The following is a 57,671-nucleotide window of genomic DNA, read 5'->3' as shown; positions in this document are numbered from 1 at the left end:
CGACGAGGAGCGCGGCGCCGCCCGCGCCGCCCGCGAGCAGCTCCGCGATCCGCGCCAGCGCCGCGAACGCGCCCGCCGCCCCTGTGAAGCGCTGCGCCGCGGGGCCGAGCGCGCGGGCCAGCTCCGACAGCGCTCCCTCGGGCAGCCCCGGCCGTGGCGCCGGCGTCACGACGAAGCGCGGGATCCCCGCGGCGTCGCCTCCCGGCAGCGCCGCGAGCGCCTCGGCGACGGCGCCCCGCGCGAGCGCGAGGAGGCGGCCCGCGTCGGCCTGCGAGGGCCTGATCCACGGGCAGTAGCGCGCGTCGATCCGGCGCCCGTCGGGCCCGATGAACGGCGACGGCGGGGGCGGCGGCGCTCCGGCGCGCGGGAAGAAGACGTGATCGCGCGCCGAGGCGCCGGCGGGCGAGACCAGGCCGAGGCCGAGCACGGTGAGCTTCATCGGTGCGTGAGCGAGCCCGACTGCTTCGAGCTCCCGGTGATGGTGATCGAGGGGGACTTGATCGTGACGCCCGCCGGCGTCGCCGAGATCTCGGACGCCCCGCACCGGAAGGTGATCGGGCTGCCGCCGAGCTTCAGGTTCCCGCTCACCTCGAGCGTGAGCGCGCTCTTCGCGGTGAGCGTGTACGAGCCGCCCGCGCTGATCCTCAGCGCGCCCTTCACGTCCGAGGTCATGGCCCCCGCGACGCTCCGGGTGATCGCCCCCCGGCTGCCGATGTTCAGCGATCCGAGCCACTCGCCGAGCCCGCCGCCCACGGTGAGGCCGGCGCTCGCGGCGCTGCTCGTGTGGCTCCCGTTGATCACGGTCGTCGCGGGACCGGCGGTCACCCACGAGACGGGGCCCGGCGTGGTCAGCGCGTAGAGGGCGCCCACCGCCTCGGTGTACGACCCGCTCGCGACGACGCTGCGGTGGCCCGGGCCGGGGCCCGCCGGGCCGCCGCCTGCGCCGCTCGCGCCCGCGGCCCCGCCGCCCGGCGCCGCCTCGCCCTGCGCGGGCCGGCCGTGATCCCACGGCATCGGGCTCGACGACCCCTTCACCGCCGCCAGGATCGCCTCGCCCCCCGGCAGCAGCGACATCGCGCTGCCCGCCGCGCTGTCCTTGATCGCGGCGAGCGCGCCCTCCGCGCCCTTCGCCTGGTAGCCCTCGTAGGCCGCGCGCGACGCGCCCATCGCGGACGCCGCGATCTGCCCGGCAGCGCCCCGCGCGCTCACCTTCGACAGCAGCGCGGACGCGGCGAGGTTGGCCGCGCCCTTCACGGGGTTGCCGGCCTGCTCCACGAGCATCCCCCCCACCACGGCCGTCTCGGCGCCGACCTCGCTCACGAAGTTGCCCCCCGCGCTCTGGCGCTGCGCGGCGCCCACCGTCACGCTGCGGGAGCCGTAGCCGCCGATGTACCCGAGGTGCACCGAGGTCGACTCGTCGCCCCCGACCTCGGCCTGCAGGGCAGCGCCGACCTGGAGGTCTTCGTTCTTCAGCGTCTGCGCCTCGTGATCGCCCCCGACCGTCGTCTCCTTGGCGAAGGGCGCGTGCACGAGGACGTGCTCGCGGCCGGCGGCGTCGTCCATCTGGATCGCCGTCCGCGCCCCCGCGCCGGGCGAGCTGTCCGTCGCGATCGAGGTCACCGTCTTGTTCGCGGGCAGCGCGAGGGGCGGCCGCTGCTTCTCGTTGTACGAGCGCCCGAGCACCACGGGGCGATCCGGATCGCCGTCCTCGAACATCACGAAGACCTCCCAGCCCACGCGCGGCAGCAGCATCGGATCCGGCAGGTGCGGCTGCGCCACCCGCACGGGCAGGCTGCTCCGCTGGTCGCCCTCGCCGTGCAGATCCCAGTGGAAGCGGAGGTGGACGCGGCCGAGCGCGTCGGGGTGGATCTCCTGCCCGCGCTCCCCGGTGACCCAGGCCGACTGCACCCCGGCGATGCGCGGCCTCGGCGTGACCTTCGGCAGGCGGAAGGGCACGCTGGCCGGGATCGCCCCGACACTCGCGCGGAAGACCCCGTCGCCCGCGTCCCAGCGCAGCGCCACGTCGGTCACCACGAAGTCGCCCCCGGCCTGGACGAGGCCGTGGTGGTCCGGCGCCTCCACGAGGCGGCAGCGCGCGCCGGGCGAGAGCGCCAGCGCGTTGCTGTCGAACGACAGGCGCGCGGCCTCGGCCCGCAGCGACTCGAGCCGGATCCGCGCGCGCTCCGCGCCCTCCGCCGGCGAAGCGAAGCCGCCGGGCGCCTCGTAGACCTCCACGTCCCGCTCCGCCTCGACGCCCCCCGAGGCCTCGGCCTCGAGCGCGAGCCGGGGCTGATCGGGGCTGTGATCGCGGAGGACGACCTTGCCGGCCGCGCGCCGGAGCCGCCGCGCCGCGTCCACCGCGACGGGCCCCGGCTCGTCCAGCGTGCTGCGCGTGACCAGCGCGACGCCGCCCGGGTAGGCGTCCTCGGCGGAGGCGGAGTCGTCCTCGAGGACGAACACCTCGCCCTCGCCGTCGTCCTCGAACCGGAAATACAGCCCGTGCTCCTCGCAGATCCGCCGGACGAACGCCGCGTCGCTCTCCTGGTACTGCACGACGTAGCGGCGCTTCGGGTAGGGCGCCGCGAGCCGCTTGCGCACGGTCCTGTAGCCGCCCCCTCGCACCACCTGCTCGACGATCTCCGGCGCCGTCATCTCCTGGAACGTGCGCGCCCTCCGGGTGAGCCCGAGCAGGGCGAAGCGCGACGCGAGCGTGAGCCGGTAAGCCCGCAGGTGCTCGTGATCGCTCGCGATCACGGCGAACCGGGCGACGACGCCGAGGAACGTCCTGCTCCCCGCGGGGGCGTCGAGGGCGAGCCGCCCCGCCTTGCGGAGCACGCTCCCGGGGGCGACGAGCGCGTCCCTCGGGCCGTGGAGATCGATCTCGAACGCCGAGGCCTCCCCGAGCCGCTCCACGCCGCGGACGCGCGACGGCGAGAGATCCGGATCGCCCTCGATCGTCAGCGCGACGCCGCTCACGGCAGCTCCACCCGCGCCGAGAAGATCCGCACGAGCGCCGCCATGTCGATCACCAGCCGGTCGCCCTCGATCCGCACCGCGCCGCCGGGCTCGATCCGGAGGCTCGATCCCGGCACCTCGAGCTCCAGCGTCTCCCTGGCGCGGAGCCGGAGGTGGCGGGCGTCGAGCGCCAGCGTCCCGTGCGCGTCCGGCGCAGGCGCCGAGGCCGTCTGGAGCGCGCCCAGGATGGCGACGCCCCCGGGCGCGTCCGCGAGCACGACGGTGCGGCCCTCGCGCATGCACTCCTCGATGAACGCGGGCGAGACGCCGGCGGCGAGCGTCGCGAGGAGCCGGCGCCCGTCGCTCGAGCGCACCTGGAACGCGGGGCGCGCGTCGCTCTCCTCCTCGCCGCGCGCGGCGATCATCTCCACGACCCCCGGGTGGAGCCCGGGGCCGAGGGGCTTCGCCTCGCCCCGCGCGGGGCGGGCGGTCGATTGCTGGACCGTGCGCGACCTAGCCATAGTGATGAACCCCTTCCTCCACGCTCGACGTCGGACCCTCGAGCTTGCCCGAGATGGTGATGGAGCCGGGGGTCATCGTGATCGTCACCCCCTGCGCCTTGATCGTGAGCTTCGCGGCCGCCTCGACGGCGACCTCGGCGCCGGCGATGTCGGCGGCGCCCCGCGAGGTGGTCGTCACCTTGCCGAAGCTCTCCGCGACGTCGCCTCCCGCGGCGACGCTGCGCGAGCCGAAGCTCTCGGCGTAGAGCCCCCGCACGGTGAGGCCGTAGGAGCCGGCGTCGATCGTCTGCGCGCCCGAGACCTTCACGATCGCCGCGCCGGCCACGCCCACCGACTCCGACGGGCCGGCGGTGGTGCTCACCGAGCCGCCGACGAGCAGCGTCGAGGCGCCCTTGACGAACACGCTCTGGTGCTCCACGCCGACCTCCTCCTTCGCGCCGCCCACCATCCGGACGAAGCTCGGCGTCACGGTGAGGTAGTCGCCGCCGGCGCGGATCACGCGGGCGCCCCCCACGGTGATCGCCTCCGAGGCCGCCTTCAGACCGTAGTTCGAGTCGACCGCCACCTTGCGCTCGCCGCCCACCTCGAGCGACAGCGCGCCCGCCACCTTCTCGACCCGCCGCTCCTTGACCTCGACCGTCCGTGCGCCGCCGACCACGCGCTCGGATCGCCCGGCGATCTCGGTCCGCTTGTCGTTCTCGGTCCGCTCCCGGTAGTCGCCCGACGTGTCGAGCCCGAGGCGCTCGTTCCCGGCCTCGTCGCTGATCCCGACGCCGCTGCCGCCCGAGCCGCCCGGGGTCGCCCGCGTGCCGAAGCGGGTCTCGACCTTCTTCGCGGGCAGCGCGGCGGGCGGCGCCTGGACGGCGTTGTATATCCGGCCGAGGATCACGGGGATCTCCCCGCCCCGGTCGCTGAAGCCGACGAGCTCCTCCCAGCCGACCCGCGGGTTCAGCATCGCGCCCGAGAGCTGCGGCTGGGTCACGCGGGCGAAGCCGGAGCTCCGGTTGTCCGACGTGTCGCACGTGTCGCGCGTGTCGCGCGTGCCCTGGCGATCCCAGCGGAGCCGGAGGCGGCTGCGGCCGTGCTCGTCGAGGGCGATCTCCTTGCCCGGCGGCCCGGTGACCACCGCGGTCCCGGCGCCGCCGCGAGGCGCGGGGGCGCGGCGCGCCGGGCGGAAGCCGTCGCGCGCCGGGACCGCCTCGAAGCGAGCGCGGTAAGCGAGCTCCTCCGGACCCCCCTCCGCCCTCGCCTCGTGCACGACGGCGAGCACGAGCCAGCGCGCGTCGCCGAGCTCCTCGGGCGGGCCGGTCACCTCGACGATCTCGCCGGCGCGGAGCTCCGGCGCCGTGGCCTCGCCCTCGAGCGATGTCGCCCCGGCCCGGCGCTCCGCGAGGCGGATCGCCGCGAGCTCGCGGCCCGCGTCTGGATCGTCGAGGGCGCCCGGCACCTCGTACCACTCGAGCGCGCCCTCGCCCGAGGCGCCGCTCAGATCGAGCATCGGCCGCGTGAAATCGTACGCCTTGAGCGCGACCTTCTCGACCGCCACCCGCCTGCGGATCCGCGCCGCGTACAGGGCTCGCCCGGGGACGAGCCCCGCCTCGTCGCGCCACGGGATCGCCGCGCCCGAGTCGAGGAACGTCTCGGGCGCGTCGGCGACGTGGAGGAGCGCGGGATCGCCGTCGTCCGGGAACCAGCTCATGCCCTCCTCGGCGAGGAGGCGGGCGCAGAAGCCGAGGTCGCTCTCGAAGACCTGCGCGCAGTGGGGCCGCTTCGCCGCCGCGCGGCGGGCGCGGAGGTCGAGGCGGACGCCGTGATCGCCGAGGACGCGCGCCGCGATCTCGGTGGCGCTCTCGTCGACGAAGACCCGGTAGTCGCGCGTCTCGTCGAGCCGGGCGACCGGCGAGGCGAGGGTCACGCGCGCGTGGGCGTCGCGCTCCTCGACGGCCTCCACAGCGAGCGCGAAGCGCCGCTCGACGCCGTGGAAGCGCAGCGTGAGCGTCGCTGCGCGGCCGATCAGATCGAGCGCCGCGAGCTCGGCGGGCTCGCCGCCCACGAAGGCGGCGGCGCGCGCGTGGGCCACCGTCGGGGCGCAGGCGCGCTCCTCGACCTGGCACGCGTGGACGCGGAGCTCGGCGTCCACGCCGGGGATCTCGAGCAGGATGGGTCGCTCGCTCACTTGCCCGCCTTTCCGCTGGCGCGCCGGGTCGTGCCGCCGTCCACGTGGGTGACGCCGCCGGTCGTCTTCAGCTTGCCGCCGCCCAGCGTCATCGTGCCCGCCGCGATGCTGCCGCTGGCCTGGATCGTCACCACCGGCGCGCTGATCGAGACCTTCCCGCCCGCGCCGATCGAGACCTTCCCGGCCGTGATCGTGCCCATCGACGCCTTGACGCCGACGTTCCCCGCGGCCCGCTCGTGCACCGCGCCCGCCTGGCTCCGCTTGCCGCCGTTGATCGACTCGGCGTAGCTGCTGCAGCGGATCGTCCGGGACCCGCGGCAGGCGTAGGTGCGCGCCCCCGCGACGGACTCGGTGACGCCGAGGCCGCTCGCGATCGACGTCGTCCCGAGCACCACCCGGGCGCAGCCGCCGCTGACGTTGACGTTGGACTGGTTGCAGAGCAGCGCGTAGCCGCCGCCCACGACCTCGACGCACGACCCGCTGGCCAGCACGGCGCGGTTGCCAGTGACGTCGACGAGCTCCGCCCCGCCGACGAGCTCGGAGCTCGCGCCCTCGACCGAGAGGAGCAGCTCCTGCCCCACGTCGACGCGCTGGGTCGCGCCGACGCGCGCGGCGTGGCTCCCGAGCACGTTGCTGGTGAGCGACAGGCCGACGACCTGCGCGTCGTCGCCGTCGATCCGCGTCGTCTCCGGGCCGCCGACCTTGACCGAGAGATCCCGCGAGGCGTGGATCGAGAGCGCCTCCGCGCCCGCGTCGTCGACCATCGTGATCCCCTGGGTCTCGCCGCTCCTCGGCGTGGTCCAGGACTGGAGCGCGGTCGTCGCCGACGCCGCGGGGAGCGGGAACGGCGCGACCGCGGTCGCGTTGTAGGCGCGGCCGAGGACGAAGGGGCGATCCGGCGAGCCGTCGAGGTAGCCGACGTGGACCTCCCAGCCGACGCGGGGCAGGAACATCGAGGCGCCGAGCGGGTGCTGGAGGCAGCGGATCCAGTGCGAGGCGCGGTCGTCCGTGATCCCGGAGCGATCCCAGAGGAAGCGCAGCTTGATCCGGCCGAGATCGTCGACGTGGATCTCCTCGCCCGGCGGCCCCGTGATCACCGCGCCGTCGATGTGCTCCACCGCGGGCGCCGGGCGGATCGCGGGCCGGAAGGGCGGGTGAGCTCCGCCGTCCGCGGCCTTCGTCGGCCTGAGCGCGATCCGGTTTCCGTAGGGCGTGGCCGCGCCGCCGTCGCGGCTCGGCCGCGCGTAGCGGTGGGAGAGCTCGGCGACGAGCATCCGCTGCTCGAAGAGGTCCGCCCCCGCGCCCGTGATCTCCACGAGGCGCCCTGGCGCGAGGCGGATGCAGTCGCTCTCCCCCGTGACGGCGACCTTGTCGCGCTGCAGCTGCTCCAGCCGCCGCCTGGCCCGCGCCTTCGCGGCCTCGGCGCTGGGGACGCCGGCCGGGACCTCGAGCCACGCGAGCTCGCCCTCGCCGGCGTGGCCGTCGATGTAAACGTCCGGGTGCCGCACGTCGAAGTCCCGCACGGTGACCCGATCGGCCACGGCCCGCTCCTCCCACTCGAGCGACGAGAGGGCGCGCGCCCCGAGCTTCGCCCCGCGGGGCCCGGCGTAGGGGAGCGCCGCGCCGCCCTCGATCCCGTCGTGCGAGCCGTTGCCGTCGCCGAGGACGACGCGGTGCTCGCCCTCGGCCGTGGTGTCGAACCAGTACGAGATCCCCTCGTCGGCCAGCAGGCGCTCGATGAACGCCCACTCCGCCTCGGCGTACTGGACGCACTGGGGCCGCACCGGGTACGCGCCCGCGAGCCGCGGCTCGATCGCCGCCGCGGGGATGCCCGCGCCCGCCAGCACCTCGGTCACGACCTGCTCGGTGGTCTTCTCGAGGAAGACCCGGTAGCCGCCGCGCAGCGTGAGGAGCCATGGGGGATCCGAGAGGCGGAGCGCGTAGATCCGCTCCCGGCCGCGGCGGAGATCGCAGCTCGCCTCGACGACGAGGAGGCGGACGAGCCGCTCGGAGCCCTCGGCAGGGTCGACGAGCGCGAGCGTCGCCGGGGCGCGGAGGAGCGCCGCCAGATCCACCTCGTCGGGGACGGCGACGCGCACCTCCCACGACGAGAGGGCATCCATGGCCTCGCGCCCCGCGAGCTCCAGCACGACGCACTCCCCCAGCGGCTCGCAGGCGAGCCGGACGTCGACGTCGCTCATGGCTCCCAGGCCCGGGCTCCGCGGGGGAGCCCGGCGTCATTCCGCGGAGATCTGCGCATGTTCGCTGCCACCCCGAGATCGCTCCTGGCCACGCGAGGTCGCCGTGGCCGGTGTAGACAACAGCCGTAACACCCTAACAGAGCAGATCTGCGCGTCCGTTGGCCAGCCCGTCGCGCGGCGCCGGGCGGTGAGCTCCTCGGGAGACGCGCGGCTCGGGTAGATTCCTCGGGCGCGCAGGGCGAGGCGCGCCGATCCGCTACGATGCCGATCGTGCTCGCCCCCATCCCGAGCGCAAGCTCTGCCCCCATCGCCGGTCGCTACGCGATCCGCCGCCGTCTGGGGCACGGAGCCTTCGGCGAGGTCTGGGCGGCCGACGACCTCCTCACCGGCACCCTCGTCGCGGTCAAGCTCCTCGACCGCGGCGCTGGCAACGAGCCGGCCCGCGTGCGCCGCGAGGTCGCGGCGCTGCGGCTCCTGCGCTTGCCCGGCGTCGTCCGCATGCTCGACGAGGGCATCGATCAAGGCATCCCCTTCGTGGTCATGGAACATCTCGCCGGCGCCCCCTTCCCTGGCCAGGTCGAGCCCCGTCGCTGGGCGGCGATCGCCGGCGTCACCGCGCGCTTGCTCCGTACGCTGGGGCGTATCCATACGGCGGGCGTCATCCACCGCGATCTCAAGCCCGAGAACGTCCTCGTCGACGCCGAGGGCCGCCCCACGATCCTCGATTTCGGCCTCTCGTTCCGGGGCGCCGTGGCCGAAGGGCCGACCTCCGATGGAGCGCTGCTCGGCACCCCGGCGTACTTTGCGCCCGAGCAGATCCTCGGGGATCCGGTGAGCCCGGCGACCGATCTCTATGCGCTCGGCGTCATGCTCTACGAGAGCCTCTCCGGCCGCCTCCCGCACGAGGCCGGTGATCTCGCCGAGCTCCTCCGCGCCCGGCTCACCGGGCCTGTCGCGCCGCTGGAGCAGCTCGCCCCCGACGTGCCCCTCGCGGTGGCGCGACTCATCGATCGCCTCCTTTCGCGCGCGCCGGAGGATAGGCCCCGGTCCGCGGAGGAGGTGCGGGGCCAGCTCCACGGCGTGCCGGAGCTGCTCGAAGGAGCGGCGCTCCCGCAGGCGACCGTCGCCGAGGCCGAGCTGCGGTCGCTCTTCGCCGGCCCCGATCGCCTCTTCCATCTGCAGGAGGACGCGGCCCACGAGCTCTGGGTGCGGACGCAGGGCCACCCGGATCGCGTCGCCGCGGAGGTGGCCGCGTGGGTGCACGGTGGCCTGGCGCGCCGCGACGGCGAGCGCCTCGTCATCGATCGCGACGCGCTCGATGATCTGGAGGCGGAGCGCACCATGCGGCCATCCGCGCCCACGCCCGCCGCGGGACAGAGCGCCGAGCAGCACCGGGCGGCGGCGCGGGAGCTCTCGCCCGGCGCGGCGGGGCGGCTATTCCACCTCATCGCCGGCCAGGACGCGCGGCGCGGGGCCTCCGCCGCGGACGTCGCGGCGGAGGCCGTCACCACGGCGCTGCCCCTGGCCCATGCGGGGCAGCTCGGGCGCGCCATCGCGGTGCTCTCCGAGGGACTCCTGGCGGCGCGACGGGGTGCCCGGCGGCGCGGCGCGGGCGAGGGCTGGGGAGAGGCGCGGCTCCTCGGGTGCTGGGTGCGGATCGCCATCTCCGACGGCAAGCCGCGCGCGCTGGATCGGGTGCTCTACGAGATCTGCCGTGCCGGTGAGCGGACCGCCGAGCTCGCCGCCCTGGAAGGGCTGGTCCGCGCGGCGCTGGCGGTGCGCACCATGGGCAGCGATCGCGCCCTCGCCATGCTCGACGCGTCGGTGCCCCCGTTCGCCGATCTCGAGCTCGACCGCGTCCGCCAGCACCTCCGCGTGCTCGCCGCGCGCCGCGGCCCGGCCGAGCGGGAGGAGGCCGTCCTCGCCGAGGTCTCCGCGTGGGCCGCGGCGCGCGGCGACGCCGAGGCGGAGGCCAGCCTCGCCGATTGGCTGGGGCGGCTCCGCTACCGGCAAGGGCGCTTCGAGGAAGCGGCGCAGCTCCACGCCTGGGCGGCCGAGGCCGCGCGCTGGACCACGGCGCGGATCGACGCGCGGCTCAACGGCGCGTCGGCGCTGATGGAGGCCTTCGCCTTCGACGCGGCGCGCGAGGAGGCCGAGGCCGGGCGCGCGCTCGCCCGAGGCTGCCGCCACGCCTACTTCGAGGGGCGCGCCGAGTGGCTCCTGCGCACCATGGCGTACCGCAGCGGTCAGGCGGAGGCTCCCGACCACGAGCTCGTCGAGCTGGCGGCGCGGCTCGACGTGGCGTTCCTGGAAGGCGCCGTGTGCCTCACCGAAGCCACGGTGGCGTGGCGCGCCGGGCGGCTCGACGAGGCGCTGGCGCTGGCGGAGCGCGCGGCGCGGAGCCTCGTCGGCACCACGGAGGCCGGCGTGCTCCTGGCGCGGTCCCTGGCGCTCTCGTGCGGCGGGCCCGGGACCGAAGCGGACGCGCTCGCGCTGGCGGAGCGCGCGGCCCGCTGCTCGGCGCCGGGCGTCGGGATCCAGGCGCTGGCCTTGCTCTCGCGCGTCTGCCCGGCGGTGCAGCCGGCGCTGCGGGAGGCGGCGGGGCCCCTCACGGCGGCGATCCCGCGTCGGCGCTGGGGTGAGCGGATGGATATCCTCTCCGTCGCGGAGGCGCTGGATGCCGGATGCCTACTGCGATGAGCACCCGGGCGGGGGGTTCTTGTCGCACGGGCCCACCACGGTCCACTTGCTGTACGAAGGCCTGAACCACGCCGAGGTTTGTTGCTGGCACGCGTAGGTGCCGAAGGCGCTGTAGCTGCTGAAGTTGCTTGTCGTCGTCAGGGACATAGCACCGCCGTCGACGTTGAGCTCTTCGTCCATCGCCCAGTACTCGCCGGTGCCGTCGACGTGGATCCACGCGGAGGCGACCTTGCTGGGGCCCTGGATCTGGTAGTCCCCGGCCCACAGGAACGCAGCTCGCGATGTGATTGGCTCGGAGGACGTGGGGCAGACGGGCGTCTGCGGGGTGACGGTCGTCGTGTAGTACACGCCCTTCGACAGGTCGCAAACGCTGCTCCACCACGCCGCGCACGACGCCGGTTGCGGGGACGCCCCCGTGATGGTGATGGGCGGTATCTTGGGCCAGTAGGAGCGGGATCGCACCCAGAATTCCGTCATGGAGTTGCCGTTCTGCACGGCGTATGCCCCACCCACGGTCCTGCCGGCAGCGGTGATGACATAGCCACCCACGTCGATCTGATTGGTAGGCTTGCGCCCACGGGCGAGCGAGCCTTCCGCGGGAGATTGCGCGTGGCACCCGGACACGACGAGGGCGGCGGCTGCGAGAGACAGGACCGGTAACACGAGATGACGATTCATGGTTTCCTCCGAGGTGGGAACGACGTCGCTCCTTTGGCAAGATGAGCAAGAGCGGTGTTCACGCCCGAGGCGCGACGACCCGCGGGTCCTCTTCGAGCAAGGGGCGAATCGCCGGCGGCCCGCGTCCCCGGCGGACGAAGGGCGCGCTCACCCCTCGAGCAGCGCCCGGAAGGGGAATCGCCCCTCCTGCCCCAGGGCGCGGTAGAGGGCCTCGACCTTCTCCAGCTCCCGTTTCAGCGTCTTGTAATGGTTGCGGCTCTCCACCAGCGCGCCCCGCCCGAACAGCCGGAACGCGTCCTCCCGGCTTCCCAGCTCCACGATGGCGGTGCCCAGCACGAAGCCCTTGAACGCATCGCCGAGGTCGAGATCGAGCCCGCCTTCCCGCTGGGACGCCGCGAGCACGAAGCTCTGCGCCGCCTCGTGGAGCAGCTCCGTGGGCGACCGCGGCGCGCCGCTCGCCTCGTAGTCGAGGGCTCGCTCGACGTGCTCGGCGTGCAGCAGGACCTCGCGCGGGGCGGCGCCGTGGCTCAGGAGGGCCAGCGTGTAGGCCCGGCGGACGATGTTATCGAGTTGCCTCAGGTTCCCCGGCCAGCGATGCTGGACGAGGGCGCGATGCGCCTCCGGATCGAGGCGCGATGTGCCGTCCGGGCAGGTCTCGCGGTGGCGCCGCTCGAGCATGTAGGCGGCCCAGAGGGGGATCTCGTCGGCCCGCGCATCGAGCGGGGGCACCTTGATGGGGAGCACGTTGATCCGGTAATAGAGATCCTCGCGGAAGCGCCCCTCCTGCACCTTGCGGTGGAGATCGGTGTTGGTCCCGACGAGGAAGCGCACGTCGGCGCGGCGCTCGCCGGCGCCCTCGCCGAGGGGCCGATAAGAGCGCTCCTCGAGCAGGTGGAGCAGCCCCGCCTGCGCCCGCATCGAGAGCTTGTCGACCTCGTCGATGAAGAGCGTGCCCCCCTGGGCGCGCGCCACGTAGCCGCTGTTGTCCCGGAGCGCCCCGGTGAAGGCGCCCCGCTTCCACCCGAAGAGCTCGGCCATTTGCAGGTCCTCGGGCACGGTGACCAGATCGAGGCTCTCGAAGGCGCCGCCCTTGCGGCGAGACTGCTCCTTGCACCAGCGCGCCAGCCGCGACTTGCCGGCGCCGGTGGGGCCGCTGAGGAGAATGGTCTCCTCCTGCTGCGCGAAGACACGGAGCATCTCCACCGTCGAGGCCATGGTGGGGCCGATGACGGGCAAGAACTCGTCGGCCGCGCTCGCCGCCACGGGGCCGAGAGGCAGCGCCGCGAGGTAGGGCGCGGCGAGGTCGGCGAGGAGCTGGAGGCGCTCGGTGCATGCGAGCCAGATGAAGTCACTGCCCATGGCGGGGCGGCAGTTCGCCTCGAGCGAGATCATCCCGTCGATGGAGCCGCCCGGCATGCGCAGCGGCAGCGCATGGACGTGGGTGGCCTGTCGCCCGAGCAGGCGTTGCCGGCTCTCCTTGCTGTTGAAGGGCTCGCCGGCGATGCCCTTCTGGACGAGCGCGCCGACGTCCTGCGCGTGCGGCTTGACCTGCCGGAGCTGAACGTCGATGGACACCGCGCAGCGATGCTCCGCGACCCAGCGCCACGCCGTCGCGGAGGGCAGGTAGGAGGGCGCCGCCTCGGGCTCCGGAGCGCTCTCGGGCTCCTCCTCGTCGGAGGGCTCGGGGGCATGCTCGACGACCGTGAGCTGCCGGTAGCCGTCCGCGGGGCGCAGGTGCGCCATCGCGCGCAGTAGCTTGCCCCGCGCCGCGAAGGGGCTGCCGCGGAGCGCTTCGTCCGCCGTGGCGAGCATGGCCCGGAGGGTCGCGGTCGCGGCCTCGTCGAAGGTCGTCGTCCGCGCGAGGGTGGCGAGCAGCGCCGTCATCTTCTCGGTCATGGCGAGCCCAGGATACTGCACGGCAGGTCGACAGAGCGAGCAGCTCCAGGGTCCTGTCGATGCGCGGCGCCAGCACGCCAGGCGCGCGGCGCCGATCGTCTCGCGCGTACGCAACCTCGTCATATCCGTACGCGCCGCCGGCGCGCGGAGCGCGGTGCCGCGCCGTTTCAGGGAGGTCGTTCGCCCGCGGATCCTCGCTCCGGATCGCGATCGCCGGCCGGCGAGCCCTGCTCGCGGCGCGCGCGCAGGCATGGAGAGAGAGGGCTCAGGCCCTGGCACATCGGTTGCGATGGAGGTGAGCGTACCGAACGCGCAGGCGCCCGGAAGAGCGTCGCGCCGGGCGCATACCCAGTCATCGTCATCTCTCGTGGAGGATACTGCCATGCAATATCAGCTGAACATCGCCATCGACGACAACGCTCTCACGACCATCTACAGCAGCGGACTGGCCGTGACGCTGGTCAAGAGCGTCGTCGCGAACCCGCTCGCCTCGGGCAATTTGCCGATCGCCTGGGTCCAGTTCCAGCCGCTCGAGTCGAACCTCGTGACCTGGATCGAGAACTACTACGCCTACGCGAGCACCACGATAGCGAAGTCGGGCGCCACGATCGCGATGACCTCGCGGGCGCCCGCGCCGCTCCAGACCGGCTGGACATACACCTTCTCGACCGCCCAGTTCACCGGGACCCCCGGCGGCGCGAGCGGCACCTACACCGTCGATAACCAGATGCCTGGCAACTTCACCTTCGGCTTGGCCCAGCAGGCCACCGTCAACAACGTGCAGACGCTCGCCCCGCTCAACACCCAGTCGGTGCCCTACAACATGAGCGCCACCTTCACGCCGCAGGAGGAGATCTCCATCTTCCTCGCGTCCTGCGTGGACAACGGCGCCGTCATCAGCCAGGTCGCCGACAACGCCCTGACGGTCACGCTGACCAGCCAGAACCCGACCGCGAACATCGGGTTCAATGACACGGACAACTCCTTCTATCTGGTCGGCTCGCAGCTCGTCTCTCCTTACGGCTACGCGCGGAGCATCGGCGCGGGCGCGAGCCGGCTGGCGCAGCTCGGGCGACAGGGGTGACGGCGGCGGACCGCGCTTGAGCGGTCCCCGGGCGATGTCGGTGTGCCGGCCGCGCCGCGGGGAGGAGTGGCCCATGACCCAGTACCAGATCGACATCAGCATCGATTCGGCAGGGCTCCAGGCCATTTACGGCGCAGGCCAGCGCGTTGCGGTGGTGAAGGGGGTCGCGTCGCTGGTCGACGCGGCCCGGCTCGCGGCGCTCCCGCCCGTGACAGTCGGGTGGCTGGTCTTCCAGCCACTCCAGACCAACCGGATCACCTGGACCGAGAGCTACGCTGTGTACGCCTCGTCTTCGGCGCTACCTCCCGGCGCGGTCATCGACGTGGGCGCGTGGAGCCCCGCGGCAGAGCCCGGGTGGATTTACACCCTCGAGGACGGGCAGATCTCGGCGGCGGCAGGCGGCGTGGCCGACGCCTTCACCGCTGTAAACCAGATGAGGAACGGCTTCTGCTTCGGCCTCCTCCAGGAGGCGGTCGTGAACGGGGCGCCGGTCTGCACGCCGGAGAGCGCCCTGCCGGTCCTCTACAACGAATCTGCCGTCCTCGCGCCGAGCGCGTCCGCCTGGATCTTCCTGACCTCGGCCGCGTCGGGCGGGACCGTCCTGTGCAGGGTCCCGGACACGGCGCTTTCGTTGACCCTGACGAGCCAGAGCCCGACGGCCACCGTGGGTTTCAATGACAAGGACAACACTTTCTACGTGAGTGAGTAAAGCGAGGGACCAATGACCAATCTCCAGCTACAGAACCTCATCATCAACGACGCCGCGCGTATCGTGGCGGCCATCACCACAGGAGCAGGGTGGGAGGTGTGGATGCAGGTGGAGCTCACCATGCAGCTGCGGGCGAACCAGGTCCAGGCGGCGCGCGAGGTGCCTTATCCTCCCCCGAACCAGGCGCTGGTGCTCGACATCCTGGCCCAGGACGCCCTTGGCATCTACGCCATCGAGCTGAAGGTGGAGAGCGCCAACAACGCCGGCGCGGCGATCATGGGGGGTATCGATGCGGACCTCTCGAAGATCGCCAGGTACATCCCCAACCCCGGCACCCGCTGGGTGGTGGGGCTGGGCTACAGCGACGCCGCGCTGAACGCGATGCAGCTCTTCGCGGCGAACCCGCACAATAACGCGATCTTCGCCATCGGCGGCGGGATCGGCGTGCTCGTCGCCACCGTCTGACGCCGCGTACATGGACGCCACCGCCGCGGCGTGCCCACGTTGCATCGGTGGCTTGAGCAGGCCGTGACCGCGGCCGGCGCAGAGGAAGCGCTGACGTAGATCGCGACGCGTCGCGGCCGCTTCCTTTCACGTCCACAGAGATGACGCTCATGGCCTTGTCCAAGGGCAGCCTGATGGCGAGCGACAGGTCCGATCGGGTCCACGACGCCTGACACGCGCTCGATCGCCGCGGCCGCCGCGGCGGGGATGCCCCCGCCGGTCAGCACCTCGGTCACGAACGGCTCGGTGGTCGTCTCGAGGGAGACCCAGGAGCCGCCGCGCAGCGCGGCGTCGGACGGCGGACCCCACGGGGAACGCTCAGCTCGGGTATATTCCCCGCGCGCCCGGCGCGGGGCGGACCCTCGTGAAAGAGAAGATTTCTCCAACCCTCTCGCAGGCGATCCTGCGCCCCGGCGGCGTGGAGACGCAGTCGCGGGCGGGCGACGTCCTGCCGCCGTCGAGCTTCGGCCCGGAGAGCCCCGGCCCGTCGAGCTTCCACCCGCCGAGCCGGTTCGACGAGTACCGGCTCCTCCAGAAGCTCGGCAGCGGCGGCATGGGCGATGTCTACCTCGCGCACGACACGCTGCTCGACCGCATGGTCGCGGTGAAGTTCATCCGCGCAGCGACCGCGGACGCCGAGGTGCGCGCGCGGCTGCTCGCCGAGGCGCGCGCGGCCGCCCGCATCCACCACCCCAACGTCGTCGCCGTCTTCCGCGTGGGCGAGCTCCGGGGGCGGCTGTTCGTCGTCTCGGAGTTCGTCCGCGGCCAGAGCCTCGACCGCGTCGACGTGCCGATGCCCTCGCGCCGCGTGCTCGATCTCGGGGCGGGCCTTGCGCGGGGCCTCGCTGCCGCCCACCGCCGGGGCGTGCTGCACCTCGACATCAAGCCGGCCAACGCGGTGCTCACCGCGGAGGGCGAGGCGAAGCTCCTCGACTTCGGCCTCGCCAAGCTCCTCGAGCCCGCCGTGCGGCCCGACCCGCGCGGGGCGCGATCCGACATCCCTGGAGGGCGATCCGACATCCCTGGAGCGCGATTTGACGTTCCTGGAGGGCGATCCGACATCCCTGGAGGGCGATCGGACATGCCCGGGGCCCGATCCGACAGTCCCGGGGGGCGATCGGACATGCCCGGGGCCCGATCCGACAGCCCCGGAGGGCGATCCGACTCGCTCGGCGCGGATGCGCTCTCTGGCGGCGAGGCCCTGCGAGGGGCGCAGGGCGATACGGACGCGGCGATCGCACCAAGCGACGAGCCGCTCGAGGGCGAGTTCCGCGAGGCGGCCGAGATGGCGGCGCGGCTGCTCGACGCGACGACGAGCGTCGGCGGCGGCACGCCCCACTACCTGCCGCCCGAGCTGTGGCGCGACGAGCTCGCGACGCGCCGCTCCGATGTGTACTCGCTCGGCGCGCTGCTCTTCGAGCTCTGCGCCGGCGTCCCGCCGCACCACGACGTGCCGATGGGCGAGCTCCCGCTCGTCGTCCAGAGCGATGCGCCCCGGCCCCTCGCCGCCCTCGCGCCCGGCGTCGACCCGCGGCTCGCGGCCGTCATCGAGCGGTGCCTCGAGATCGACCCGGCCGACCGCTTCGCCTCGGGCGACGAGCTGCGCGACGCGCTCGAACAGCTGCTCGCCAGGAGCCGCCACGCCTCCGTCGCCCCGGAGGGCAACCCCTACCGCGGGCTCCTCGTCTTCGATCTCGAGCACCGCGCCGTGTTCTACGGGCGTAGCTCCGAGACGGGGACGATCCTCGACCGGCTCCGCTCCGAGCCGATGATCGTCGTGGCCGGCGACTCGGGCTCGGGCAAGTCCTCGCTCTGCCGGGCCGGCGTGCTCTCGCTCGTGCTCGAGGGCGCCCTCGGCGGCGGGCGCGCCTTCCAGACCGCCATGATGGTGCCGGGCCGGCACCCGCTCGCCGCGCTGGCCGCCGCGCTCGAGCCGGTCCTCGGCGCCCCCGCCGAGCGCATCGCCGAGGCCGTGCGCGCCGCGCCGGGCTCCCTCGCCCGGGACCTGCGCGCGCGGCTCGGAGAGCGCGGCGGGCTCGTGCTGTTCATCGACCAGATGGAGGAGCTCGCGACGCTGAGCAGCCCGGGCGAGGCGGCGCTCGTCGGCGAGGTGCTCAGCGCCTTCGCGGCGCGCTCGCCCTCCCTGCGCCTGCTCGCCACGGTGCGCGGCGACTTCCTCGCGCGCGTCGCCGGCATCTCCGGCCTGGGCGACGACATCGAGCGCGCGCTCTACCTGCTCCGCCCGATGTCGGCGGACAAGCTCCGCGAGGCCATCACCGGGCCGGCGCGGGCCAAGGGCGTCGCGTTCGAGTCCGACGCGGTCGTCGACGCGCTCGTCGAGTCCACCGCGCGCGCCGAGGGCGGGCTGCCGCTCCTCCAGTTCGCGCTCGCCGAGCTCTGGGACGCCCGCGCCGCGCCCGACGCGCCGCTCAGCAGCGCCGATCTCGCGCAGATCGGCGGGGTCGAGGGGGCGCTCGCCCGCCACGCCGATCGCGTGCTCGGCCGCATGCCGCCCGAGGTCCACGCGGCCGCGCGGCGGCTGCTCGGCGCGCTCATCACCCCGCAGGGCACGCGGGCGCGGCGCGCCGAGGGCGAGCTCGCGGAGAAGGGCGGCGACGGTGCGGCGCGGGCGGCGCTCGACGCGCTCGTGCAGGGCCGCCTCCTGTTCGCCCGCGAAGGCGAGCAGGGGACGGTCTACGAGATCGCCCACGAGGCCCTGATCCACGGCTGGGGGACGCTGCGCCACTGGCTCGAGGAGCAGCGCGAGCAGCGCGCGACGCGCCAGCGCCTCGAGGCCTCGGCCGCCGAGTGGGAGCGGCTCGGCCGGCGCCGCGACGCGCTCTTCAGCGCGCGCCAGCTCAAGGAGGCGAGGGGCCTCGACCCGGCCGACCTGCCGCCGCGCGAGGCGGCGTTCCTGAGGGCGTCGCGGCGCGCCGTCCTGACGCAGCGCGCGGTCCGGTGGGCCCTCGTCGTGGGCGTCCCGCTCGTCGCCGTGATGCTCTATGGCACGCTGGAGCTCAGGGCGGCGCGCCAGCTCGCCGCGCGGGCGGACAGGAAGATCCACGAGGCCGCGCTCACCTCGTCCGCCGCGGCGATCGAGCGCGCCGAGGCCGATGCGCTCCGCACGGAGGCGCTCTCCGCGTTCGATCGCCGGCTCCGTGACGAGGGAGAGGCGCTCTGGGAGCGCGCGCAGCGGCGCGCCGCCGAGGTCGAGCGGCTGCAGCTGCAGGTGAGCCAGAAGCTGGAGGCGGCGCTCACGCTCGACGGCGCCCGCAACGACGCGCGCGCGCGGCTCGGCGACGTGCTCTACGAGCGCGCGCTCGCCGCGGACGCGCGCGGCCACGCCTCGCTGCGCGACGAGCTGCTCCAGCGCATGACGACGTACGATCCCGACGGCGAGCGCCGGCAGCGGTGGAACGCGCCCGCGGAGGTCGCCATCGAGACCGATCCCCCCGGCGCGGACATCACGCTGGAGCGGTACGAGAGCGACGCGGAGGGGCGCCGGCAGCTGGTCGGACAGCGCCTCCTCGGGACGACGCCCTTCGCGAGCATCGCGCTCGCGCAGGGCTCCTACCTCCTCACCTGCGAGGCGCGGAATCGCACCATCGTGCGTTATCCGTTCCTGGTCCAACGCGGAGAGTCATTGAAGCTCTCCATCCCGCTGCCGCACGCCGGGGACGTTCCTCCCGGGTACATCTACATCCCGCCGGGTCGGTTCCTCTTCGGCGCCGCCCTCGACGACATGTACCGGTGGGCGTTCCTCTCCACCGTTCCTCTCCACGAGATCCGCACAGGCGCGTACCTCATCGCGCGGCACGAGACGACGTTCCAGGAGTGGCTCGACCACATCCAGGCGCTCCCGAAGGAGTCCCGCGGCAGCTCGTCCATCCAGGCGGGCAATGGCGCCATGACTGGCGCCCTGGGGCTGCGCCGCCTGCCAAACGGTGTGTGGCAGCTCACGATCCAGCCCACGGTGCAGGCGTATACGGCGCGGGCAGGGGAGCCGCTCGTGTATCCATCGCGGGCGGTCCGCGCGCAGCAGGACTGGCTTCGTTTCCCCGTCACGGGCATCTCCTTCGCTCAGGCCACCGAGTATGCCGCGTGGCTCCACAGGACAGGCCGCGTCCGCGGAGCCCGCCTCTGCACCGACTACGAGTGGGAGCGCGCGGCGCGGGGCGCCGACAGCCGCATCTTCCCGCACGGGGACAGGCTGTCTCCCGGCGACGCCAACTTCGATGAGACCTACGGCAAGGAGAGCTCCACGATGGGGCCGGATGAGGTGGGCTCGCACCCCGCCTCACGTAGTCCGTTCGGGGTCGATGATATGGCGGGAAACGTGCTGGAGTGGGCCATCTCTTCGATCGAGACCGACAAAGTGCTGTTGCGAGGTGGTGCTTATATCTATGATCAAACCTCGGTCCGAAGTGACAACCGGACCGTCGTTGATGGCACCTTCCTCGACCCGGTGATCGGGCTCCGCATCTGTGCCTCGTTCCCTCCACCACCGTGAAGGCGACGAGGCCCGCGGCGCTCGGACCGCCGCGGGGTTCATCGCTCGCGTGATCGGGGCTCGACCGCCGGAGGGAAGACCGTCGATGCGCAAGGCGTCACGGCTTTAGCGGCAGCGTTCGGAGGCGATCATGTTGAAGCGAGGGTTCCTGGCAGGGTCGATGGTCTTGCTCCTGTCGGTCGGCGCCGGCTGCGTCGCGGAGATCGACGGCGGCGAGGACGAGGAAGCGTTGGCGGAGAGCTCGTTCGCGATGAGCAGGCTCAACGGCATGAACCTGAACGGGGTCCGCTTCAACGGGGTTCGGTTCAACGGGGTCCGCTTCAACGGGGTTCGGTTCAACGGGGTCTCGCTGGACGCGACGACGCTGGTCGGGACGCGCGAGGGCGACGGCGCGCCGGTCGCCGGGGCCGACTTCATCGGCGCGGACATCGAGGCGGTCCTGGACGATGGGTCGTCGGTCGCCGTCCGCATCACGAACGTCGTCGAGCGCGACGGTATCCTCTACTACACGGTGAAGCACAACGCCGGCCCCGGGGTCTGGGTGAACATCTGCGGCGAGGGCCTCGACGCGATCCCGGTGAAGGGGACGTGGGACGCGGTGACGGGGGCTCACTCGGACGACGGGGGCATGTTCACGTTCGCCTGTCAGGGCGCGGCGATCGGGAAGTGCGCCGAGTGGGGCTACAGGGAATGGGAGGCCGAGGCGGAGTGCGCTGCGAGCGGCTGCGAGGACAGGGATCTCTCGTACTTCCATCAAGCGTGCATCCGCATGGTGCGCGCGGACTACTGCGGCGACGGCGTGCCGCACACGCAGACCGGGACGGCGATCGACGTCTGGGATGCGCTCGGCATCCAGACCGAGACGGTGGGCTCTGGCATGAGCCTCGAGGCCGAGTGGACGGCGGACGGCGCCGCCTGCGTCAAGCACACCCGGTGGAAGGGCCCCGGCGGCAGCAATCCGGATCGCGACTACATCCTGGCGCATTGCCCGGAGCGGTGGGCCGGGGACGATCCGAGCTGCGGCGGGATCGGCTCGACCTTCCACAAGGAAAACGGCTTCACGACGCCGCTCGGCCAGCGGCGCCTCCTGCGGAACGCGTCGTTCACGACCAACGTGAGCCCCCAGTAGGCGGCGCCGTCGCGCAGGTCCGGGCGCGGTCACGCCCGCGCCCGGGCCGGGGAGTGCCGGAGTGTGTCAGCGCTGCGGCGCGACGATCGAGGGGAGGTGTGCCGCGCTTCCCGCAGAGACCGCTGGTTCCCACGCGATCGAGCTGCGACCGGCGGTGGTACATGGCTTGCGATAGAGGCCCGCACAAGCCGCCCTGTTCCAGGCTCCTCGTAGCGCTCATGAGGCAGCAGGCATGGGCTGGAGGTGCACGCCATGCTGCTCGACAGATCCTTTCGACGAACGCTCATCGCCCGTTTCCTCCTGAGCGCCGGCCCCTCGACGGCCGCTGCCCTCTTCGTCGCAGCTGCGGGCTGCGGGGAGCCCGAAGCCGAGCCCGCCGACATCCGGTGCTTCGAGTGGCACGAGGACCTCGGAGCGTGCCTGGACCGCCGGCAGGCGTGGGAGGAGTTCGAGAGCATCTACTGGCACTGCGAAGACAGGGTCGTGTCGGTGGAGAGCGACGGAGAGCTGCGCGACGGCGCGTGCTGCTACGAGGTGAAAGCCGAGGATCTGAGCGATACCTGCCCCATGGAGGGCCGGCCGTTCACGCTCGAGGGGCACCGGGTGACCGCGGCGCCGCGGGAGGCGGAGGCCGGATGGCTCGGGCGTGCGACGGCGAGCGGCGCGGGGGGGCAGCAGCCTTCGCTGGCGGAGCTGACGGACGAGGAGCGGGAGACGCTCGCCGGCGGCTGGCTCCGGAGCGCGCTCGAGGAGCACGCGTCGGTGGCGTCGTTCGCGCGCTTCGCGCTGGATCTCATGACGCACGGAGCGCCGTCGTCGCTCGTCGAGGCCGCCCACATCGCCGCGCTCGACGAGGTCGGCCACGCCCGCCTCGGGTTCTCGCTCGCGGCCGCCTACCGGGGCGCCCCCGTCGGACCATCGGCGTTCCCCATGCCGCCGGCGGTGCCGATCGCCGCGGATCTCGTGGCGCTGGCGCGCGCCGCCGCGGAGGAGGGCTGCGTTGGCGAGACCGTGGCCGCGGTGATCGCGGCGGAGAAGCGCGCCCGCGCCGAGGATTCTGCGGTGCGGGCGGCGCTCGAGGTGATCGCGGAGGACGAGTCCCGGCACGCCGAGTTCGCCTGGCTGACGGTGGCGTGGGCGATCGGGGCCGGCGGCGAGCCGGTCCGCCGCGCCGTGGCCGAGGTGTTCGAGGCCGTCGCGGCGTCGCTGCAGCGTCCGCCCCCGCCGGGGGCCGAGCCGGGCGGCGGCCGCGCCGCGGCGCTCGCGGCGCACGGCCACCTCGGCGGGGCCGACGTGCGCGCGCTGCAGGGCGCCGCGCTCGCCCAGGTGGTGCTGCCGTGCGCGCGCGCGCTGGGGCTCTGGGAGCGCAGCGCTGCCCGGAGCACCGGGCGAGTCGAGGAGAGATACCGCCAGGACGCCTGAAGGCGCAGAGAGGTGTCTTCTCGGGAGACGCCGAGAGAGGCCTCGTGTCCTTCGTGGCGAGGCGCAGGGGGCGATTCGCTCGCTCGCGCGCCGCGCGACAAGGCCGGCACCGCCAGGCGAGCAATACCCTCACGTCCTGACCGAAAGCTAAGGTACCACCCGATGCGCAGTCCACGCTATACATGCGCTGGCCATGCGCTGGACACCTGGGAAACGCAGTGCGAACCTCCGAGACCTCCGCGGCGCATCCGGCGGAGCGAAGCTCGGTGTCGGCGGGACGGTGATCCTGCTCGTGCTCTCGCTGGTCTTCGGCAAGGATCTCCTGTCGGGGCTCGGTCAGGGGGCCGCGACCCCCGGCGCGCAGAGCGGGCGCGCGAGCTCGCCCGAGGAGGAGCGGCTCGTCGACTTCGTCTCCTTCGTCCTCGATGACACCGAGGCCGTGTGGACGCAGGTGTTCAGCAAGATGGGGCAGCGCTACCCGGCGCCCCAGCTGACGGTGTTCACCGACTCCGTGAGGTCGGGCTGCGGTATCGGCGAGGCGGCGATGGGCCCGTTCTACTGTCCGGCGGATCGGACGGCGTACATCGACCTCGGCTTCTACCGCGAGCTCAAGGCGCGGTTCGGCGCGCCAGGCGACTTCGCCCAGGCCTACGTGCTCGCCCACGAGATCGGCCACCACGTGCAGAACGTGCTCGGGACCGAGCGCCGCCTGCGCCAGCTGCAGGCCGCGCGCCCGGGCGAGAAGAACGCGCTCTCCGTGAAGATGGAGCTCCAGGCGGACTGCTTCGCCGGCGTGTGGGCCCACTCCACGGCGAAGCGCGACCTGCTCGAGGCGGGCGACGTCGAGGAGGCCCTCCGGGCCGCGTCCGCGATCGGCGACGACCGGCTGCAGAAGGCCGCGACCGGCAGGGTCAACCCGGAGACGTGGACGCACGGCTCGTCGGCGCAGCGGGTGACCTGGTTCAAGCGCGGCATGCAGGGCGGCCGCGTCGAGGACTGCGACACGTTCGCGGAGGGCACGCCCTGAACAGGCGGCGGTGTACGCTGCTCGCCCGCCGATGGTCTCGCCGCACGGTGCCCCTCGCTCCACGTCGCAAGGTCGCATTCGCCCTCGTGCGCGTCCCCTTCACCTTCGTGCGCTCCATTTCTCTCGGGGCTCTGCCCCAGCCCCGGAGGCGCCGTGAGCTCGCGCGAGGCGCCTGACTCCTGGACCTCCGCGCCGCGGTCGATCCTGGAGGTCATCGAGGACAGCCTCCCTCAGATCGAGGTGCGCCTGCGCCCGCGCGCCATCGCCACGGTCGTCGCGCGCGTCACGGCCGACCTGGGCGACGAGGAGTACCCGAGGCCCGCGCTGCTCGCAGCGCTCGCCCGGTGCGCGGACGGCGCGGCCGCCGAGGTCGATCGGCTGCGCAGCGCCGAGTCCGCGCTCGTGCTCGCCTACCAGTCGGCCGCCACCCCCGCCGAGCGGCGCGAGCTCCTCGCCCGGCAGCTCCGCGTCTGGGCGCGAGAGCGCAAGCAGAGCGAGAGGAGCGGCGCCGCCTCCCTGCTCGGCTGGGCCGTGGCGCGCGTCGAGCAGGCCGGCGATCTCTCGGCGCTCGGCCGCAACCTCGACCTCGAGGCGGCCCAGGAGCGCTTCGCCACCGCCATCGCCGACCGGCTCGACGAGATCGAGGTCGCCTACCACGCCCTCACCCACCTCGCGCAGCACCTCGACGACCCGTCCGACGCGCTGCACGTGGCCCGCGACGGCGGCGTCCTCCGGCTCGCCGTGGCGCACGCCGAGCCGAGCCGCCCCGCGCCCGTCCGCCGGGCCGCGCTGCTCGCCGCCGTCGCCCTCCTGCACCGCCTCCCGGCGCGCGAGCGGCTCGGCCACCTCGGGCTCGACGCGGCCCGCTCCGTGCTCGCGTGGTCGCGCGGGGTCAACGCGTCCCGCTGGGTGCAGATCGCCGCCCTCGAGATCGGCGTCCTCCTGTTCCCCGACGAGGCGTTCTCCCTGCTGGCCGAGCGCCTGCGCGCGCGGGACGCCGCCGACAAGGACGGCCCCATCCTCCGCCGCAACGCCCTGCGCCTGCTCGGCGCGGCGGCGCGCCCGTCCGCCCCGGTGATCCCGCTCGATCGCGCGGCGCGCCTCGCCGGCGCGGCGCTGGACCCACGCCGCTGGAGCGGCGCGCAGGCCAGCCGCGCCAGCCGCGCCAGCCGGTCGAGCATCGCGCCGGAGACCGCCGCGGCCTCCGGAGGCGCCCGCGAGGGCGCCGAGCCGCCCGACGCGCCCGCGCCCGACTCGGCGCCCCGGCTCAGCGCCGATCCCGCGGCCGGCGCGCCGCCTGCCCGCATGGCGCCCGCGAGCGTGGACCCGCTCGCCATCGCGCTGCTCGCCCGCGACGACCCGAGCGAGCACGTCCGCCAGGAGCTCGTGCGCCAGCTCGTCGAGCTCGGCGGCGCCGACGCCCTCACGGCGCTCGTCGAGCTCGCCGAGGGCGACGGGTCGCCTCGCGTCCGCGGGTACGCGCTGCGGGAGCTCTCGCGGCACGCGACCGACCACGCGGACGCCGCCCCGTTCGCCGAGCGCGCCGTCCGCTTCGCCCTCGCGAAGCCCGGCCCGCCGCTCGCGTCCCGCGCGGCCCTCGAGGCGGTGCGCACGCTCTGCGCCGGGCCCTATGCCCCGCTGCCTCCGGGGACGTTCGTCGAGCTGCTCGCCGAGTTCGCGAGCCGCCCGGCGATCTCGCCGGACCTGTCGGACGAGGCCGCCGCCGCGCTGCGGCTGCTCGAGGTCGAGAGCCGCCCGGTCGCCGAGCACATCCGCCAGACGCTCCTCGCCGCGGCGTCGGAGCTCCTGGAAGGCGAGAGCGCGCCGGTCGAGCTCCCGGCCGACGCCGAGACCAGGGACGTCGAGCGCGCGCTCGCGGTCGCGTCGCGCGGCGACATGACGTACACGCTGCGGCGCCGCGGCCGGGGACGGTACCTGCTCACGCGCGGCGAGCCGCGCGGCTTCCGCCTCTGGCGGCTCGTCCACGAGATGCGCACGCCGATGCCGGACAAGCGCAAGGGGTGGATCCACACGAGCGGCCGCCTGTTCGCGGGCGAGCTCGTCGCGCCGCCGGTCGGCATGGCGGAGGTCACGCCGACGCGCGTGCCGGGCGAGCGCCACGTCTACCCGCCCGTCGGCGGCTGGGGGCCGTTCGTCCCGCGCATCGACGACCTGCTCGCCGCCGCCAGCCTGACCCAGCGCGAGATCCGCCTCATCACGGCGCGCGGCACGGTCACGGTGCGCGGCCCGGCCAAGCTCGCGCACCGGCTGCGCGCCCGCGCCCTGCTCACGCTGCGCTACGACCGCTACGCCCAGGCCCGCATGCGCGCGCTCGTGGCGCAGGAGCCGGCCGAGCAGAAGAAGTTCACGCTGATGACGGGCGAGCTCGGCTTCACGGTCGCGCTCGGCGACACCGGGGGCGAGGTCGAGGGGCGCCCGTACGCGATCGAGCCGCACCTGCCGGTCAAGTACCTCGCGGTCGCGCTGCCGCCTGTGCTCCAGAGCGGCCGCGACTGGCTCGCCGGCCCGTCGGTGCCCGTCTGGATCGACGGCTTCTTCTCGTACCTCGTCTCTCCGGCGGGCAACGTCCCGACGCAGCTCGCGTGGATCGTGTTCCTCGTCCTCGCGTACATGGTGCTGCGGGCCGCGTGGATCGCGGCGCAGATCGAGCGCGCCCGCCGGGGCATCCCGCTCACGATCGGCGGCTGGGGGACGCGCGGCAAGAGCGGCTCGGAGCGGCTCAAGGCCGCGCTGTTCCACGCGCTCCGCTACGACGTCGTCGTGAAGACGACCGGCTGCGAGGCGATGTTCATCCACGCCATGCGCGACCTGCCGGCGCAGGAGATCTTCATCTACCGCCCGTACGACAAGGCGACGATCTGGGAGCAGCGGAACATCCTCACGGCCGGGCGGAACCTCCGCGCCCAGGTGTTCCTGTGGGAGTGCATGGCGCTCCAGCCGCTCTTCGTGGACACGCTCTGCTCCGAGTGGATGCGCGACGAGATCACGACGCTGACGAACGCCTACCCGGATCACGAGGACATCCAGGGCCCCGGGGGCGAGGACGTCGCCCGGGTGATCGCGCGCTTCATGCCCACGGACGGGCTGTCGTTCACGACGGAGGAGCAGATGCTCCCGCTGCTCAAGGACCAGGCGCAGCGGAAGGGGACGAACCTCGTCGCGATCCCGCCGATCGACGCGGACCTCCTGCCGGTCGACCTCCTGGATCGGCTCCCGTACCAGGAGCACCCGCGCAACGTGGCGCTGGTGCTGGCGCTCGCGGACCATTTCGGCGTCGATCGCGAGTTCGCGCTGGTCGAGATCGCGGATCACGTGATCCTCGATCTCGGCGTCCTGAAGACGTACCCGACGGTGCAGTACCGGGGGCGGAAGCTGACGTTCTCGAACGGGATGAGCGCGAACGAGCGCGCCGGGTTCATGTCGAACTGGACGCGGCTCGCGTTCGACAAGCACGACATGGACGCGACGCCCGGCAAGGCGACGGTGATGGTGGTGAACAACCGCGCGGACCGGGTCGCGCGGTCGCGCGTGTTCGCGCAGATCATCGTGGAGGACATCGGGGTCGATCACGTGGTGCTGATCAACTCGAACCTCGGCGGGATGATGCAGTTCATCACCGAGGGGCTCGACGCGCGGCTCCGGGACATGGTGATCACGGGCGACGGGGGCAAGGAGCGCGCGCTCGAGCGCTTCGACGAGCAGATGAAGAAGCTGGGCGTCCCGGCGCGGGCGGGCGCCTTCGAGGAGGATCTCACCCGGATGCTGCGCGCGCTGCCGGCGATCGACGAGGCGGCGGCGGCGGCGATCGTGGGCGGCCCCGCGGTGGCGGGGAAGAAGGGGGAGCCCGAGGCGATCGAGGCGGCGGTGAAGCAGGCCCTGGAGGCGCACGCGCCGCCGGCGGGGGAGGACGACATCCGCCCGGACATCATCCACCACGCGGCGCGGCTGTCGCGCCGCCTCGCCCGCCGCGACAAGGCGCGCGCGGAGGTGGAGGCGGCGCTGTCGCGGGGCGCGGACGCCGAGGCCAACCAGGCGTTCCGGGTGGCGTTCCGCGAGCTGTGCCTCGAGCGCATCGCGGTCCTGTGGAACGCCGACGCGAAGGGGGACAAGGTGATCGACTTCATCACGCGCGAGATCCCGCCGGGGTTCGACGCGCGGCTGATGGGGTCGCAGAACATCAAGGGGACCGGGCTCGACTTCGTCTACCGGTGGCTCTCGATGGATCGCGTGAGGACCGCGATCGAGCGGATGCAGAGCAACGCGTCGGCGCGGCGCGAGGTGCTGACGTTCTTCCTGTCGTACTCGGACTTCGGCCTGATCGATCTGCGCGAGGCGCTCGCCGCGACGCGCGCGGCGAAGGAGCAGGGCGGCGCCGGGTGGGCGGAGCACGCGAACCTGATCGACGGGGCGATCCGCAGGCTCGAGGCGCTCGACAAGGAGAAGACGGCGGCGCTCGTGGTGACGGGCAAGACGGGGGTCGGGACGAAGGTGCTGCTCCGGATAGAGCAGTTCGTCGATCACATGGACTCGGTGCGCCGGACGCGGTGGGCGAAGATCGTGATGGACGATCTGTTCGCGATGCGCATCGGCCACGGCCAGGCCGCGCTGCTGCTGCGGGAGATCGTGGGGCGGCAGAAGGGCGGCTGGCTGGCGAAGGATCTCGCCAAGTGGGTGGAGAAGCGCAGGGCGTGGCTGGAGAGCCGCCGGAAGAAGCAGCCGAAGAAGGCCGAGCCGGCCGCGCCGCCGGGGGCGGCGGCGGAGCCGGGGTGACGGGGTGGAAGCGGGCAGCCGGGGAGGGGAGCGCTGCTGCCGTCGGCGGGGGCAAGCGTGCTATCCTCGCAAGCCGTGATGGCTGGCGCCGCCGTTGCTCGGGACAGCTCGGACAGCCTCAGCGATGAGGCGTGGCTGGAGCTCGCCGAGGACGAGCCGGGCGAGCTCGTCGATGGCGTGCTCGTGGAGGAAGAGGTGCCGGATTGGATCCACGAGACCGCCGTCATGTGGCTCATCCGGGTGCTCGGCGCGTGGGCGGCGGCCCGCGGCGGCTTCGTGGCCGGCTCGGAGCTCAAGTACCTCCTTCGCAAGGGCAGCGGGCGCAAGCCGGACGTCTCCATGGTGCTGCCCGGGCAGAGGCCCCCGCCGCGGCGCGGGCCCATGCGGCGCCCGCCGGACGTGATGATCGAGGCGGTCTCGCCGCGGCCGCGCGATGTCCACCGCGATCGCATCGAGAAGCTGCGCGAGTATGCGGCGTTCGGCGTGCGCTGGTACTGGCTGCTCGATCCGGCGACGAGGATGCTGGAGATCTACGAGCTCGGGCCGGACGGGCGCTACGTGTGGGCGCAGGCAGCCGCGGGCGGGCGCATCGAGGCGGTGCCGGCCTGCGACGGGCTGGTGGTCGACCTGGACGAGCTCTGGGGCGAGCTCGACCGTCTGGGGGATGAGGAGCCGGCCGAGTAACCTTCTCCGGCTCAGCCACCGGCCGGGTCATTCCACGAAATAGAGCGACAAACGGGTTGAAACTGCCCGAAATGCACAGAATTTCGAACCACCAAGACGCCATAAGACGCCAAGATATTTGTTTTATTTTATGGCGTCTTGGCGTCTTATGGCGTCTTGGCGGTTCATTTCTCGCTTGAACAACGTGATGGTTGTTCAAGGGACGAGTTCAGGCGGAATACCGACTCGACGGGCAGCCAGCGCTGAACAATGCGGTCTTTGCCGTCGTCTGGTGGCAGGCCGAGCAGCTGCCACGCAGCGCGCGGAAAAGGTCAGCTGCCGGTCTCGATGCGGGAGAGGATCCCCTCCAGCGCCTCGACAGCCCGCATCGGAAGCCGCACCGAAACGGCGGCGGAGACCGCGGTGAGCGCCGGGTTGATCTCGATGGTCGGAACCCCGGAGTGCGCGGCCTCCAGGACCGGCCTCGTGATGTAGGGGAACAGGCTCGACGTCCCGATCGAGACGACCACGTCGAACCCCTGCGCGAGCTCCCGCCGGAGGATCTCGACCTTCTCCAGGGGGAGCATCTCCCCGAAGAGGACGACATCGGGCCTGAGCACGGCGGCGCACGCCGGGCAGCGCGGGCACGGGGCGAGCTCCGCGTAATCATCGACGTGCGCCTCATAAGGGCAGCGCGTGCAGAGGATGCGGTGGAGATCTCCGTGGATGTCGATGACGTTCGTGGAGCCGGCGCCACGGTGGAACCCGTCGACGTTCTGGGTGAGCACCCAGCAGCGCTCGAGGCGGCGCTCGAACCGGGCGATCGCCGCGTGCGCGGCGTTGAGCCGCGCGCCGCGGCACGCGCGCTCGATCTGGTGGACGTACTTCCACGTGACCTCCGGGCGCCGCTGGAACATCTCGCCCGAGAGCGCCTCCTCGATGGCGAGCCCCTCGTCGGTCGCCTTCTCGCTGTAGAGCCCTCCGATCCCGCGGTAGGTGGGGATGCCAGAGGCCGCGGAGACCCCCGCGCCGGTGATGAAGAGGGCTGAGCGGGCGGAAGCCAGGAGCGCGCTTGCTCGTTCGATCGACATCGAGCGCGCAGTCTACCCGCGTCGCCCGGGCTCGCGCCTGCGGATTGGCCAGGGGCGCGAGCAAGAACCAAGAACTGCGCGAGCGCGGGCGCCGGGCCGGCCACGGTCGGCCGCGGCCCCGGCCTCCGGGCCCCTGGCCCGGTGCGCTGGCCGCGCCCGCGTTCGCCGCGGCCCCGGCCAGCCCGGGCGCGCCTACAGGCTCTTCCCGTCGAATTTCATGGTCTTGAGCGCGTCGATATCGACGTCGTCCAGGCAGCGGACGTTGATGGCGCACATCTCCTGTCCGTTGGGACCGACTCCCCGCGCGAACGACTCGACGCCGCAGACCGAGCAGAACACATGGTGAATGACCTTCTTGTTGAACTGGTAGTCCGTGAGAACGTCGCCACCCTCCTTGAGCGTGAGCTGGTCCACCGGCGCGAAGGCCAGCATCGCGCCCAGCTTCGAACAGCGCGAGCAGTTGCACATGACCACGGGATTGCTCAGGTCCACCTTGACCTCATAGCGAACCTTCCCGCAGTGACAGCCACCTGTATAGGTCTTGATCTCCGTCATGCGCGCATGGTGCCACAAGGAGCTGGCTGCGTGACGCAAAAATGCGATGTGTCGTGGAGGGCTACACCTCTACACCTGGGCAAAAGACGTTCCGCGCCGAGGCATCGCAGCGGCAGGGCGCCGGCGCCGGCCTCGGCCGCGCTGCATTGCATCCTGTCGGAAACTTTTCTCGACTCAGGCGGTCTAACGACGCCGCTCCCCGGCGAGGGGCTGTGCCCCGCCTACTGCTCCTCGTAGTTCCACGTCAGCCCGCCATCGACGAAGTACGTCGAGCCGGTCACGTAATCGGCGTCCGCCGAGGCGAGGAACACGGCGAGCCCGGCCACGTCCTCTGGCTTACCCAGGCGGCCGAGCGGGATCTGGTCGAGCAGCGCGCTCAGCTTGTCGCGATCCTTGAGCAGCGCGGCGTTGATCGCCGTCTCGATCGCGCCCGGCGCGATGGCATTCACGGTGATCCCCGTGCCGCGCAGCTCCACGGCGAGCGTGCGCGTGAGCATGCGGACGCCGCCCTTGCTGGCGCAGTACGACGCGAAGTGGGGAAACGGAAGATCCTCATGAACCGAGCTGATGTTGATGATCTTGCCGGGGCGCCCCGACTCGCGCAGGTGACGGACCATCGCCTGGCTCCCGAAGAACACCGCTTTGAGGTTGGTGTTCATGACGTCATCGTAGTCCTCCTCGGTCACCTCCCAGAACGGCGCCCGCTTCTCCAGCCCGGCATTGTTGACAAGCACGTCCAGCCGGCCGAAGCGCGCGACGGCCTCCTGGATGAGCCCTTGCACGCTCTGGACGGAGGCGACGTCGACGGCGAACAGATGACCTCGCCTCCCAGCGGCCTCGACCTCGGCGAGGGCTTCCTCGGCGCCCTCCTTGCTCTTGTGGTACGTGAGCGCCACGTCGGCGCCTTCCCGGGCGAACCGGACAGCGATGCTGCGGCCGATGCCCCGGCTGCTCCCTGTGACCAGCGCGATCTTGCCTTGCAGTCTCATGGGGACCTCCTGTCTTCACGAGCATTGTGCCCGCCGCGCCCCGCGGGGATCGCCAGGAGATAGAATACCGCGCATGCGCATCGCCTCCCTGCTGCCGTCCGCGACCGAGATCGTCTGCGCGCTGGGCGCGCAGAGCGAGCTCGTCGGTGTCTCTCACGAGTGCGACTTCCCCGAGGGGCTGACCGGCCTCCCGGTGCTCACGCGCCCGCGGCTCAGGCCGGCGCGCTCTAGCCGGGAGATCGACGCCGCGGTCCGCGACGTCCTCCGGGACGCGCTCGCGGTCTATGACATCGATCTGGACGCCCTCCGCGAGGCGCGGCCGGACGTGATCGTGACGCAGGACCTCTGCGACGTCTGCGCGGTGTCGTTCGACGACGTCCGCGCGGCCGTCGCGCGCCTTGCGCGGCAGGACGTGCGCATCATCAACCTGCACCCGACGCGGCTCGACGACATCTGGGCCGACGTTCGCCGCGTCGCCGAGGGGATCGGCCGCGCGGCAGGCGGCGCGGCGCTCGTCGACCGGCTGCGCGCGCGCGTCGCCGCCACCGCCGCGCGCGCGGCCGCGGCGCCGGGCAGGCCGCGCGTGCTGGCGGTCGAGTGGATCGATCCTGTCATGATCGGCGGCACGTGGATGCCGGAGCTCATCGCCCTTGGAGGCGCGGAACCCCTCGTGACGCGACCCGGTGAGCACGCGCCAACGCTCTCGCCGGCCGCTCTCGCCGCGCTCGATCCCGACGTGGTGATGATCAAGCCGTGCGGCTTCACCCTCGAGCGCACGCTCGATGAGCTCGACCTCCTCCCCCGCATGCTGCCCTGGGCGACGTATCGGGCCGTGGCGCAAGGCCGCGTGTACGTCGCCGACGGCAACGCCTTCTTCAATCGCCCTGGTCCCCGCATCGTGGAGTCGCTCGAGATCCTCGCGGCCTGCGCTCACCCGGCCGTGTTCGCCGACGCGCGCCGCGCGCACGCCCAATCGGTGGTGCGGATCGACGCGGAGCTCCGGCGGCATGCGTTCGAAGACGACTGACCCCGGCTCCCAGCGTTTGCGGCTGTTCTATCGTGGGGCCCGGCCGGCCGCCTTGGACGCCGGCGGGCGTGCCGCCTGCCGCGCCGAGTCGAGCTCCTTGCGGAGCGCCGCGAGCTCGCGCTCGAGGGCGGCGATCTGCTTCTGCTGCATCTGGATCGCTGCCACGGCCATGCTCGTGTATCCGTACAGGTCGACGTGATCGCCGTCGCTCGCGACCGCCGGGCTCGCCGGATTGTCGTCGATGATGAACCCGAGATGCTCGCGGCCGTGCCCGCCCTCGTGGTTGTAACGCCAGGTCGCGAGCGGCGTAGCGACGAGCTCGTCGCGCACGCGCGCGAGCTCGGTCTCCGGCAGGTACCGGATATCGTGTTTGTACCGGGCGCGGGATCTGGGGCAACCTCCCGGACGCTGCGTCGGATCGTCGCTGGTGCAGAGCAGCTGCGCGTTGCAGTCGTTCGCGGGATCGCACGTCGCGTCCGGTGCGGCGCACGGGGCCCCCTCCTTCTCGTCGGTGCATGGCTTCACCCCGTCGCGCGGCCGGTGCCCGCTGCATACCGGATCGCCGCATGTGAGATACCACCTCAGCTCCTCCGCCCCGCCGCCGGTGCCAGCGCCTGCGCCGCCGGTGCCACCACCCGCGCCGCCGCTGCCGGCGTCCGCGCTGCCGCTGCCAGCACCCGCGCCGCCGGTGCCCGCGCTCGCGCCGCCGGTGCCTGCGCTCGCTCCGCCGCTTCCGCTATCCCCTCCGCCGGAATTGCAGCCTGCCCCTGCCGCGAACGCGAGCGCGCAGAGGAGCGCCATCGTCCCTGTACCGTGAATGCGCATGAGAGACCTCCTTGGAACGACTGTCCCCGACCCACCAGGGGAGGATGTCGAACAAGGGCAGGACGCGGCAAGAACCGTGCGCTGTCGGCCGTTCCCGCTTTTGCAACGCGGGGGCTCGCCTCCGTGGCCGACGGAGGCGCGCGCCCGGCTCACCCGCCGCGGAGCCGCTCGCCGCGCTCGCGCGAAGCTCAGACTCAGTGTTTGCCGAGGCGCCTCACCTCTTGCCCTGCGAGCAGCGCGTGCGCCTCCGCCAGCACCTCGGGGATGCGGTGCCGCTGCGGCGCGCCCGCGAGGGCCTGCGCGAGATCGAGCTCCCGCACGCGATCGGCGCGGTTCCCCGGGAACCAGTGGCCGCCGCCGCCGAGGAGGTTGTACCGCATCTTGCCGTAGGCCGTCATGTCGAGCGCGCGGGCGAAGTTGTACAGCCGCAGGATCTCGCGGATGTTGACGTGCCCGGGGACGGCTTCCCAGTCGGGGAGGCCGACGTGCCATGTCTCGAGCCACGCCCGGCCGAGCACCCGCTCCAGCTCTTCGTCGATCCGGCGCAGGATCGGCGCCAGCGCGGCCTGCGCGGCGCCCTCGCCGTCGAGCAGCGGCAAGGCCTTCATGTGCTCGTCGAAGTCGGCCGGGCGCGCCGCCCCGACGCTGATCGTGTGGACCTCGGGACGAGCGAGGCAGAAGAGGTCATTGAACACGATCGGCGAGAGCGGGTCGCAGAGCCGCACGAGCTTGTCGCTCGGCTCGTACAGCCTGCCTCCCTTGTCGGTGGGGCTGATGATGAAGACCCCCATGTCCTGCTCGGCCGCAGCCTGGATGGCCGGCCAGGCGAGCTGATTCACGTAGTACCAGTGCAGGTTGACGTAATCGCATCGGCCGTCCTGCACCATCGCGGTGATCACGCGCGGCGCCGCGTGCGTCGAGAACCCCACCGCGCGCACGCGGCCTTGCCGCTTCAGCTCGAGCGCAGCGTCCAGGCAGCCACCTTTGCGCAGCGACCACGAGAGGCGCGTCTCGTCGTTCACGCCGTGGAGCGCGAACAGGTCGACGTGATCGAGCCGGAGGAGCTTCATCGACCGCTCGAACGTCGCAAGGAACTCCGCTGGATCCGCCTCGGGGCTGACCTTCGTCTGGACGATGATCCGCTCGCGCGGCAGCGTCGGCAGGATCTTCCCGAGCTGCTCCTCGCTCGTGCCGTACCCTCGCGCGGTCTCGATATGATTGATTCCAAGCTCGATCGCCCGCTCGATGCACGCCTCGATGTTGCGCTGGCTCGCGGGCGAGATGGGGTCCTTGTCGTTCCAGGATTGCTGGTACCGCATCCCTCCGCACGAGAGGACAGGCATCTTGATCTCGGTGCGACCGAAGCGGCGGTAGAGCATGCGTGTCGACCTCAGGCTCGGAAGGAAGGCTTACCCTAGGGTGCCACCCTTCCGCAGGCGCCGCAACGCGAGGAGGGCGAACGGCGAGACGAGCGTGAGCAGGCGCCACGGAGACCCGCCGCCGGGGGCGCCGGCGTCGACGGCGCAACCGCCGCTGTCCGCTCCACCCTCGTCCGGCGCGCCGCCGCCCGCGGAGCCCGCGGAGGCAACGGCGCTTCCGGCGCTGCCGGTGCTCCCGGCCGTGCCGCCGCCGGTCCCGCTGCTGCTGCTGCTGCTGCTGCACGTGCCGCTCGGGCAGCCCTCGCCGGGCGCGCAGAGGCCTGGGTCCTCGTCGACCTCGCCGTCGCAGTCGTCGTCGAGCGCGTTGCACACCTCGGCGGTCGGTTCGCCGGGCGTGCACGACCCGGGGGTGCACGCGCTCGCTTCCCGCGCGCACATCCCGACGCCGCACACCTCGCGCACGCCCTCGTCGATCCGACCATCGCAGTCGTCGTCGGCGAGATTGCATATCTCGGGCGCGTCCGGGTGGACGTCGGGGGATCTGTCGTTGCAGTCGTTGGAGCTCGGCGCGTACCCCTCGGGGGGGCACTTCGCCGTGACGGTCGCGCCGAAGAACGAGCCGTAGCCGTCGCCGTCGGCGTCTTCATACTGCGTCGTGACCGCGAGCTCCTCGTCGATCTCTCCGTCGCAGTCGTCGTCGATCTCGTTGCACGCCTCTTCCTGACCGGGATGGATGTTGACGCTGTAGTCGTCGCAATCGCCGCCGCGGTCGGCGTGATCGGCCGGCCGGGTGCAATCGACCCTGGGTGCGCTGGAGTCGCCGTATCCGTCGGCGTCGCGATCGAGGTAATACGTCGTCCCGGTGCATCCGTAGGCAAACGCTGTGTCGGCGGACGAAGCGCCGTCTCCGCGCGGGCTGTTGTCGCCGTTGGCAGCGAGGGCCCACACCTTGACGACGACCCCGCCCGGCGCGCCCGGCGCGATCCACTGCGCGTCGAAGCGGACGACCCCGCCGCTCGCTCGCTTCGGCGCGTCGTGGACGAGCTGGTGCTCGTCGATGAGCTTGGTGCCTTGACCGTTGATGGGGGAGAACCGGCCTGTTTCGGTGAGGAGATAGACGCCCCCGGCGTTGATGTTGGCAGACCGGATCTGCACCTGCAGAGTCACCGCCTCGCCGGCCCCCGGGTTCTTGGGGCTATAGTCGATGGTGATATCCGGCACCGCGCCGCCGGTGTGGCAGCCGTTGCACCCCTCCACCGCCATCCCGGAGCGGCGGGCGTGGGCCTGCGACGCAGCCAGCGTGGTCAAGAGGGCCAAGCTCACCGAGAGGACCGGTGAAATAAGCGATGTACTTCGCATGCGCCTCGCCGCGCAGCTCAGGCCCGCGAGCTCCGCGCGCTCCGCTGCGACGCTCAGGGATAGCTGCCCTCGCCGGGTGCGACAAGTGCATATGCACGGAGTGTAAACTTGCGCCGTGAGCATCCAGAGACGCTGTTTTCGACGTTTCTTGCACGGCGTGTGTCGCGAAGTGGATTGCCGCTCGCTGCAGCGCGTTATCCGAATCCGAACCGAACGTGCTGCGGCCTTGTCACATCGCAGACGACACCGTGGTACTTGAGGAGCCCTTCGTCGAGCGTCACCACGGTCGCATCCGCGCGGCGGGCGGCCCACAGATACACGAGGTCGGTCGCGTTGGCGAAGGGCCTGCGGCCGCGCATGCGCCTCGTCAGCTGGGCGAGGAACTCCGTGATGGCGCCCGCGTCCTCGGGCGTGACAAGCTCGATCGCGAGGCCTCCCAGCGGGCTCGTGGCCGCGGGCGCGGCCCGCCGCGACACCGCGAGCCGTTGCTCGGCGACGTACACCTCGAGCCATAGCTCGGGCGGCGCGAGCACGCGCGCCGCGCCCGCGGCCACGGCGGCGCGGGCGCGCTCGAGAAAGGCGAGCGCGTCCGCGTGCCCGGGCTCTGCGGGCTTCATCGAGGCGATGGCGACGGAGCTATCGAGAACGATCCGCATGACGCCTCATCGGTATGGACGCACCCCCGCACCGCTCCAGATCTGCCCGGCAGGCCGGTGGTTTGGTGACATCGAGACCCGGTATCCAGGACCGCGGCCAGATGGAAAGTCGACCGGCGGCGAGGGCCGAGGCCGCATGCCTGACGGCAGGACGATGGCACACGCTGGCACGGCGGGCTCGCTCGGCGGCCGAAACGACGTGTGTTCGCCCGGTACATGCCTTGCTTGTCGCCGTCCATGCGAAACTTCCTGCTTCGAATCCTGGTCGCGTCCCAGTGGGGCGCGAGCCTCGCGCTGGTGTCGGGCTGCGGCACGCATGTCGAGTCCGGCCCTAGCTCCAGCGCGCCTGAAGGCGCGGCGTCGGGGGTGAGCTCCAGCTCGAGCTCGACGGGAGGCGCGGCATCGGGGGTGAGCTCCAGCTCGAGCTCGACGGGAGGCGTGACATCGGGGGCCGGCGGAGGTGGCGAAGTCGATCCTCCCGACGCCTCGGCGCCGCTCGATCCCTATCCGGATCCGACCTGCGTTGGACCGTTCCACGATGGTGGCTATTACGGCCAGTGCTGTTACGAGGTGCACTGCACGGCGCCGGTCGGCGGCGCCTGCCCTGCGGCCACCGAGGCTGCGCCGCACCTCGACGACCTGCCGCCCGGCTCGGGGACATGCACGTGCAGCGCCGAGGGAGAGGGCGCGGCCGGGTGGATCCAGGGCCCCTACGCGAACCGAACCGCGTCGGATCCGGCGAGCTGCTGCTACCTCGTCGGTTCCATCTCCTGTGAAGGGCGCCCTCTCCTCGTCCGCGGCGAGCCCCGCGTCGCGCCGCTCGCGCACGCCCCGAGCGCGTGGTCGCAGACCGACGTGCGGCGCTTCGAGCGCGCGCTCGCCGACACCGACCTGAGCGAGCTCGCGCCCGCGGAGCGCCGCGAGCTCGCCCGGCGCTGGGCCGAGCGCGGTCAGAACGAGCACGCCTCGGTCGCCTCCTTCGGCCGCTTCGCGCTCGCGCTGATGGCGCAGGGCGCCCCGCCCCAGCTGCTCGAAGCGGCGCACCGCGCGGCGCTCGACGAGGTGCGGCACGCGCGCCTCGCGCTCGCGATCGCGTCGGCGTACGCGGGGGAGCCGGTGGGCGTCGGCCCGCTGCCCCTGCACGGCGCGCTCGACGACCTCGGCTCGCTCGAGGCCCTCACCCTGGCGACCGTCGTGGAGGGCTGCGTCGGAGAGACCCTCTCGGCCATCGAGGCGGAGATCGCGGCGCAGGCGGCGCGGCCGCCGGCGGTGCGCATGGCGCTCCAGGCGATCGCGCGCGACGAGGCGCGCCACGCAGAGCTCGCCTGGGCGTTCGTCCGCTGGGCCGTCACGACGGGCGGCGCGCGCCTTCGAGAGCGCGTCGCCGGGGCCTTCTCGCGCGCGCTCGACCAGGTGGGCGCCGGAGCGCCGGGCATCGCAGACAGCGATCTCCCGCCCGCCCACGGGTTCCTCGCCGAAGGCGAGCTCCACCGGCTGCGGCAGCAGGCCGTGGCCGACGTGCTCCGCCCCGCCGCCGCCGCGCTCGTCGACGAGCGTGGTTCATCCGCCGGACGAGAGTTCAGCGGCGCTCGCGGGAACGCCGTGCTGCGCGGCGGCGCGACGTACCTGTCGACCTGAGCTCTCGCCGGGTAAACGCCGTTCTCGTGGGGGCCGCGCCGGGCCCGACCTCGCGGCCGCCGGCGCGCCGCCGAGACGGCGCGCCTGCGACGACCTGGATCATGGAGCGCAGTCAAGCCCTGGGCACGATCTTGCTTGGCGCGTCGCGACGAGGTGGAACGACATGGCTACTCTCTCGACGTCTGCATGGGTGCTGCATGAGCTCGGTCTGGCCGCGGGGTTCGGCGGCCCCCTCTTCGGTCGGCTGGCGTTGCGCCAGGCGGTCAAGGATATCCATTCCGAGGCCGAGCGGGGCAAGGTGCTCGCTGACGCCTGGCAGCGGTACAACCTCGTCAATGCGATCTCGCTCGGCACCGCCGCGGCCACCTGGTTCATCGGGCGGACGGTGATCTCGGGGCGATCGATCGACCGTGAGACCCGCGATCTCGTGCGCTTGAAGGACATTCTCCTGGGCGCGACGCTCGCCACGAGCGTCGCCAGCATGATGGGCGGACAGCAGATGCGCGAGGAGGCGCCCGACGGCGGGGCGCCCCTCCTCAAGGAAGACGAAGCGCCGGGGCCGCGCTGGCCCGCGAGGGCCACGGCGCGGCAGCGGCTCCTCGGCGTCATGGGGCCGCTCAACATCGCCCTCACGGCGGGCGTGATCGGCGTGACCACGGTCCTCGCCATGAAGTCCGGTCGTTCGGCGAAGTGGAGCCTCCTCTCCCGCCTTCTGCCTTGATCTGTGCTCTCCCGGGAGCGGTCGCCGGAGCGAGCCGGCGCGCCGCCCAGGCGGCCGCCTACTGGCGCCCACCTGGGCCGCGCCGGCGCGCAGCGTCGCTCTCGTGATACGGTGGGCCGATGAAGGTAATGACAATGATGGTGCTCGCCCTCGTCGCCCTGGGCTGCAGCGACGAGCACGGCGAGGAGGAGGGTTGCCCTGAGCTCTGCGAGCAAGCCGTGGAGTGCCCGGGGGACGCCACGACGGAGCAGAGCTGCCTCGCGATGTGCAGCGCCGATACGGAGGCCGCCGAGGAGGCTGGTTGTCACGACGCCTGGGATTCGTACCTGGAGTGTCGCAACCACGCCGAGGACAACTGCGATCCAGCGAAGTACGACGAGGAGTGCAGCATCCAGAAGGAGTCGCTGAACAGCTGCCTCGACCGCAGCTGATCCGAGGTGCCGGCGGGCGCTCGACCGGGGGAGCGCCGCCTGCCCGGCTCGCGGCTACTCGAAGCGGTGGACCTCGCGCCCGCTCGGGAGCTCCTCCGGGATGAGCGCCGCGAGCCGCTTCGGCGTGGCGCGCGGGTCGAGCAGCGCTTCTCCCACGAAGGCGCAGAGCCAGCTGATCTCCTCCTCCGTGAGGTCGATCGGCTGCTCCAGCAGCGGGTCGACGGCGGCGAGGACCGGGGCGAGCGGGCCCATCTGGCCCCGCAGATCGCGGTCGAGGCGCTTGTTCGTGTACTCCGTGGCCGACGTGTAGACGTCGAGGTGGTGGCGGATGGCGCCTTCCAGCGACGTGAACGCGCCGTTGTGGAAGAACGTGGGCTGGAGGGCGACGTTGCGCAGCGGCGACGTCCTGAACTTGTACCGATCGGCCGGATCGCCCGTGACCTGCTCCAGGCCGAAGTCCTCATCGGCGTTCGGGCCGTCGAAGACCACGTTCGAGTGCGCCGGATCGTCGGTCGGCGCGATCTGCGGCACGCCGATCGCGTGCTGCTGGAAGTCGCTGAACATCTCGTTCGACTCCCCCGACACCGCGTGGCACCTGACGCACCCCGCCTCGCCGAAGAAAAGCAGCGCGCCGCGCTTCTGCTCCAGCGTCATCGCGTTCCGGCGGCCGCGGGCGAACCTGTCGATGGGCGCGTCGGCGAACGTGAGCGACATCTCGAACTCGGCGATGGCGGCCGCGATCATCTCGTAGGTGATGTCGTCCCCTCGCTTCACCGCCCGGAAGCTCTTGGCGAACCGCTTGCGGTACGCCTTCACGTCGTTCACGCGCTCCGTGACCTCCTCGCGCACGACGTCGTGCGACTGCGGCGCCTCGTACCCGGTCATCTCGGTGACCTCGGTCGGCGGGATGAACGCCTGGGCGTTGAGCAGGTGCGGCAGGGAAGAGAGCGACGTCCCCTCCGGCGCGGTGAACGAGAACCCCTGGCTGTTGTCGAAGGGGTCGCCGGACACGGCGAAGAACCGAGAGTTCCACATCAGCGTGGGATAGAAGGCCGTGTTGATGATGGTGGGGGCACGGCGCTGGTTGCGCGGCCCTGTGCGGTGCGGCCCGACGACGCCGTTGTTGTCGATGCCGATGGCGATCGACTGCGTGTCGGCGAAGCCCGCAGCCGGCGCGTGGCACCCTGAGCACGAGTTGTCGTCGTTCAGGCCGAGGAGGCTGTCGAAGAACAGGTCACGCCCGAGCTTCGCGAGCTTCTTGTCGAGCTTCCGCCCGAGCCGCGACTCCAGCGTCGACTCGATCTCTCCGGTGAAGCCGTGCCGGGCGAGGACCTTGGCGAGCCGCTCATCGACGGAAGGGCCCTTGGCGCGCGCAGGTCGCGCCAGGACGAGCGTGAGGACGAGAAAGGCCGTCAGGGCGGCGAGCGCGCGCCCGAGGGATCGCAGGGTCATGGTGCCTCCGGCTCCCCCGGCGGGGGAGGCGCACATCGGGGTGCGCGCTTGAGATCAACCAGTCCTGCTCAGATCCTGATCGAGCGGCTGTGAATCGGATGATGGGAATCTAAACTCGCGAGCTTCCGGCCGGCAAGACAAATTAGATAAATATTCCATGATTCAAAGGGCTTACTGCGTGTCCTTGCGTGTCCCGCCGTGTTCTTGCGTATCCCCCGGTATTCTTGCGTGTCCCGCCGTGTTCTTGCGTATCCCCGCGTATCCCCCCGTGTTCTTGCGTGTCCTCGCGTGTTCTTGCGTATACGGCGGTCCGTTCATCGCATTATCTGCGGTTGTCGCGCCTACATTCGGCGGTCGCGCCGCGCCGCGCCGCGCGTGGCGTCGTTGTAGGTGCGTGGCCGGCGCTCCGCGGCGGTGCGGCGCCCGCGCCCAGCGCGCCTCCGAGGTCGCGTGGCACGCATGCTTTGTGGGGCGCGATGGGCCGTCGTATGCTTGAGGACATGGGCCGGACAGCACCTCTGGCGGATCCGACGGCGCTCGTGGGGGGCGCGCTTACCGGCGGATATCGGATCGTCCGCGTCCTCTCCGCGCAGGGCTTCGGTGTCGTGTTCGAGGCCAGGGGCCCCTCGGGTCGCCGCGTCGCGCTGAAGGTCTTGCGGCCCGACGTCGTCACCGAGGACACGCTCTCACGGCTCACCCGCGAGGCGAGCGTCACCGCGAAGCTCGACAACGCGCATGTCGTCCCGATCGTCGACGCCGGCCACGACCTCGAGCGCGATCTCGCCTACCTCGTGATGCCGCTGCTCGACGGGACCGACGTCGCCGCCCTGCTCGCCGAGACGGGGCCGCTCGCGCCCGAGGTCGCCGTGCGGATCGCGCTCCAGGCCGCCGCGGGGCTCTCGGCGGGGCACGCCGCGGGCCTCGTCTACCGCGACGTGCGGCCGCCGCGCATCTTCCTGGAGCACCTCGCGAGCGGAGAGATCCTCGTCCGCGTCTTTGGCTTCGGGCTCTCGAAGGGCTGTGACACGGCCACCTCCGCCCCCGGCAAGGCGGCGAGGAGCACCGGTCCTCTGCGCGAGGAGTCGGGGCCGCGGGACCGCTCCGCGGACGTGCGGGGCGACGTGTTCGGCCTCGCGGCGACGCTCTACGAGATGCTCTGCGGCGTCTCGCCGTGGGCCGAGCTCGACGTCACGGCGGACACCGCCGAGCTCGGCCCGGCGGACACGGCGGCGGACGCGCCGGCGCCGTCCCTGGCGCAGTTCCCGTCGATCCAGGACCGCGCCCCGTGGATCGAGGCGCGCCTCGCGACCGCGCTCTCGCTCGCGCTGCACAGCGACGTGGACCGGCGCTACCCGTCGATCGAGGCGTTCGCCGAGGCGCTGCGCGCCGCGTCCGGCAGCGAGGAGCGCATCACCATCGACATGCTGACGCCGCTCGATCCCGAGCTGCGCGAGGCCATCGCCGAGCGCGCCGGCGCCGAGATCGATCCGCTGGTCGGCCGCGAGCTCGGCGGCCGGTACGCGGTGCGCCGGCTGATCGGGCGCGGCGGGATGGGCGCCGTCTACGAAGCGGAGTCGCCCGAAGGGCGGCGGGTGGCGGCCAAGGTCATCTTCAAGAGCGCCGTCGGGCAGGACGACCACGCCGTGCGCCGCTTCATCCGCGAGGCGCGCGCGGTGACCGCGATCCAGAGCCCGCACGTGGTCAAGACGTTCGAGCTCGGCATGGACCTCACGCTCGCGACGCCGTTCATCGTCATGGAGCTCCTGCACGGCGTGGACCTCGCCAAGCTCCTCAGGATGCGCGGTCCGCTGGAGCCGGAGCCCGTCGTGCGCGTGTTCATCCAGGCCGCGCGCGGGCTCGCGGCGGCGCACGCCGAGGGGATCGTGCACCGGGACATCAAGCCGGCGAACCTCTTCCTGCACGCGCCGTTCGAGGGCGCGGCCCAGCGCCCGTCGACCTCGATCGCCCCGCCGTCCACCCGGCGCAGCCCGCTCGCGTCGGCGCCGCCGTCCACCCGGCGCGGCCCGCTCGCGTCGGCGCCGCCGTCCACCCAGCGCGGCTCGCTCGCCGCGGGGCCGCCGTCGGTCCGGCGCTCGTCCGGCTCGGTCCGCCCGCCGCCGTCGGGGCGGCGCCCGTCCGGCTCCATCCGCCCGCCGTCGTCGAGCGATCGCAGGATCGTGGTCAAGGTGTGCGATTTCGGCATCGCGAAGCGCACGGGGGATGGCGTCTCGCACGAGCTCACGCGCGCCGGCGGCGTGCTCGGGTCGCCCATCTACATGTCTCCCGAGCAGGCCAAGATGGCGAAGGACGTCGATCACCGCTCCGACATCTGGAGCCTCTCGGTCTCGCTCTACCAGGCGCTCTGCGGGAGCTGCCCCTGGGATCCCGACGCCTCGCTCACCGAGCTCCTGCTCGCGATCTGCACCGAGCGCGTGCCGCCGCTCTCCGGGGCCGCGCCGTGGGTCTCCCCGGCGCTCGCGGCCGTCGTGCACCGCGGCCTCCAGCGGGATCCTGCGGAGCGCTGGCAGAGCATGGAGGAGCTCATCGCCGCGCTCGAGTCGCACGCGGAGGGCTCCGGCGCCGTCACGATGGAGCAGCTGCGGGGCATCGACCCCGAGCGGCGCGCCGGCGCCACCCCGATCTCCGCGCTGCGCGAGTCCAGGCTCTCGCGATCGGTCGACGGGGAGGAGCGCTCCATCGGCGGCAGCTCCTTCACCGCGGTGAACGCGCCTTCCGGCGCGACACGGCGGCGCTTCGTCGGGGCGGCGGTCACGGTGATCGCCCTGGCCGCGATCGGCGGCGGCCTCGCGCTGCGCGCCTCGACGGGCGACGAGCGGGGCGCGTCGCCAGCCGCGCCGAGCGAGCCCGCGCTGCCCGTCGCGGCTGCGCCTGCGCCTGCGCCGGCGCCTGCGTCCTTCACCGCCGTCGTGACGCTCCCGAAGGATGCGACGGCGCGGGTCAACGGCGCGGCGCGCTCGGTGAGCGATGGCCGGCTCGACCTGACGGGCAACGCCGGCGACACGTTCGAGATCGAGGTGACCCGCGGCGAAGCGACCACGAAGGGGACGGTGTTCATGTTGAGCGACGGCACGATCCGCCCCGATCGCATCGATCTCCAGCCGCCCGCGCCGGCCTCTGCGTCGGTCGCGGCCTCCGAGCCTGCCCTGCGCCGGGACAGGAAGACCCGCGCCCCGCGCGGCGCTCTTCCCGTGGCGGACCCTGCCACGCCCTCCGCCACGGGGGCGCCTGCGGCTCCGTCGGCTCCGACCGCGGTGGTGCCGGTCGACCGGTGGTGAGACCGATGCCGCGCGCCCGTCGCGCCCTGCGACACTGCCTTGCGGCGTGCGCGCTCGCCGTGGCGAGCGCGGCGCCTGCGTCTCCGGCCCGCGCGCAGCCCCCGCCAGGGGCTGTCCCGGGCGCGCCACCCGAGCCGCCTGCCTCAGCGCCCGCGTCGCCCACGTCGACCGACGAGGCGCTCGCCCGGGCCAAGGCGCTCTTTCAAGAAGGGAACGAACTGCGCAAGATCGGCGACCTCCAGCGCGCGCTCGAGCTCTACCTGAGATCGCGCCAGGTCGTCGCGTCGGTGCCCAACACCCTCAACGCCGCGTTCTGTCTCGATCAGCTCGGGCGCTACGACGAGGCGCTCGAGCTCTACGAGACGCTGCTCACGGAGCTCCGCGCGGAGCTCGGCGAGCCGGAGCGCCGGAGCGTCGCGTCCGCGATCGCCACGCTGCGAGCGCGGATCGGCAGCGTCGTCGTCTCGTCGAACGTCGATGGCCTGGTGCTCATCGACGGGAGGTCGCGCGGCCGGCTCCCCCTCGCCGGCCCGGTCCGGCTGCTCCCCGGGGATCACACGCTCCGCGTCGTCAAGGACGGCTGGCACACGTTCGAGCGGATCCTGACCGTCCGCGTCGCCGAGACCACGTCGGTGGACGCGAAGCTCGATCCTCTCGCGAGCACGGGCCGGCTGAAGATCGAGGACGAGCGGCTCGTCGGCGCCGATCTCACCATCGACGGCGCGCTGATCGGCCAGCTGCCGTGGGAGGGCGCGCTCGCGCCTGGCCCGCACTTCTACTCGGTGCGCAAGGGCAATTTCGGCTCTGCGCCGCGCGAGGCGAGCGTCATCGCGGGGCAGCTCGCCGTCGCCACGGTCGAGGCGGGGCCGCTCGGCGAGGAGGTCCGCGTCGTCGCCCAGCCGCTGAGCGCGGAGCTGACCATCAACGGCGTCCCGGTCGGCAAGGGGCAGTGGCGCGGGGCCCTGCCGCTCGGGCGCCACACCTTCGAGGCGCACGAGCCGGGCTATTTCGCGCGCACGCTCCGCGCGACCGTCGACAGGACGACGACGGGCGACATCGTCCTGCCGCTCGCCATCGACGACGCGCACCCGCGCTGGGGTCGGAGGGTCGGCGTCTTCCGGCTGGAGGCGACCGGTGGTTATGCCTTCGCCTCGTCCCTCGAGAGCGACGCCGAGCGGAGCTGCGAGAGCTACAGCTGCTCGGGCATCTCGCGCCCGTCCGGCGTCCTGGCCGGCGTGCGCGGCAGCTACCAGTTCCCGATCGGCGCCGCCATCGAGCTCACGGCCGGGTACCTGAGCCTCCGCACGACGCTCGATCGCTCGCTCGACGCGACGTACGCCGCTCCGGGCGGGGGCAACGGCAGGCTCCCCATCCGCTACAGCTTTCACGACGACATCGGCATGGCCGGCGTGACGGTGATCGTCGGCGGCAGCTATTATTACGGGCTGTCGTCGTGGCTCGACCTCGGCGGCGCGCTGGGGCTCGGCGTGGTGCTGGCCGAGATGAGCGACGAGGTGACCGGCACGGCGTCCGACGCGGAGAGGACCGTCGGCGTGGCCGTGCAGAACGCGGGCAGGGCCGTCCGCGCCGCCGCCCCGTTCGCGATGCCCGAGCTGAGGCTGCGGCTGAAGCTCGGGCGCCTCAGCGCCAGCGCGGGCCTCGGCGTCGGCTTCTTCCTCGTCGACGGCCCGCCGCTCGAGACGGGCAACACCTACGTGGTCGGGGCCGCCGAGTGCGACGCGGCGCACCCCACGGTCGACTGCGCGCCGGGCAAGAAGGTCGTGTTCGAGGAGCTCGCCCACGGCACGTTCACGATGTTCTTTCCGAACGTCTCCGTGGGATACCGGTTCTGAGCGCCGCCGCGCGCGGCGCTCACCGGCTCGCCTGATCCCTCGCGAGGCGCGCCTGCTCGCGCACGAGGTCGAAGAGGGCCGCCGCATCGAGCAGCGACGTCGTGAGCCGGCCGAACTGGATCACGTCGCCCACCGCGACCTCCTGCGGCTCGCTCTCGGAGAGCACCTTGCCGTTCACGCGGGTCCCGTTCTGCGAGCCGTTGTCGATGAGCACGAGCTGCCCCTGCTCATTCCGCCGGAAGTGCGCGTGCAGCTTGGACACCGAGGGGTGGCGCAGCACCACGTCGCAATTGCGCGTGCGGCCCACCGAGATCTGGTCGAGATAGGGATTGCCCTTCGCCTTGACGAGCTGGAACACCTCGCTCGCTGGACCGGGCGGAGGCGGCGGCTTCCGGTGCGCCGCCGGCGATGCGGCGACCGTCCGGAATGCGATCTGCTGGTTGTCCGGACCAGCCTCGGACACCACGAGGAGCAGGTTCGTCACCTGGCGGACGAAGCGGTCCCGAGGCATCACACGCGCTAGCTCGATGATGTCCCCTGCGTCTTCCACGATGTGCCGAGTATAAGCCGATCCGGCGCCGCGGACCGTCCACGGAGGCACTTTTGCCGTGGCGTCGCGCCCACGCACGGCGCCCGGCGCACGTGGAACCGCGAAGCCGCCCGCACGTCGTTGCAGCGCAGCGCGAGGCACCCTGGGCCCCGAGCGCATCTCGGCATGCAGCGCGCGAGGCCACGGCGTCGCGCCGCTGCCTGTTTACCGTGTTGCAATAATTCTGTGACATCAATGCGGGCTCGGTGGGCAGCTTGTGCTCGAAAGCGCCGGGATCTGGCGTACCTTCCGCGCCTATGCACGCACCCGTTCGTGGACGCATCTCGGTCAACCCCCGTGGCTTCGGGTTCCTGAACATCGAGGCCTCTCCGGAGAAGGCGGGGGCGCCGGGCAGGCCGGGCTGGGCTGCCCTCGGCTCGGCGACCGCCTTCATCGCGCCGCCCGATCTGAACCCGTTCCTCGACGGCGACGTCGTCGACGCGGTCGTCGTCGAGGCGGAGCCGGGCCGCTTCAGCGCGTCGCAGCTCGCCCTCGTCCAGCGCGACCGCGCCGAGCTCTTCGGGACGGTCGTATCGCACGCGAAGCGGCCGCACCTCCGGGTCGATCGCCTCGTCTCCAACACGGACTGGCCGTTCAAGCCGGGCAGCGCCGACGACCTCCCCGAGGGCGCCGCGGTGGTCGCCGTCATCGAGGGCGCCGCGGTCGTCCCGGCGCGCGTCGTCTCGTCGAGCGCCGACCTCGGCATCGAGCGTTGCCTCGCCCGCAACGGCGTGCGCGCCGTGTTCCCGGGCGAGGTCCTCGAGGCGTCGCGCGCGTCGGTGGCGGCGGTGTCGGTCGAGCGCGAGCTCGCGCGCGGCCGCCGCGATCTGCGCGACGTCATCACCGTCACGATCGACGCGCCCGTCACCACGGACATCGACGACGCCGTCTCCGTGCTGCCCGCCGGGCCCGACGGGGCGCTCCGCGTCCTCGTCTCGATCGCCGACGTGGACGCGTTCGTCCCCGAGGGCTCGCCGCTCGATCTCGAGGCCCGCGCCCGGGGCACGAGCGTCTACCTGGCCGGCCGCGTCATCCCGATGCTCCCCGACGCGATCTCCAGCGAGGCGGCGAGCCTGCTCCCGGGGGTCGATCGGCTCGCGGTCACGGTCGAGCTGCGCATCGACCCCGAGGGGGGCATCCGGTCGATCGACCTCCACGAGAGCGTGATCCGCTCGCACGCCCGCCTCTCGTACGACGCCGTCGAGGAGTTCCTGACGACGGGCCGCTCCGCCGGCATCCCCGAGGCGGCCCGGCCGGTCGTGCGCTGGCTCCGCACCGCGGCCGCGCGGCTGTCGACGGTCCGCGCGGCGCGCGGCGGCGTCGAGCTCGATCGCGAGGAGGCGTACGTGACGCTGGACGCCGAGACGCGCGAGCCGACCGGCGTCTCGCCGCGCTCCGACACGGGCGCGCACCGCCTCATCGAGCGGCTGATGGTGGCGGCGAACGAGGCCGTGGCCAGCTGGCTCGTGGCGCGCGGGCTCCCCTGCATCTTTCGTGTCCATGACGAGCCGACCGAGGATCGCATCCGCGCGCTCGAGCAGTTCGCGCACAACTTCGGCGTCGAGGCCGGCTTCGGCGCGCGCCTGAGCCCCCTCGGCCTCGCGGCGTTCGAGGCGCAGTACAGGGGCTCCGAGCTCGCGCCGGGCATCCGCACCGTGCTCGGCAAGGCGCTCGGCCCTGCCCGGTACACGGCCGCCGGAGGCCTGCATTTCGGCCTCGGCGCCCCGCTGTACCTGCACTTCACGTCCCCGATCCGCCGCTACGCCGACCTCGCGGTGCACCGCGTGGTCAAGCGCTACCTCCAGGGCCACCGCGACCAGCGCGTCGACGCCGAGGCGCTCGCGTCGCTCGCCCACCACCTGAACGCGCGCGCGCGCAGCGCCGCCAAGGCCGAGACGGAGCGGCACCGCATGCTCGTGGCGCGCCTGTTCGCCTCCCGCGTCGGCGAGGAGATCGAGGGCAACATCGTTTCCATCAAGCCGTTCGGCCTCGTCGTCCAGATGGTCGAGTCCGGCGCGACGGGCACGATCGCGCTGGAGGCGCTGCCAGGCGGCCCTTATCGGATCGACGTCGCCGCCCAGGCGCTGGTCGGCGCGAGCCGTCGCTACGGCGTCGGCGAGCCGATCCGCGCCGCCATCGCGGCGACCAACGAGGAGCTCGGCCGCGTCGACCTCGTCCCTGCGGGCGCTCGCGGCGCCCCGTGACCGGGGCGGCGGCTCCGGTCTACGGCGACAGGAGCACGACGAACGCGTCGGTGCCGTTCGCCGCGTGCTCGCCGAGGCCGAAGTCGATCTTCCCCTCGGCGGTGCCAGAGAGCGCGATGACCTTCGTGCTCGGCGCGATGGCCGCCGCGTTCGACTTCTGGTTGCCGGCGGCGCCGAGCACCTTCCCCCAGAGGTGGTTGCCATCGGGGTCGAGCTTCGCCACGAAGGCGTCGAAGCCGCCGCCGCCGGGCAGCGGCCCGCCGCCGAGGTCGACGACGCCCTGGACCGAGCCGGTCACCACCACGGCGTTCTCCGCGTCCGTGGCGATCGACGTGCTCTCCTGCGTGCCGTCTCCGGCGAACCACCGCGCCCACACGGGCACGCCGTCGGGGGCGAGCGACGTTACGAACGCCGTCTGCACATCGTTGGCGGGGAGCGTGCCGGCCGGCCCGAAGTTGAGCTCGCCCATGTACGTCCCGGTCACGAGCACCGCGCCCGAGGGAGCGACGGCGATCCCGGTGCCTGCCTGCGACGCCGTGTCTCCATAGTCCGAGAGCCAGACGCCGTTCCCGCTGCTGTCGAGCTTCAGGACGAACAGGTTCGGCCCGAGCCCGGTGTTCTTCACCTGCCGGGAGCCGACGGTCAGGGTGCCGTTGTACCGGCCCGTGACGAACACGCTGCCGTCGTTGCCGACGGCGGCGCTGGTCGCGAACTGGTTCTTGTCGTCTCCATAGATCCTCGTCCACACGACGGCGCCGAGCGGATCGTACTTCCGCACGAAGATGTCGGTGCCGCCTTTGCTGGTGGCGCAGATCGGGTCGCCGCCCGGGACGGGCGACGGCGCGCAGACCAGCGATCCGCTGAAGTAGCCGGCGATCACGATGTTTCCGGCGGGGTCCACCGCGATCGAGCGCAGCGTCTGATCCGCCGCGTCGCCGAGCTGGCGAGCCCAGCCTTGCTCGCCCTTCTCTCCGCTCATCGTGACCACGAAGGTGTCGAGCGCGTTGACGCTGCTCAGCGTCGTGCCGCCGAACGTGAACGAGCCGTAGAACGTCCCGCCGAGCACGAGGTTGCCCTCGGGCGTCACCGCGAGCCCGTTGAGCGTCTCGGCGCCGCTGCCGCCGAACCTCACGCTCCAGCGGTGCTGTCCGGAGGGGTCGAAGCTCGCGACGTACACGTCGGAGGTGCCGATGCTGACGAGGGCGCCCGTCTCCTTGCCGGTCAGGTTGATGGTCCCCGAGAAGGTGCCGCCGATATAGATGTTTCCCTGCGCGTCGACGCCGACGCTGGTCGCGCTCTGGGTGTTCTGGTCACCGTAGAGGGCGCCCCAGAGCGGCGTGCTGCAGGCGAAGCCGTCGCAGTCCTCGTCGGTGTCGTCCGTGCATGTCTCTCGTTGCGGGGTGACCTGGCCGCCGCACGGCCGCCATGACGTGCCCGAGAGGTCGCACATCTGCAGCCCCACCGCGCAGAGCCCCACGCCGCTCGTCCCCTCGGGGCCGCTGTAGCAAGTCTTGATCTGGCCCGGGGTACACACGCACCCTGCGTCGGGCTCGTTCGTCGCGCCGTCGCAGTCGTCGTCCACGGTGGTGCTGCAGTCCTCGGGCCTCGGGACCACGGCGCCCTCGCACTCGCCGAAGCTCTGGCCGTCTGGCTGGCACCTCCGCACGCCCGCCGCGCACACGCCGACACCCTCGGTGTCTGCGGGGCCGGGATAGCAGGGCTGCACGTCGCCGACGCTGCAGAGCGGCGCGCCTCCACCGTCGCCGCCTCCACCGTCGCCGCCGGCGTCGGGACGTGGGCCGATCGGCACCGGGTCCGAGCACGCTCCCGAGAGCGTGAGCACCAGCGCAGACCCGACGAGCATCGATCGCGCGCGCGGGGTTGTCCTCGTCACCATGAGGGGGCGGAGCTCCATGTTCGGCGATCTGGCTTCAGTCCTGGCGTGATTTTCTCGTCCGCTACTTCTTCTTGGTCAAGTCGATGATGAACGTGCTCGCGGGCGGCGCGCTCGCCGGAGCGTTCGGCGCGTCCGGGCGCATCGTCTCGGGCTCGTTCGCGTTGCTCCGCGATCCTGGCTCGTTCGCGTTGCTCCGCGATTCGTCGGTGCTCTCCGACGACGGGGAGAGCTGGGTCGGCCCGGCGCTCGCGCTCTGGGCCGGCAGCAGATCGTGCCGGACCGCGTCGTTCTGGGATTCGTCGCGGAGCGCCATCCAGACCGCGAGCACGCTCACGATCACGAGCGCCACGCCGCCGAGCGCGAGCGGGATCACGAGCTTCGGCGGCAGCCTAGGCTGAGCGTGGCGCGGCGCCCACGCGGCGGCCGGCTGCTCGCCGTAGGGCGCGCTGGCGCTGTGCGGCGGCGCGGGCGCGCCGTAGGCCGAGCCGGTGTTGTGCAGCGACGAGCCGGTGTTGTGCAGCGACGAGCCGGTGTTGTGCAGCGACGAGCCGGTGTTGTGGAGCGAGGCGGGCGCGCCATGCGGCACGCCGGCGCTGTGCCGTGAGGCGGGCGCGCCGTAGGCCGGTCCGGTGTTGTGCAGGCCGGCGCCTGTGTTGTGGAGCGAGGCTGGCGGGCCGTGGGGCGCGCTGGCGCCGTGCGCCGGGGCGAGCGCGCCGTAGGCCGGTCCGGCGTTGTGCAGGCCGGAGCCTGTGTTGTGGAGCGAGACCGGTGCGCTGTGGGGCGCGCTGGCGCCGTGTGCCGAGGCGGGGGCGCCGTAGGCCGGGCCGACGTTGTGCAGGCCCGAGCCTGTGTTGTGGAGCGAGGCTGGCGCGCTGTGCGGCGCGCCGGCGCCCTGCCGAGGTGCGGGCGCGCCATGCGCTCCGGCGTGGCCGGCTCCGGTGTTGTACAGGGCCGACGGCGGTCCATTCGGAGCGCCGGGGACGGCCTGCGCCATGCCGGGGTGACCTCCGTGCGCCTGGGCCGCATCCATGGCGCTCCCGCGCGGAGCTCCGGGCGCCGCCATCGTGGCGGCCTCCCACGAGGACGCCCCGCTGTTGCCTGGACCGAGCTCCGATCCGATCGCGGGCGCCGAGCCCATCTCGTTCCACCTCGCGCCCGACGGGGCCGCGGGCCGCGGCGGAGGCTCGGCCTGCGCGTCCGACGAGGCAGCCGCCGCCAGGAGCATCGGGGAGAGCTGCGGCGCGCCCGCCGACGGCACGTCGCCCGCCGCGAGGCGCGCCGACGCGTGCGGCGGCGCCGCTCCATGCAGGAGCGCGCGCACGTCGGCCTGCATCGTGCGGGCGTCCGGGTAGCGCCGGTCGCGATCGAACGCGAGCGCCCTGTCCACGACGAGGCACAGCCCGTGCGGCGTCTCCGGCGCGACGCTCGCGAGCGGCGGCGCCGCCATGGTCGCCATCTTCACGAGCAGCTCGGACTCCGTGCGCGCCTCGTGGATGCGCCGCTTCGCGATCACCCGGAACATGGTCGCGCCGACGGCGAAGAGATCCGCCCTGTGGTCGACCGAGATGCCGCGCACCTGCTCCGGGGCCATGTACGACACGGTCCCGAGCGTCGCGCCCGTCCGGGTCCGCATCGCCGTCTTCACGCCGTCGCGCATGCGCGCGATGCCGAAGTCGAGCACCTTGAGGCGCCCGGTCCTCTCGACGAAGAGGTTGTCGAGCTTGATGTCGCGGTGGATGATCCCCTGCTCGTGCGCGGCTCCGAGCACGTCGAGCAGCTCATCCATGAGCCGCAGCATCTCCCCCATCTCGATGTTGCCGAGCCGCTGGAGCCGGTCGGCGAGCGACTCGCCGTCCAGGAGCTCCATCACGAGGAACGGCGCCCCGTCCTCGGTCACGTCGATGTCGCGGATCTCGACCACGCCGGGGTGCTGGAACCGATTGACGGCCTGCGCCTCGCGCTCGAACCGGGCGCGCAGGTCCTTCGAGCGCGCCACCTCGGGGTGGAGGATCTTGATCGCCTCGCGCCGCCCGATCTTGTGGGTCGCGGCATAGACGGCGGCCATCCCGCCGATCCCGACGAGGCGATCGATCGTCCATTTGCCCCGCAGGGTCGTTCCTACGCGCCTTTCGCAGGCCGCCCTCTCGTCGTCCATGCCCCGATCGAATGTCACAGCGTGCGGGATCGAGGTCAAGGTGAGAGCCGCGGCGGAAGCGACCTCGGCGCGCCTCTCCGCGCCGACGAGCCTACCAGCGATCCTCGCTCAATCGGGGACAGGGTGCACCCCGTCGCGCACCCAGGGATCGATGGTCCGCCGGAACGCCGCCTCGGTCCGGAGCCCCGCCAGCACGGACGCGAGCCCCCACTGCAGGCGATTCACGAACGTGAAGTCCTGCGGCATCTTCGGCACGTGGGGGATGGTGGGCATCTTCTCTCCCTCCTTGAGGGCGAGCCCCCGGATGCCGCGGGTCAGGTACGCCACGGTCTCGCGCGCCTTCTCCGGGGAGCACTTCCAGGTCCCGTGCGTGCACAGCGGGACCATGAGCTCCATCGTGTAGCTCCGGTAGAGATCCCAGCTCTCGTCGGCCGGGTCGTAGCCGAGCACCTCCACGCACGCCCGGTCGAACTCCTTCCAGTCCGCGTCCATGGCCGCGCGCATGTAGCGCTTCATGCCCTCCACGAGGTCGGGCGGGAGCTGCTTCACGCAGCCGAAATCGAGGATCGTGACGCGGCCATCCTCGTGGAAGCGGTAGTTGCCCGGGTGCGGGTCGGCGTAGAGCCAGCCGTACCGGAGCATCGAGCGGAAGGTGAAGCGCCAGATGGAGAGGCCCGCGCGGTTCTTCGCCTCCTGGCTGCCGCGCTCGCAGAACTCGGCGTAGCTCATGCCGTCGACGAGCTCGAGCGTGAGGACGCGCCTCGTGGTGAGGCTGTGGTGGATGCGAGGGATGTAGACGTCCTCGTCCCCGGCGTTCATGCGGCGGAACAGGTCCGCCATCTCGGCCTCGCGCGCATAGTCGAGCTCGGACAGGAAGACCTTGCGGAGCTCGTCGACGGTCTGCCGGGCGTGCAGCTTCTTGGCGAGGGGCGCCATCATCGCCTCGAGCATCGAGACGCTCTTCAGGTCGTTCTCGATGGCCCTGTCCATGCCGGGGTACTGCACCTTCACCGCGACCCGCTCCCCCGACCTCGTCGTGGCCCGGTGCACCTGTCCGATGCTGGCCGCCGCGAACGGCTCCCGCTCCCACGCCGCGAACACGCGCTCGGGCGGGGCGCCGAGCTCCTCGCGGATCATCTGCTCCGCGGCCTCCGGCGACAGGGGCGGCGCCTTGTCGAGCAGCTTCTTCAGCGTGGCCTGGAACTTCTCCTCGTATCCCGGCGGCGCGAGCCCGTCGATGTAGCTCGCCATCTGGCCGAACTTGAGCGGCAGGCCCTTCATCTCGCCCAGCGTCTTCAGCATCGCCTCGGCGGTCTTCTTGACCTCCTGGGCCATCCTCCGCCGCGCTTCGGCCTCCTCCTCCTCGGTCCGGGTCGCGCCGAGGACGCGCTTCGCGCCCTCGATGGCGAACGGGATCGTGCGGGGCGCGAGGCCGGCGAGGCGCGCGAGGCGCCCCAGCTTGGAGGTCGGCGGATTGTCTCGGGGTTTGTCGTCGGCCATGCGGGACTGACTCGCTAGGGTGGAAATGTCGGCGCGGAGGGGTCATGCGCCTGCGCGGCGCTTCGGGGCCGCGCGGATCTTCGGAACCGGCCACATGGAGACGGTGTTCCTCAGCTGCTGAGCCTGCTCGGGAGAGATATCCCCTTCCACGTGGACCCGGGCGCGCCGGTCCTCGACGACGACCCGCACCGCGCCCCGCCCGACCGGCGCTGCGCGGAGGACGTCCGTGATGTCGTCGAGCAGCCGCTGCGGCATCCGGCCCCGGAGCAGCCGGACGTTGCGCCCCTCGACGCGCACGCAAAATAGCTCATTTGCGCGCAGGAGCGCCACGACGAGCGGCACGACGAGGGCGAGCAGGGCGACGGGGATCAGGAGGGACATGGGTGGCCGCCCACGACGAGAGCTCCTCCCCAGGCCCACCGCGGGCCTCGATCGTGAACCGGTGCCGGCCGTTGTCAACGACGGACGCGGCGGGCTCTGGGGTGCCGGCGGGCGCCGAGCGCCGCGCGGGATGCGCAAGATACGCGAGATACGCGATGCGACGTGGAGCGCCGGCGAGCACCGCGCGGCTCGGGGGCCCTGGTCAGCGCGCCGCGCGGTGCCTACCTTAGGTAGCCATGACGAGCGCCGCGCCCCAGCCTGCCGCCATCGATCCGCGCCTGGATCTGCACGACGAGATCAGCCGCCTGAAGCGGGAGAGGAACGCCGTCCTCCTGGCCCACTACTACCAGGACGGCGACATCCAGGATCTCGCAGACTTCCTCGGCGACTCGCTGCAGCTGGCCCAGCAGGCGAAGAAGACGACCGCGGACGTCATCCTGTTCGCCGGCGTGCATTTCATGGCCGAGACGGCGAAGATCCTGAACCCCGAGCGCATCGTCGTGGTCCCCGACCTCGCGGCGGGCTGCTCGCTCGCCGACGGCTGCCCCGTCGACCGCTTCCGTGCGTGGCGCGCCCGGTACCCGGGCGCGGTCGCGATCTCGTACATCAACTGCTCCGCCGAGGTGAAGGCGGAGAGCGACTACATCTGCACGTCGTCGAACGCGGAGAAGATCGTCCGCGCGATCCCCGAGGGGCAGGAGATCCTCTTCGCGCCCGACAAGAACCTCGGGCGCTGGCTCGTCGAGCGGACGGGCCGCCCGATGCGCCTGTGGCAGGGCAGCTGCGTCGTTCACGAGACCTTCAGCCTGCGCAAGATCGTCGCGCTGCGCGAGCGCCACCCGGACGCGAAGCTCATCGCGCACCCGGAGTGCGAGGAGCCGATCCTGCGGATGTCCGATTACATCGGCTCGACGACCGCGCTGCTCAAATACACCACCGCGGACGACGCCCGGAAGTACATCGTCGCGACGGAGAGCGGCATCGTGCACCAGATGCGCAAGGCGTCGCCGCAGAAGGAGTTCATCGAGGGGCCGCCCGAGGGCAACTGCGCCTGCAACGAGTGCCCCTTCATGCGGCTCAACACGCTCGAGAAGGTCTATCTCGCGCTGCGCGATCTCGCCCCGCGCCTCGAGATGGCGCCCGAGCTGCGCGAGCGCGCGCGCGTCCCGATCGATCGCATGCTGGCCCTCAGCTGAGCTCGGCGCGCGACGCGGCGATCACAGCACGAGGGAGAGCCCGAGGGTCTGGACGAACGAGCCTCGGGTCTGCGGCAGCGCGCCGATGGTGCGCCGCCGCCCCTGGGCGTCGATGGCCTGGCCTTCCCGGGTGGCGTCGCCGCCCCGGCCGAGCACGAAGGCGCCCGAGGTCTCCAGCTCGATCGTGAGCCAGCGGCGGATGATGTCGAACGACACCCCGAGCCCCAGCGGGATCTCGACGTACGAGGCGCCGCGCTCGCGGACCGTGAACTCCCCCCCGGGGTCGGAGACCCGCATGCGGTCGAAGTCGAACCGGTCGTAACCGACGCCGACCGACAGCCACGAGCGGGCGCGCTCGCTGAGCGGAAGCGTGGGGGCGAGGCGCGCGCCGAGCGCGAGGGAGCGTACAGCGGGCGCGCCGTCCTCGCGTGGCTCTGCCGTGATCGGGCCGGGCTGCGCGAGCGCGCCGGTCTGGAGCGCGAGCTCGTGCTCGGCGTGCACGAAGAAGGCGGAGAAGCGCAGGTAGTCGAAGATCTCCCAGCGCGCGTGGACCCCGACGCCGACCGCGGGCTTCAGGCGAATCCCCGTCGGCTGGCCCGCGGCGTCGTTCGAGCCGAACCGGTTGACGAGGGCGATGTCCGGGCCGATCTCGATGTGCCTGGCCCACGGCAAGCGGGTCCGGGGTGGCGCGGGCGGCAGCGGCGGTCGCGGAGGTCCCGGTGGCTGCTCGGCCGGAGCGGCATCCTCGGAGGTCGCGGCGCTCGAGGGCTCCTCGGCGTGCGCGGTCGAGGCGAAGGCGAGCGCGACCGCGCACGCCGCCGTGCCTCGTCCCACGCAGGCGCGAGCGGTTCGCATGCCCGCCCTTGTAGCAGGCTTTTGGGAGCGGCCGAGCCGCCAGCAGCGCTCGCGTCCCCGCCGGCTGCTGCAGGGCCGCCGGACGCGCTTCGCCGCTGCCGGGGTGCTCCCGGGGCCGGTGGCAGGGGCCCGTCGGGTCGGGCAAACTCGTCCCCATGCGTGCAAAGCCCATCGCCTCCCTGTTCTTCCTGGTCCTTGCGCAGCTCGGCTGTTCCGCCGAGCGCAAGCCCGACGCCGAGCCGGCTCCCGGGGCTGCGCCTCCCGCGACCGCCGAGGGCGCATCGCCGATGCAGGCGTCGGCCTCCGGGATCGCGCGGCTCGAGAAGAAGCAGTTTGGCGCGCCCATCACGGAGAGCTCGACGACGCCGCTGCCGGCGCTCCTGCAGGAGCCGGGCAAGTTCAGCGGAAAGACCGTCCGGACCGAGGGGGTCGTCTCGGCCGTGTGCAAGTCGATGGGCTGCTGGATGGAGATCGCCGACGAGTCCGGCAGCGCCCATATCAAGATGGCGGGCCACAGCTTCTTCGTCCCGAAGGACGCCTCCGGTCACCGGGCGGTCGTCCAGGGCAAGATGGTCGCGGGCGAGGCCGAGGAAGGCGCCGCGTGCGGCGCCAAGGACAACTGCCGCGGCGAAGCCGAGAAGCAGACGGGCCGGGTC

40 protein-coding genes (2 of these 40 only partly in view) are annotated in these 57,671 nt (G+C 72.6%); 19 read left to right on the top strand and 21 right to left on the bottom strand.

The genetic code is table 11. The features are described from left to right. The 5 genes in view from WMF14_RS40210 to WMF14_RS40190 are tightly spaced (each overlapping or abutting the next) and all read right to left on the bottom strand, a layout consistent with a single transcriptional unit that may run on beyond the window. Nucleotides 1-439 carry the beginning of a hypothetical protein gene (locus WMF14_RS40210; RefSeq protein WP_437795203.1) on the bottom strand. 2,015 nt of this gene lie to the left of the window's left edge, so only the first 439 of its 2,454 coding nucleotides appear in the window; its start codon is at nucleotides 437-439; its stop codon lies off the left edge, out of view. Next, nucleotides 436-2,976 (bottom strand): type VI secretion system Vgr family protein, encoded by a 2,541-nt coding sequence (locus tag WMF14_RS40205; protein WP_437795201.1) that lies wholly within the window; start codon nucleotides 2,974-2,976, stop codon nucleotides 436-438. The genes WMF14_RS40210 and WMF14_RS40205 overlap by 4 nt, the downstream gene beginning before the upstream one ends. Next, nucleotides 2,973-3,476: a hypothetical protein gene (locus tag WMF14_RS40200; protein ID WP_437795198.1), complete on the bottom strand. Its 504-nt coding sequence runs from the start codon at nucleotides 3,474-3,476 to the stop codon at nucleotides 2,973-2,975. Before WMF14_RS40200 ends, WMF14_RS40205 begins: the two co-directional genes overlap by 4 nt. Beyond that, on the bottom strand, nucleotides 3,469-5,652 hold the full coding sequence (locus tag WMF14_RS40195; protein ID WP_437795197.1) for a type VI secretion system Vgr family protein: 2,184 nt from the start codon (nucleotides 5,650-5,652) through the stop codon (nucleotides 3,469-3,471). Before WMF14_RS40195 ends, WMF14_RS40200 begins: the two co-directional genes overlap by 8 nt. Then, on the bottom strand, nucleotides 5,649-7,853 hold the full coding sequence (locus WMF14_RS40190) for a type VI secretion system Vgr family protein (protein ID WP_437795195.1): 2,205 nt from the start codon (nucleotides 7,851-7,853) through the stop codon (nucleotides 5,649-5,651). Before WMF14_RS40190 ends, WMF14_RS40195 begins: the two co-directional genes overlap by 4 nt. Before the next feature lie 270 nt (nucleotides 7,854-8,123). Between WMF14_RS40190 and WMF14_RS40185 the strand changes: the two genes are divergently transcribed. Beyond that, the gene (locus WMF14_RS40185) at nucleotides 8,124-10,553 is read left to right on the top strand and encodes a protein kinase domain-containing protein (RefSeq protein WP_437795193.1); all 2,430 of its coding nucleotides are present in this window, start codon (nucleotides 8,124-8,126) and stop codon (nucleotides 10,551-10,553) included. On the opposite strand, the gene WMF14_RS40180 is transcribed toward WMF14_RS40185, so the two are convergent. Together WMF14_RS40180 and WMF14_RS40175 are read right to left on the bottom strand one after the other, a co-directional pair. After that, on the bottom strand, nucleotides 10,542-11,231 hold the full coding sequence (locus WMF14_RS40180) for a hypothetical protein (protein WP_437795190.1): 690 nt from the start codon (nucleotides 11,229-11,231) through the stop codon (nucleotides 10,542-10,544). The two genes, WMF14_RS40185 and WMF14_RS40180, sit on opposite strands and share 12 nt — an antisense overlap. A gap of 147 nt (nucleotides 11,232-11,378) precedes the next feature. Further along, a complete protein-coding gene (locus WMF14_RS40175; RefSeq protein ID WP_437795187.1) occupies nucleotides 11,379-13,127 on the bottom strand; it encodes a sigma-54-dependent transcriptional regulator in 1,749 nt (582 codons plus the stop codon). Between the two features lie 382 nt (nucleotides 13,128-13,509). Between WMF14_RS40175 and WMF14_RS40170 the strand changes: the two genes are divergently transcribed. From WMF14_RS40170 to WMF14_RS40130, 9 genes are all read left to right on the top strand, one after another. After that, nucleotides 13,510-14,211: a hypothetical protein gene (locus WMF14_RS40170; RefSeq protein ID WP_437795184.1), complete on the top strand. Its 702-nt coding sequence runs from the start codon at nucleotides 13,510-13,512 to the stop codon at nucleotides 14,209-14,211. Nucleotides 14,212-14,284: 73 nt separating this feature from the next. Beyond that, entirely contained in the window at nucleotides 14,285-14,920 is a 636-nt protein-coding gene (locus WMF14_RS40165) for a hypothetical protein (RefSeq protein WP_437795181.1), read from the top strand. A 12-nt stretch (nucleotides 14,921-14,932) separates the two neighbouring features. Continuing rightward, nucleotides 14,933-15,385, top strand: coding sequence for a hypothetical protein (locus tag WMF14_RS40160; RefSeq protein ID WP_437795178.1), 453 nt, complete (start codon nucleotides 14,933-14,935; stop codon nucleotides 15,383-15,385). A 403-nt stretch (nucleotides 15,386-15,788) separates the two neighbouring features. Continuing rightward, nucleotides 15,789-19,934, top strand: coding sequence for an nSTAND1 domain-containing NTPase (locus tag WMF14_RS40155; protein ID WP_437795175.1), 4,146 nt, complete (start codon nucleotides 15,789-15,791; stop codon nucleotides 19,932-19,934). Nucleotides 19,935-20,064: 130 nt separating this feature from the next. Continuing rightward, nucleotides 20,065-21,063, top strand: a complete 999-nt coding sequence (locus WMF14_RS40150) for an ADYC domain-containing protein (RefSeq protein ID WP_437795174.1) — start codon at nucleotides 20,065-20,067, stop codon at nucleotides 21,061-21,063. A gap of 252 nt (nucleotides 21,064-21,315) precedes the next feature. Beyond that, nucleotides 21,316-22,485 (top strand): hypothetical protein, encoded by a 1,170-nt coding sequence (locus WMF14_RS40145; RefSeq protein ID WP_437795171.1) that lies wholly within the window; start codon nucleotides 21,316-21,318, stop codon nucleotides 22,483-22,485. A 193-nt stretch (nucleotides 22,486-22,678) separates the two neighbouring features. Then, nucleotides 22,679-23,512, top strand: coding sequence for a KPN_02809 family neutral zinc metallopeptidase (gene ypfJ / locus WMF14_RS40140; RefSeq protein WP_437795169.1), 834 nt, complete (start codon nucleotides 22,679-22,681; stop codon nucleotides 23,510-23,512). A 153-nt stretch (nucleotides 23,513-23,665) separates the two neighbouring features. Then, the gene (locus WMF14_RS40135; protein ID WP_437795167.1) at nucleotides 23,666-28,303 is read left to right on the top strand and encodes a capsule biosynthesis protein CapB; all 4,638 of its coding nucleotides are present in this window, start codon (nucleotides 23,666-23,668) and stop codon (nucleotides 28,301-28,303) included. Nucleotides 28,304-28,381: 78 nt separating this feature from the next. Beyond that, a complete protein-coding gene (locus tag WMF14_RS40130) occupies nucleotides 28,382-28,987 on the top strand; it encodes a Uma2 family endonuclease (RefSeq protein ID WP_437795164.1) in 606 nt (201 codons plus the stop codon). A 311-nt stretch (nucleotides 28,988-29,298) separates the two neighbouring features. Here the strand turns inward: WMF14_RS40130 and WMF14_RS40125 are convergent, their stop codons facing one another. From WMF14_RS40125 to WMF14_RS40115, 3 genes are all read right to left on the bottom strand, one after another. After that, a complete protein-coding gene (locus WMF14_RS40125) occupies nucleotides 29,299-30,057 on the bottom strand; it encodes an NAD-dependent deacylase (RefSeq protein WP_437795162.1) in 759 nt (252 codons plus the stop codon). Between the two features lie 192 nt (nucleotides 30,058-30,249). After that, nucleotides 30,250-30,612 carry a GFA family protein gene (locus tag WMF14_RS40120; protein WP_437325245.1) on the bottom strand — a complete coding sequence of 121 codons (363 nt, stop codon included), beginning with the start codon at nucleotides 30,610-30,612 and terminating at the stop codon, nucleotides 30,250-30,252. Nucleotides 30,613-30,833: 221 nt separating this feature from the next. Continuing rightward, nucleotides 30,834-31,601 carry an SDR family NAD(P)-dependent oxidoreductase gene (locus WMF14_RS40115; RefSeq protein ID WP_437795160.1) on the bottom strand — a complete coding sequence of 256 codons (768 nt, stop codon included), beginning with the start codon at nucleotides 31,599-31,601 and terminating at the stop codon, nucleotides 30,834-30,836. 73 nt (nucleotides 31,602-31,674) lie between these two features. Between WMF14_RS40115 and WMF14_RS40110 the strand changes: the two genes are divergently transcribed. Next, a complete protein-coding gene (locus tag WMF14_RS40110) occupies nucleotides 31,675-32,628 on the top strand; it encodes an ABC transporter substrate-binding protein (protein ID WP_437795158.1) in 954 nt (317 codons plus the stop codon). Between the two features lie 27 nt (nucleotides 32,629-32,655). Here WMF14_RS40110 and WMF14_RS40105 read toward each other — a convergent pair whose 3' ends face one another. The 4 genes from WMF14_RS40105 to WMF14_RS40090 form a co-directional block, all read right to left on the bottom strand. After that, nucleotides 32,656-33,453: a hypothetical protein gene (locus WMF14_RS40105; protein ID WP_437795155.1), complete on the bottom strand. Its 798-nt coding sequence runs from the start codon at nucleotides 33,451-33,453 to the stop codon at nucleotides 32,656-32,658. A 194-nt stretch (nucleotides 33,454-33,647) separates the two neighbouring features. After that, the gene (locus WMF14_RS40100; RefSeq protein WP_272102663.1) at nucleotides 33,648-34,832 is read right to left on the bottom strand and encodes an aldo/keto reductase; all 1,185 of its coding nucleotides are present in this window, start codon (nucleotides 34,830-34,832) and stop codon (nucleotides 33,648-33,650) included. Between the two features lie 30 nt (nucleotides 34,833-34,862). Then, nucleotides 34,863-36,140, bottom strand: a complete 1,278-nt coding sequence (locus tag WMF14_RS40095) for a putative metal-binding motif-containing protein (protein ID WP_437795152.1) — start codon at nucleotides 36,138-36,140, stop codon at nucleotides 34,863-34,865. Between the two features lie 245 nt (nucleotides 36,141-36,385). Beyond that, a complete protein-coding gene (locus WMF14_RS40090; RefSeq protein WP_437795149.1) occupies nucleotides 36,386-36,847 on the bottom strand; it encodes a PIN domain-containing protein in 462 nt (153 codons plus the stop codon). Nucleotides 36,848-37,084: 237 nt separating this feature from the next. Between WMF14_RS40090 and WMF14_RS40085 the strand changes: the two genes are divergently transcribed. From WMF14_RS40085 to WMF14_RS40075, 3 genes are all read left to right on the top strand, one after another. Then, entirely contained in the window at nucleotides 37,085-38,485 is a 1,401-nt protein-coding gene (locus WMF14_RS40085) for a hypothetical protein (RefSeq protein ID WP_437795147.1), read from the top strand. 163 nt (nucleotides 38,486-38,648) lie between these two features. Continuing rightward, a complete protein-coding gene (locus WMF14_RS40080; RefSeq protein ID WP_272102667.1) occupies nucleotides 38,649-39,206 on the top strand; it encodes a hypothetical protein in 558 nt (185 codons plus the stop codon). Nucleotides 39,207-39,325: 119 nt separating this feature from the next. After that, nucleotides 39,326-39,637, top strand: coding sequence for a hypothetical protein (locus WMF14_RS40075; protein ID WP_272102668.1), 312 nt, complete (start codon nucleotides 39,326-39,328; stop codon nucleotides 39,635-39,637). Between the two features lie 54 nt (nucleotides 39,638-39,691). Here WMF14_RS40075 and WMF14_RS40070 read toward each other — a convergent pair whose 3' ends face one another. Continuing rightward, a complete protein-coding gene (locus tag WMF14_RS40070; protein ID WP_437795145.1) occupies nucleotides 39,692-41,089 on the bottom strand; it encodes a cytochrome-c peroxidase in 1,398 nt (465 codons plus the stop codon). A gap of 500 nt (nucleotides 41,090-41,589) precedes the next feature. Between WMF14_RS40070 and WMF14_RS40065 the strand changes: the two genes are divergently transcribed. Both WMF14_RS40065 and WMF14_RS40060 read left to right on the top strand, forming a co-directional pair. Further along, on the top strand, nucleotides 41,590-44,385 hold the full coding sequence (locus tag WMF14_RS40065; protein ID WP_437795143.1) for a protein kinase domain-containing protein: 2,796 nt from the start codon (nucleotides 41,590-41,592) through the stop codon (nucleotides 44,383-44,385). Between the two features lie 5 nt (nucleotides 44,386-44,390). Then, entirely contained in the window at nucleotides 44,391-46,238 is a 1,848-nt protein-coding gene (locus WMF14_RS40060; RefSeq protein ID WP_437795142.1) for a PEGA domain-containing protein, read from the top strand. A 19-nt stretch (nucleotides 46,239-46,257) separates the two neighbouring features. On the opposite strand, the gene WMF14_RS40055 is transcribed toward WMF14_RS40060, so the two are convergent. Beyond that, nucleotides 46,258-46,749: an FHA domain-containing protein gene (locus WMF14_RS40055; RefSeq protein ID WP_272102672.1), complete on the bottom strand. Its 492-nt coding sequence runs from the start codon at nucleotides 46,747-46,749 to the stop codon at nucleotides 46,258-46,260. Between the two features lie 335 nt (nucleotides 46,750-47,084). On the opposite strand from WMF14_RS40055, the gene WMF14_RS40050 reads away from it, so the two are divergent. Continuing rightward, entirely contained in the window at nucleotides 47,085-49,031 is a 1,947-nt protein-coding gene (locus WMF14_RS40050; protein ID WP_272102674.1) for a ribonuclease R family protein, read from the top strand. Between the two features lie 19 nt (nucleotides 49,032-49,050). Here the strand turns inward: WMF14_RS40050 and WMF14_RS40045 are convergent, their stop codons facing one another. From WMF14_RS40045 to WMF14_RS40030, 4 genes are all read right to left on the bottom strand, one after another. Beyond that, nucleotides 49,051-50,928 (bottom strand): hypothetical protein, encoded by a 1,878-nt coding sequence (locus WMF14_RS40045; RefSeq protein WP_437795140.1) that lies wholly within the window; start codon nucleotides 50,926-50,928, stop codon nucleotides 49,051-49,053. A gap of 61 nt (nucleotides 50,929-50,989) precedes the next feature. After that, the gene (locus WMF14_RS40040) at nucleotides 50,990-53,083 is read right to left on the bottom strand and encodes a protein kinase domain-containing protein (protein ID WP_437795137.1); all 2,094 of its coding nucleotides are present in this window, start codon (nucleotides 53,081-53,083) and stop codon (nucleotides 50,990-50,992) included. A gap of 108 nt (nucleotides 53,084-53,191) precedes the next feature. After that, nucleotides 53,192-54,583 (bottom strand): ABC1 kinase family protein, encoded by a 1,392-nt coding sequence (locus WMF14_RS40035; RefSeq protein ID WP_437795134.1) that lies wholly within the window; start codon nucleotides 54,581-54,583, stop codon nucleotides 53,192-53,194. A 42-nt stretch (nucleotides 54,584-54,625) separates the two neighbouring features. Continuing rightward, entirely contained in the window at nucleotides 54,626-54,964 is a 339-nt protein-coding gene (locus tag WMF14_RS40030) for a DUF3634 family protein (RefSeq protein WP_272102678.1), read from the bottom strand. Nucleotides 54,965-55,200: 236 nt separating this feature from the next. Between WMF14_RS40030 and nadA the strand changes: the two genes are divergently transcribed. Further along, nucleotides 55,201-56,160: a quinolinate synthase NadA gene (gene nadA, locus WMF14_RS40025; protein WP_272102679.1), complete on the top strand. Its 960-nt coding sequence runs from the start codon at nucleotides 55,201-55,203 to the stop codon at nucleotides 56,158-56,160. Nucleotides 56,161-56,181: 21 nt separating this feature from the next. Here the strand turns inward: nadA and WMF14_RS40020 are convergent, their stop codons facing one another. Beyond that, nucleotides 56,182-57,015 (bottom strand): hypothetical protein, encoded by an 834-nt coding sequence (locus tag WMF14_RS40020; RefSeq protein ID WP_437795131.1) that lies wholly within the window; start codon nucleotides 57,013-57,015, stop codon nucleotides 56,182-56,184. 155 nt (nucleotides 57,016-57,170) lie between these two features. Here WMF14_RS40020 and WMF14_RS40015 point away from each other — a divergent pair, with 155 nt between their 5' ends. Beyond that, on the top strand, nucleotides 57,171-57,671 hold the 5' portion of the coding sequence (locus WMF14_RS40015; protein WP_272102681.1) for a DUF4920 domain-containing protein. Its footprint extends 45 nt past the window's final position; the window shows 501 of its 546 coding nt (coding positions 1-501); its start codon is at nucleotides 57,171-57,173; its stop codon lies beyond the right edge, outside the window.

Source organism: Sorangium sp. So ce693, assembly GCF_051521375.1.
Lineage (GTDB): Bacteria > Myxococcota_A > Polyangia > Polyangiales > Polyangiaceae > Sorangium > Sorangium atrum.
The sequence above is the reverse complement of the archived record's forward strand: the minus strand, read 5'-3'. Positions and strand labels throughout refer to the sequence as shown.

Bases quoted from the DNA above. Each gene is read 5' to 3' on its own strand.
- WMF14_RS40125 (WP_437795162.1), bottom strand. From the start codon at position 30,057: ATGTCGATCGAACGAGCAAGCGCGCTCCTGGCTTCCGCCCGCTCAGCC.
- WMF14_RS40160 (WP_437795178.1), top strand. From the start codon at position 14,933: ATGACCAATCTCCAGCTACAGAACCTCATCATCAACGACGCCGCGCGT.
- WMF14_RS40085 (WP_437795147.1), top strand. From the start codon at position 37,085: ATGCGAAACTTCCTGCTTCGAATCCTGGTCGCGTCCCAGTGGGGCGCG.
- WMF14_RS40150 (WP_437795174.1), top strand. From the start codon at position 20,065: ATGTTGAAGCGAGGGTTCCTGGCAGGGTCGATGGTCTTGCTCCTGTCG.
- WMF14_RS40115 (WP_437795160.1), bottom strand. From the start codon at position 31,601: ATGAGACTGCAAGGCAAGATCGCGCTGGTCACAGGGAGCAGCCGGGGC.
- WMF14_RS40190 (WP_437795195.1), bottom strand. From the start codon at position 7,853: ATGAGCGACGTCGACGTCCGGCTCGCCTGCGAGCCGCTGGGGGAGTGC.
- WMF14_RS40120 (WP_437325245.1), bottom strand. From the start codon at position 30,612: ATGACGGAGATCAAGACCTATACAGGTGGCTGTCACTGCGGGAAGGTT.
- ypfJ (WP_437795169.1), top strand. From the start codon at position 22,679: ATGCGCTGGACACCTGGGAAACGCAGTGCGAACCTCCGAGACCTCCGC.
- WMF14_RS40090 (WP_437795149.1), bottom strand. From the start codon at position 36,847: ATGCGGATCGTTCTCGATAGCTCCGTCGCCATCGCCTCGATGAAGCCC.
- WMF14_RS40040 (WP_437795137.1), bottom strand. From the start codon at position 53,083: ATGGACGACGAGAGGGCGGCCTGCGAAAGGCGCGTAGGAACGACCCTG.
- WMF14_RS40060 (WP_437795142.1), top strand. From the start codon at position 44,391: ATGCCGCGCGCCCGTCGCGCCCTGCGACACTGCCTTGCGGCGTGCGCG.
- WMF14_RS40175 (WP_437795187.1), bottom strand. From the start codon at position 13,127: ATGACCGAGAAGATGACGGCGCTGCTCGCCACCCTCGCGCGGACGACG.
- WMF14_RS40165 (WP_437795181.1), top strand. From the start codon at position 14,285: ATGACCCAGTACCAGATCGACATCAGCATCGATTCGGCAGGGCTCCAG.
- WMF14_RS40050 (WP_272102674.1), top strand. From the start codon at position 47,085: ATGCACGCACCCGTTCGTGGACGCATCTCGGTCAACCCCCGTGGCTTC.
- WMF14_RS40030 (WP_272102678.1), bottom strand. From the start codon at position 54,964: ATGTCCCTCCTGATCCCCGTCGCCCTGCTCGCCCTCGTCGTGCCGCTC.
- WMF14_RS40105 (WP_437795155.1), bottom strand. From the start codon at position 33,453: ATGCGCATTCACGGTACAGGGACGATGGCGCTCCTCTGCGCGCTCGCG.
- WMF14_RS40200 (WP_437795198.1), bottom strand. From the start codon at position 3,476: ATGGCTAGGTCGCGCACGGTCCAGCAATCGACCGCCCGCCCCGCGCGG.
- WMF14_RS40180 (WP_437795190.1), bottom strand. From the start codon at position 11,231: ATGAATCGTCATCTCGTGTTACCGGTCCTGTCTCTCGCAGCCGCCGCC.
- WMF14_RS40070 (WP_437795145.1), bottom strand. From the start codon at position 41,089: ATGACCCTGCGATCCCTCGGGCGCGCGCTCGCCGCCCTGACGGCCTTT.
- WMF14_RS40100 (WP_272102663.1), bottom strand. From the start codon at position 34,832: ATGCTCTACCGCCGCTTCGGTCGCACCGAGATCAAGATGCCTGTCCTC.
- WMF14_RS40170 (WP_437795184.1), top strand. From the start codon at position 13,510: ATGCAATATCAGCTGAACATCGCCATCGACGACAACGCTCTCACGACC.
- WMF14_RS40020 (WP_437795131.1), bottom strand. From the start codon at position 57,015: ATGCGAACCGCTCGCGCCTGCGTGGGACGAGGCACGGCGGCGTGCGCG.
- WMF14_RS40110 (WP_437795158.1), top strand. From the start codon at position 31,675: ATGCGCATCGCCTCCCTGCTGCCGTCCGCGACCGAGATCGTCTGCGCG.
- WMF14_RS40065 (WP_437795143.1), top strand. From the start codon at position 41,590: ATGGGCCGGACAGCACCTCTGGCGGATCCGACGGCGCTCGTGGGGGGC.
- WMF14_RS40145 (WP_437795171.1), top strand. From the start codon at position 21,316: ATGCTGCTCGACAGATCCTTTCGACGAACGCTCATCGCCCGTTTCCTC.
- WMF14_RS40130 (WP_437795164.1), top strand. From the start codon at position 28,382: ATGGCTGGCGCCGCCGTTGCTCGGGACAGCTCGGACAGCCTCAGCGAT.
- nadA (WP_272102679.1), top strand. From the start codon at position 55,201: ATGACGAGCGCCGCGCCCCAGCCTGCCGCCATCGATCCGCGCCTGGAT.
- WMF14_RS40055 (WP_272102672.1), bottom strand. From the start codon at position 46,749: ATGCCTCGGGACCGCTTCGTCCGCCAGGTGACGAACCTGCTCCTCGTG.
- WMF14_RS40045 (WP_437795140.1), bottom strand. From the start codon at position 50,928: ATGGTGACGAGGACAACCCCGCGCGCGCGATCGATGCTCGTCGGGTCT.
- WMF14_RS40075 (WP_272102668.1), top strand. From the start codon at position 39,326: ATGAAGGTAATGACAATGATGGTGCTCGCCCTCGTCGCCCTGGGCTGC.
- WMF14_RS40080 (WP_272102667.1), top strand. From the start codon at position 38,649: ATGGCTACTCTCTCGACGTCTGCATGGGTGCTGCATGAGCTCGGTCTG.
- WMF14_RS40035 (WP_437795134.1), bottom strand. From the start codon at position 54,583: ATGGCCGACGACAAACCCCGAGACAATCCGCCGACCTCCAAGCTGGGG.